The following is a 57,671-nucleotide window of genomic DNA, read 5'->3' on the forward strand; positions in this document are numbered from 1 at the left end:
CGATGTCCGGACCGGCGACGAAGCCGTCCAACGACATGCTCTTGTACAGCACCACGGCACCCATTGAGACCTCCTGAACGTTGTCCTTAGGAGTTAGATGTAAGTTCCGGCGGTAAGTGGTTCTGGCGATCTTTATGTGGTGTCGTCACAGACGGTGGCCGGGAGTCGGTCCAGGACTGATCGTCTGGTCGAAGTCGAGCAGCATGACGTGGTCGCGCTCGAGCCAGGATTCATACCCCACCAAGCTTTGCGTGGTGGCCGACCACCAGGCGCCCGGCAGATGCATCTGGCCCTTGTAGGAGGCGTACCGACGCACCGGCGGCGCATCCTCCAGCGGTATCGCCCACGCGTCGGCCAAGTCCACGCGGGTCTCCACTCCGTCCGCCGTCACGTACGCCAATTCGAAGTCGCACACTAACGCAGGATCCCCACCAGCCACAGGAGTTTTCATGATCGTCATCTTCCTTTGTCGGGCTGCTCCCCGGTGCAGGGTTAACCCGGAGGTTGCACGATCGTTGGCAATGTACGTCCGTACGCGGCAAGGTTCGCGTACACAGGACACCCACGCTGCCGATGGCCTTGCACCTACGCGAGCAGGGCATGAGCCTGCGTCACCCGGACCTGTAGTCCGCCGTCTTCCCCTGGTTCGGCGTACACGGTCGCGCCGTGGGCCTGGGCGATGGAACGCACGATGGACAGGCCGTGGCGGGAGGAGGTGCGGTCGGCGGAAGGGTTCGAAGAGGGTCGCCGCTTGATCGGGGGGATGTGGGCACCAGTGTTCTGGATGGTCAAGGTCCTGTTCTCGATGCGTAGGCAGGTGTGCCCGTTGTCCTTGTTGTGCTGGATCGCCTTGCGTACCAGGTTGGAGACGAGGTGGCGGCGAGTACCTCGTCGCCGGTCTCGGGCAGGGGACCGGCCGTCATGTCGACTCGAATGTTGCGGCGCCGTGCATGGGGCATCAGCTTCCCGATTGCTTGTTCTGCGACCGGGGTGAGGTCGAAGTCGGTGGTCTCGTCCAGGCGCGATCGCTGCTGGCAAGCAGGAAGAGGGCGGAGATCAGGCGGTCGGCCAAGCGGCCTGGGCTCCGAGATCTTGACGAGGTCTGCGCACGTCTCTACCTTGAGTTGATCGGACGTCTGACGTCACTTCTCCTCGGAGTCGCGCATGTGGAAACCTCTCGCCTTAGCCCTGGTCACCGGCCTCAGCTTGATCAGCAGCCCATCGCAACCCGCATCCAGCTCGACGCCCACAACTGACCTGGCCTCCAGGGGAACGGGCGGTTGGCCGCAGTACCGCATCCCCGCCCTCACCACCACGACCAAGGGCACGCTCGTCGCCGCCTACGACGGCAGGCCGGGCATGGCAGACCTGCCGAGCCACATCGCCGTGCTGATCCGCCGCAGCACCGACAGCGGGAAGACCTGGACGCCACAGCAGGTCGTACGGCAGGAGCCGGCACCCAACGGCTACGGCGACCCGAGCCTGCTCGTCGATCGGCAGACGGGCCGCACCTTCCTGTTCTACGCCGCCTCCGTCAATCGCGGTTTCGGCAACTCGGGCACGGGCAACAGCGACACCGATCCGAACATCCTGCATGCCGACTACAGCTACTCCGATGATGACGGCGTCACCTGGCGTCACCGCCGGATAACGTCGATGATCAAGAACCCGGCGTGGAACGGTATCTTCGCCTCATCGGGCGAAGGCATCCAGCTCACCCGTGGACCGCACGCGGGGCGGCTGATTCAGCAGTACACCGTGCGCAGCAACGGCGGCAACTACGCGGTGAGCGCATACTCCGACGACCATGGCGACACCTGGAAGATGGGCCAGCCGGCCGGTCCCGGCGCGGACGAGAACAAGACCGTCGAGCTGTCCGACGGCACGGTCATGCTGAACGTGCGCTCCAACCCCTCGCGGCTGGTCGCGACCTCAACCGACGGAGGCGTGACCTATACGCCACTGCGTCGCGATCCTCAGCTCGTGGACCAGGGCAACAACGGTTCGATCATGCGGGTCCATCCGGACGCGCCCGCCGACGACCCGCGCTCGCGCATGCTCTTGTTCAGCAACACCCCCGACACCGGCATCCGGCGCAACCTGACGGTCAAGATGTCCTGCGACCACGGCCGGACCTGGCCGGTCCAGCGGGTGATCGATCCGGGCGCCGCCGGCTACTCGACGCTGACCAGGATGAGCGACGGCAGGATCGGCCTGCTGTACGAGCGCTTCGGCTACCAGCACGTCACCTTCACCGCCTTCGACCTCGACTGGCTGGACGGGCGCTGTGTGCCGCTCCAGGTCGCCGCACCTGCGTCGTATCAGGCGGGTACGGCCGGTGAACTGGCCGTGACGCTGACCAACCAGGAGGGCAGGACGGTCCCCGCCGGGCGGGTCACGCTGGAGCTGCCAGAGGGGTGGACCGGCGAGAGCGCCCGGGTTCCTGCGCTCGCACCGGGCGCCGTGGCCGAGGTCAAGCTTCCCTTCGCCGCAGCGACCACGGCCACCGGCACGGTACCCCTCCAGGTGAGGTTCACCGCGGGCGGCAGGCGGTCGTACGCGACGGCTACGCTGACGGTTGCGCCCGACCCGCAGGCGCCCGCCGTACCGGCCATGACGCTGCTGCCTGTGCTGGACAACATCGCCGTCGCCGGCCGGCCCGGACTGCTGGACGACGTGCTCACCTACTGGACCAGGATCGCCAACACCGGCAACACACCCCTGTCCGCGATCAACGTCGCGGGCAACCTGTCGGCGTGCGCGGTGTCGCGCCTGGAACCCGGCGCCTCGACGGTCTGCCGCACGGGCAAACACACGATCACCGTGGACGACCAGGCTGCCGGACAGTTCGTGCCCGAGCTCTCGGCCACAGCAGCGGCCGAGAACGGCACGCAGGTGTCCGCGTCGGCGAAGGGCGTTCCGGTCCCGATCGAGACGGTGGAGCGGTCCGCGCAGCCGACGACGGTCCCGAGCATGCAGGAGTGGTCGGGCAGGAAGGACGAGCCGTGGCGTCCGCGCGAATCGACCAGGATCGTCCTGCGTGAAGCCGACAGGGAACGGCTGAACGCCACGGCGGTCACCCTCGCCGAGGATCTCGAGCACACGATCGGACGGCGGCCGAGCATCGTCATCGGCTCTCCTCGGAATGGCGACATCGCGCTCACCACCGACGTAGACGACGCCCAGCTGGGCAAAGAGGGCTACAGGCTGACGGTGAAGGATGCCGTCACGATCGCGGGACCCACCGACACCGGCGTGTTCTACGGGAGCCAGACGCTCCTGCAACTACTCAAGGCGGACGGTGAGCTCGCCAGGGGCACGGCCCGCGACTGGCCACGATTCGGCGAGCGCGCCCAGATGCTCGACGTGGGACGCAAGTACTACCCGATGAGCTACCTCAAGGCACAGATCCGCGCGATGGCCTGGCAGAAGCTCAACACCTTCCACCTGCACCTCACCGACTGGCGTGGGTTCCGCATCCAGACCGACACGTTCCCCGGTCTGACCGCGACCGACGGCGCGTACTCCAAGGCCGACCTGCGCGAGCTGCAGGACTACGCCAAGAAGTACCACGTCGTGATTGTCCCCGAAGTGGACCTGCCCGGACACGCGACGCCCATCACCAGGTACGACCCGTCGCTGCGCTTCTCCTGCGCGTCGATGGACTACGCGATCTGGCCGGGCGGCGAACTCGGCGGCTGGACACTCGACATCACCAAGCCGCACACCAGGCAGTTCGTCAAGAAGCTCCTCGACGAGATCGTCCCGCTCTTCGACGGGCCGGTCTTCCACGTCGGCGGCGACGAGATCGGCTACGACGACAAGAAGAACGCCTGCCCCGAGCTCGTCCAGTACGCCAAGGACCGTGGCTTCGCCCACACCGGTGACGTGTTCGTCGACTTCATGAACGAGATGAACGCCACGGTGAAGTCGCACGGCAAGCGCACCGAGATGTGGGAATGGTGGAACGTCTACGGCCAGCGCAGCAGCATCGCGCCCGACAAGGACATCGTCATCGACACCTGGGTGAACGCGGACCCGTCCGAGTTGGCTCGCCAGGGCTACCAGGTCGTCGCCACGCCGGAAAGCCTGCTGTACGTCAGCCCGGGTTTCGGCCAGCGCCCCGGCCAGTACGGCTACGTGGACGTGCGCAAGGTCTACGAGGACTACGCCTTCCCCGGTCCCGACGGCGTGCGCGGTTACAAGGTGGCCCGCTGGTCGGACAAGGCCGAGGAGCAGAGCCCGGAGTGGTTCGACTTCTACGCCAGGCGTCCGCTGCAGGTCCTGGCCGAGCGGACGTGGGGCGGACCCGGCTCCGGCAGTGTCTGGGAGTTCTTCGCCCGCGCGGACGCCGTCGGCTCTCCGCCCGGATCCGCCGGGGGGAACCTGACCGCGGTGCCGACCGGTGGCATCAGGGTGACAGCCGACAGCCAGGAGACGGCCGCTGAGAACGGCTCCGCGGCGAACGCCGTGGACAACAACCCGTACACGCTCTGGCATACCGCCTACACCCCGTCGCCCGCGCCGCTGCCACACCAGCTCACGCTCGATCTGGCCAGGGAGTATCCCTTGGCCGCCCTGCGCTACCTGCCGCGGCAGGACGGCGGCCAGAACGGCAGGATCGCGGCGTACACGGTGAGCGTCAGCCAGGACGGACAGGCCTGGCGCGAGGTCGCCTCGGGAACGTTCGGCACGGACGCGACGGAGAAGGAGGTGGCTTTCCCCACGACACCCGCCAGGTACGTCAGGCTGGAGGCGCGCAGTTCGGTGAACGGCCAGCCGTTCGCGAGCGCCGGGGAGATCTCACTCTGGCAGACCCGCTGAGGGTCCGGTGAACCGGCGGCCGCATCGGTGCGGCCGCCGGTTCAGCGGCCGGCCACCGCGGCGGCGAACCAGCGAGCGATCGTCGTCGGGTGGGTGATGGCGGTGCCGACGACGACGGCGTGCGCCCCACGCGCGATGGCCTCGGCCGCCTGGTCCACCGTGTGGATGCGGCCCTCCGCGATCACCGGGACCGGTAGGTCCCTGGCGAGCTCGGCCACCAGGTCGAGGTCGGGTGACGGGCCCGGTCTGGAGTAGGCCGTGTATCCGGCGAGGGTCGTGCCCACGACGTCCGCGCCCGCCTCCACCGCGGCGACGCCTTCGTCGTAGGTGGAGATGTCGGCCATGACCAGCCGTCCGGTGCGTTCGTGGACGGCGCTGATCGTCTCCGCGAGGGTGCGTCCGTCGGGCCGGGGGCGTCGGGTGCCGTCGAGGGCGACGATGTCGGCGCCCGCTTCGGCGATCGCGAGGGCGTGCTCCAGCGTCGGCGTGATGAACACCTCGCCGTCGCTGTCCTTCCACAGCCCGATGAGCGGCAGGTCGAGCACGGCCCTGATCCGGCGCACGTCCTCCAGGCCCTGAGCGCGGATGCCGGCGGCTCCGCCGAGCGCGACGGCCTGCGCGACGCGGCGCATCGTGTCAGGGTCGCGCATCGGCTCGCCCGGATATGCCTGGCAGGACACCACGAGACGGCCGTGCAGCGCGGTGAGCAGTGGGTTCACGAGGCGACCTCCATGGCCAGCCGGGCCGCGCCGACGAGCGCGGCCTCGCTGCCGAGTGCGGCGGGTTCGATCGGTACGGCGCGCAGCGCGGGAAGCACCTCGGCCGCGGCCGCCTGCCGCATTGCCTGCCACCACAGCGCCCCCGAGTTGGCGACTCCGCCCCCGACGACGACGATCTCCGGGTCGACGAGGTTCACCAAGCCGCCGATGGCCGAGCCCAGAGCGGCGGCGCCTTCGGTCAGCACGGCGATGGCGAGCCGATCGCCGCCCTCGGCCAGCTCGGCAGGGCGGGCCGCACCGGTCCCGCCGCGACGGCGGTATTCGGCCAGCAGGGCGGGCCCTGACGCGATGGCCTCGAGGTGGCCGCGCCCACCGCATGGACAGGGCAGGTCCCGGGCGAACGGGCTGGGCAGGTGACCGGCGTGGCCCGCGGTCCAGTGCGCGCCGTGCCGTACCGTCCCGCCGAGGACCAGGGAGGCGCCGACACCCGTGCCGACGGCGACGAGCAGCACATCGCGGCGGCCCGCCGCGGCTCCGATCCAGTGCTCGCCGAGCGCGTGCGCGTGCACGTCGTTGACGACGGCCACGGGCAGGCCGAGCTGCCTGGACAGCTCGCCGCGAAGGTCGGTGCCCGCCCATCCGGCGATGGCGTCGGTGGCGGAGACCACGAGGCCGCGTTCGGCGTCGATCACCCCGGCGCTGCCCACGCCCACGGCCGCGACGCCGCCGAGGCCGAGCTCGCGCACGAGCTCCACGGCGGCGGCGATGACCGCGGCGGGGCCCGCGCTCGCGGGAGTCGCCCTGGTCCTGGCCGCTTGGAGCGTTCCGTGGGCGTCGACCAGGCCGGCGGAGGTCTTGGTGCCGCCGATGTCGACGCCTACCACGAGCGTCACAGCAGCCCTGCCTCCTCCAGGTGGGCGGCCACGACGCGCGTCTCCTCGCCGGTCAGCTCCCGCATCGGTGCGGAAACGGCTGCGGAGGCGATGACGCCGCGCAGCGCCAGCGCGGTCTTGAACGCGCCGACGCCCCTGGTGCTGCCACCGGCGGTGTCCGGTGAGGCTGCGTCGACGATGCCGAACAGCCTGGTCAGGCGGTCCTGCTCCTGGGCGGCGTCCGTCCAGCGGCCTTCGGCGCAGGCTTGCAGCAGGCGCACGTAGCCGTGCGGGTCGACGTTGCCCAGGCCCGGCACCGCCCCTGAGGCGCCCGCGAGCATCATCGCGTCGACGACCACCTCGTGGCCGGTCAGCGCGGAGAAGGCGGGCAGGGCCGCAGCGCCGAGCACGGTCTGCCTGAACCCGACGTCGTCGCCGCTGGAGTCCTTGATCCCGTCCACGACGCCGTCGGCGGCCAGCGTCAGCACCAGGTCGGGGCTCAGCTTGGTGTGCACGGAGACCGGCACGTCGTAGGCGAGCAGCGGCAGGTCCGACGCGGCCTTGACCGCGCGGAAGTGGCGCTCGACCTCGACGGGGTGGATGCGGGTGTAGAAGGGCGCGGTCACCACGACCGCGTCGGCGCCGAGCTTGCTTGCGATCTCCACTCGCTCGATCACCCGGCTGGTGGTCGTCTCGATGCATCCGGCCAGCACGGGGACCCGGCCGTCCGCGGCCCGCACCACGACGTCGATCGTCCTGTCGCGCCTGGCGTCGGTGAGGAAGGCGGACTCCCCCGAGCTGCCGAGCGCGAACAGGCCGCTGACCCCCGCCTCGATGAGGAATTCGACCAGGCGTTCCAGCGAGGCGGCGTCGACCTCGCCCTCCGATGTCAGCGGAGTGACGATCGGCGGGATGACGCCGGTGAAGCGGGGGCTCACAGAGTGCTCCTAACAGGGTTTTCAGGGAAGAGGCAGCGCCAGGAGTGGTCGCCGCCCTGGGCGGAGGAGGGGAAGGCGTCCGCACACGCGTCGGTGGCCTTCCAGCACCGGGTGCGGAACGGGCAGCCTGACGGCGGGTGGGTGGCCGAGGGCACCGGGCCGCTCAGCACGATCCGCTCGCCGTCGCCGAGCAGGCTCGGCGTGGCGGAGAACAGCGCGCGGGTGTAGGGATGGCGGCCGACGTCGTCGGCAGGTCCTTCCTCCACGACCCGGCCGAGGTACATGACCGCGATGCGGTCGGCCAGGTAACGCACGGTCTGGATGTCGTGCGAGATGAACACCAGCCCGAGGCCCAGACTGGCGCGCAGGTCGACGAGCAGGTTGAGGACCTGCGCGCGGACGGAGACGTCCAGTGCGCTGGTGGGCTCGTCGGCGACGATCACGTCGGGTTCCAGGGCCAGGGCGCGGGCCACGGCGACCCGCTGCCGCTGTCCGCCGGACAGCTGCGCGGGCATCGCCTCCGCGACGTGTTCCGGCAGCCCGACCTGGTCGAGCAGCTCGCGCACGCGCTTCTCGCGCTGCGCCGCCGTGCCCTTGCGGTGCACGTCGAGCGGGTCGCGCAGGATGCGGCGGACGCTCAGGCGCGGGTTCAGCGCGGTGGAGGCGTCCTGGAAGACCATGGACACCGACTCGCCGAACTCCGCGCGCCGCCGCTTCGGCGGCAGCGACCACAGGTCCTCGCCACGGAAGCGCACAGTGCCTTCGGTGGCGGGTTGCAGGCCGACGATCACTTTGGCCAGCGTCGACTTGCCGCAGCCGGACTCTCCGACGACGCCGAGGATCTCGCCTCGCCGTACCGAGAAATGGGCGTCGGTGAGCGCGTACACCCGGTCGCGTCGCAGCAGTCCGCCGCTTCGCGCCTTGTGTACGACGTGCACGCCCTCCAGGCTGATGACGGGTTCGGTCACGACTGTCCTCCTCTCGGGTGGAAGCAGGCTCGCGCGTGCTCGAGCGGGTCGCCTTCGAGCGGTGGCGCCCCGGTACGGCAGGCGGTGGTGACGGCGGCGCACCGGCCGGCGAACCGGCAGCCGGGACCGAAGTCCTGCGGCGCGGGCACCACGCCGTGCACCTGGTGCAGCCGCTTGGCGCCGGCCTCCAGGGAGAGCACGGAGCCGAGCAGTCCGCGGGCGTAGTGGTGCCGGACCCCTGAGAGCAGCTGCTGGGTGGTGCCGATCTCGGCGAGCTGGCCCGCGTACATCACCGCGACGCGGTGGACGAGCTCGCTGACCAGGCCGAGGTCGTGCGAAACCAGCACCATGGCGAAGCCGAGTTCGTCGCGTAGCTGGACCAGCAGCTCGACCACCTGGGCCTGGACGGTCACGTCCAGCGCCGTGGTCGGCTCGTCGGCGACGAGCAGGCGCGGGCTCCGCGACAGCGCCATCGCGATCAGCACTCGCTGGCGCTGGCCGCCCGACAGCTCGTGCGGGTAGCTGCGCAGCGTCCGCCGGGGGTCGAGGCCGACCAGCTCCAGCAGTTCCTCGGGCGTTCGGGTGCCGCCTCTTCTGGTGAGCTGCCTGAGCTGCGCCCCGACGAGGACCGACGGGTTGAGTGAGGACAGGGCGTCCTGGTAGACCATCGCGATCTCGGGTCCCGAGATGGCGCGACGTTCGCGTGGGCCGATGCCGAGCAGGTCGCGTCCCTGGTACTGGATCGCGCCGGTGACGCGGGCGCTGCGCGGCAGCAGTCCCATGATCGCCAGGCTGGTCAGGCTCTTCCCGCAGCCGGACTCGCCGACCAGGCCGAGCGTCTCCCCCGCGCGGACCTCGAACGAGAGCGACTGCACGACGGGGACCTCGCCGTACCGCTCGGGGAATCTGATCGACAGGTTCTCGACCGACAGCAACGGCGGCGCCGCCGGCGGCAGCGGCGGCACCCGTGGCGGGCGCTCCGTGACCTTCACGGCCAGGGTGGCGAGCGCGTCGTCGACCTCGGCGCCACCGGCGGCCTCGGCCACCGGCGCGGACGCGACCGAGACAGGTGTACGGCGGGCGGAGCGCGGCGCGGCCCACGCGTCGGTCAGCCCCTCGGCCAGCAGGTTGAGCGCGAGCACCGTGACGAGGATGGCGAGCCCGGGGAAGAAGGTGGCCCACCAGCCGCCCGCCAGCAGGATCTGCCTGCCGTACGACAGGACGTTGCCCCAGCTCGGCGCGGGGTCCTGGATGCCCGCCCCGATGAAGGACAGGCTCGCCTCGAAGATGATCGCGTCGGCTACCAGCACGGTGGCGAAGACCATGATCGGCGCTGCGCAGTTGATGGCGACGTGCTTGACCAGGATGTAGGGGCGGGGCGCCCCTATCACGCGTTCGGCGGAGACGTAGTCCTCGCCGTACTGTGCCAGGACGTTGGCCCGGACGACACGGGTGAGCTGGGGCACGTACAGGAAGGCGATGGTCCCGATCAGGACGGGGAGGTGGCGGCCGAACACCGCCACGAGCACGGCGGCGAGCGCGATGCCGGGGAAGGCCATGATCACGTCGAGGACGCGCATGATGCCTTCGCCGACGGCCTTGCGGGAGGTCGCCGCCAGGCCGCCGAGCACCGCTCCGGCCAGCACCGCGACCGCGGTGGCGCCCAGTCCGATGAGCAGGGAGGATCGCGCGCCGTATGCGACTCTCGCCAGCACGTCGCGCCCGGCGCGGTCGGTGCCGAACCAGTGCTCGGCGCCCGGCGGGGTCGCGGGCGTGCCGGTGGCCAGCGGGTCGCTCGCGTACAGCGGCGCGAGGACGGCGAGCAACACCACAGCGGCGAGCGCGGCCAGGGAGACGATCGCCGTGGGCGACAGCCGGGACAGCCGGAGGCCAGGCCGCGACAGCTGGGCGGAGAGACGGGATCTGAACATGGTCACACCGCCCTGATCCGTGGGTTGACGACGAGGTAGAGCAGGTCGACCACGAGGTTCACCACGAGGAACGCGGTCGCGATCGTCAGCACGGCACCCTGCACGAGTGCCACGTCACCGTTGGTGACGCCCTCCAGGATCAGCTTGCCCATGCCGGGCAGGTCGAAGATCGTCTCGATCACCACGGCCCCGCTCAGCAGGTATCCCACCCGCAGACCGAGCACGGTGAGCGGCGTGATGAGCGCGTTGCGCAGCGCGCCGCGGATCACGATCGCGCGGGGCAGGCCGCTGCCTGTGGCGGTCCGGACGTAGTCCTTGTCCAGCTCCTCCACCATGGAGGTGCGCACGAGGCGCGACAGCGAGGCGGCGGCCGGCAGGGCGATCGCGACCGCGGGAAGCACCAGCGCTGCGAGCCAGCCCGTCACCGAGTCGGCCGGATTCACGTAACCCCCTGTGGGGAAGAGCTTCAGGCCGAGCGCGAACTCCTGGATGAGCAGGATGCCGAGCCAGAAGGACGGGATCGCCACGCCCCCGATGGAGATCACGCGCGTCAGCTGGTCGGGCCACCCGTCGCGGTAGAGCGCGCCGGTGATGCCCAGCGCGAGCGCGACCACGACCGCCAGCAGCAGCCCGAACAGGGTGAGCTGCATGGTCAACGGGAAGGCCGTGACGATCCGGTCGATCACGGGAGCGGCGGGTGGAGCGGTGTACCCGAGATCCCCCTGCGCCAGTTGCCCGAGAAAGCGCACGTAGCGCACGGGGAGCGGATCATCCAGACCGTGGGCGGCCATGTAGGCCGCCCGCGCTTCCGGGCTGGCGCCGTCGCCGAGAGCGTTGTAGGCCGGATCGTTGGGTGAGAACTGGAGGACCACGAAGACGAGCAAGGTGACGCCGAGCAACATGAGCGGCAGCGTCACCAGCCGCCTCGCGGCCAACCGGAGGAAGGCCTGCATGGTCAGACGCGCGCCACGTCGAGAAAGGACAGCCCGGTCGTGGGAATGGGCCTGAAGCCGGACAGCTCCTTGCCGTTCCACGCGGTGGGCAGCTTGCGGTGCAGGATCGGGTAGAGCGGCGCCTCCTCGGCGATGAGGTTCACGGCCTCGGCCCACAGCTCTTTCTGCTTGGCGGTGTCGGCCGTCTTCACCGCCTCGTCGAGCAGTTCGAGCACCTTCTTGGCCTGCGCGGTGCCGCTCCAGCGGTAGCGCTTCTCCGGCCAGGTGCCGTCGTAGAACCAGCGCAGCAGCAGGTCCATGTCGTTGCCGAAGACCGAGGGGTCACCAGGAGCCACCAGCACCTGGAACTTGCCGGGGTCGATCTTGTTGGTGTACTGCCCGCCGGACTGGCCGATGTCGAGCGTGGTGGACACCCCGATGGCGTCCCAGGACTCCTTGATGATCGGCACGACGTCCTTCACCCAGCCGGTGTCGGTGGTGACCATGGTGACCTTCAGGCCGGAGACCCCTGCCTCCTGGAGCAGGGCCTTGGCCTTGTCGGGGTCGTAGCCGTAGACCGTCGCCGCCTTGGCGTAGGAGGGGTGGGTCTCCTGCACGTACCCCGTCGCGGCGGAGGCGTTGCCGAGCATCCCGGTCTTGATGAGCTTGTCCTTGTCGATGGCGTAGTGCAGCGCCTGCCGTACTCGCTTGTCGTCGAAGGGCTTCTCGGCGCAGTTGAACATCAGGAAGAGCAGGCCGAAGGACTGCACGGCCTCCAACTCGTTCTTCTGAGCCACTCTGGCCGCGTCGATGTAGGGGACGTCCTCGATCGCCGAGACCCGGCCCGACTCCAGCGCGGTGACGCGGGCGGAGGGGTCGGCGAGCAGTCGCCAGGTCATGTGCTTGACCTTGGCCGGCCGGGAGCCGTTGTACTTCTCCCACTTCTCGAAGACGATCTTGTCTTCCTTGGTCGCCTCGATCAGGCGGTAGGGGCCCGAGCCCACGGGCTTGGCGTCGAAGGCCGCCTTGTCCTTCTCCACGAGGGCCTTGGGCACGATCCGGATGACCGCGAGCCGCTCCTTGAGCAGCGGGAAGGCGTGCTTCAGCTTGATGGTCACGCTTGCGGCGCCATCGGCGGTGACGCTGTCGATGAACGGGATGAACTGCACCATCAGCGACGCGTTCGCCGGATCCATGACACGCTGGAAGCTGAAGGCCACGTCGGCGGCCGTCACCGGCGAGCCGTCGTGGAAGGTGGCGCCCTGGCGGAGCGCGACCTTGAAGGTGGTGTCGTCGACTTTTTCCAGCTCGCCCGCGGCGAGTGCGGCATACGACTCGCGGGTCACCGGATCCAGGTCGAACAGGGACTCGAAGACGTGCATGTTGGCGGCGAAGGGGGTCGCGCCAGAGGAGGTCATCGGGTCGAATCCGGTGGAGAGGGCGTAGGAGATGCCGGCCTCGATGGTGTCCTTGGCGGCCGCAGGGGCCGCGCTGCCCGTGGAGGCGGGGCCCGAGCAGGCGGCCAGCGAGCCCGCGAACGCCGTGGCTGCGCTCACCGCCCCGGCGAGCCGCAGGAATCCACGGCGGTCCAGGGACGTGTTGGCGGGGTGGAACACGTCGTCCATCTCCTTAGGTAGATTGCTTCGTATGACGTCTGATGTCCGATGCCGGTACGGTGGAATGTAGATGAACACTGGACGAGAGGGCAAGATGTTGGCCGTGATCGATTCCACTTCACGAGGGCGCGGCGGAATGTTGCGGCAACAGGAAGTCGCCGAGCTCATCAAGCAGTACATCGTGCAGAACCGGCTTGGTCCCGGCGACGCGTTGCCCACGGAAGCGGAGCTGTGCGCCGCCATCGGGGCCAGCAGGTCGAGCGTCCGCGAAGCGATCAAGGCCCTCACCGCGCTCGACATCGTCGAGGTCCGCTACGGCCATGGTACCTACGTCGGGCGACTGTCCCTGGCCGCGCTCGTCGAGAGCCTCGCCTTCCGCGGGCTGCTCAGCAGGAGCGACGACTTCCGCGTGCTCTCCGAGTTGATCGAGGTGCGCCAGACGATAGAGCAGGGGCTTGCCGGGGCAATCATCGCCGCGCTGGACAACTCGGTCCGCGCCGATCTGGCGAAGCTCGTCGAACAGATGGGCACGCGCGCCGACGCCGGCGAGAGCTTCATCGAGCAGGATCGCGAGTTCCACCTGCTGCTCATGGAGCCGCTGGGCAACCAGCTGCTCGTGCAGCTCACCGCGGCCTTCTGGGACGTGCACGCGATCGTGGCGCCCTCCATGCACGCCTCCCCCGAGTCGGTCAGGGAGACCGTCGACGCGCATCGGGCGATCGTCGATGCGATCGTCGCGCAGGACGTCGCCGCCTTCCGTGAGGCGATCGCCGCCCACTACAACCCGGTGCGCAAGGGGTTGACGCTCGATCCCTGAGGACCTAGTTTCCTAGAGGTCTGATGTCCGATGCCCCCGTGGGTTCCCATAGGAGGCATCAGTTGAGAAAGCTCCTTGTCGCCCCCGCGCTCGCCATGTGCACGGCCGTCGTGCCGAGGCCAGCCGTGCACGCGGAAGCTCTGCGGGTGCCGATAGATCATCCGGCCAGGTCAAGCCGCATGGTGGTACTTCCTGAGAACTCCCCCAAGTCGATCATGTCGGCAGACCTGCGCGGCAAGCCTGCCGGTATGTCAGTGCACCGGCTGCTCGGCGACCCGATCCGCAAACGCATCACCTGCTACGCCAGCCCGGCGGCGCTGCCCGCCGATCCCGAGGACTCCGCCCGCCAAGCCCTCGGCTTCGTTGCCGACGGTTTCACCGCGCTCAAGGTGAAGATCGGCCGTGGCGTGGTCCTACCGAACGTCACCCGCCGCGGCGGCATCACCGTGGCATCCCGGATCTCCTCGCTCACGTCCGCCTTCCACGTCGACATCGCGCCGCACGGCGTCGGCTCCGGCGTGAGCCTCTGCACCGCCCTGCAACTGTGCGCGGCAACCTCCAACCTGCGCATCTACGAGTACAACCGCCTGCCCCACCCCATCCCGTACGGATCCTCCTCAACCCGCCCGACTTCCGAGAAGGAGCACTCCACGTCCCACAGACACCCGGCCTCGGCGCAGAGCTCAACGACACCGTCGTCGACCGCTACACCATCGTCCGCTTCTAGCCATATTTCCCGCGATAGAGGGGAATCGTCGCATGTTCGCAAAAGAGACCCGTCACTTCAGCCGCGGACTTTCGCTACGCGCCGCCACCGTCCGCTGGATCGACACACTGACCGCCTCGTTCCACTGCGAACCCGGCGTTCTGAACGCTTCCTGGTCCTTGCCGGCCGATCTGTCCTCGGTACCGAAGGCGCGCCGTCTGACCCGTACCAGGCTTGCCGCGTGGGGGCTGGAGAAGGTCGGCGACGTGGTCGAACTGCTGGTCAGCGAGCTGGTCACCAACGCCCTGCGCCATACGTCCGGTCCCTGTCGGCTCTCGCTGACGGCCGAAGACGGCCTGCTGCGCTGCGAGATCGAGGACACGAGCACCGACCAACCCCGGCTGCGCAGCGATCGCGCACTGATCGAGGATGGACGCGGCCTCCACTTCCTTGCCGCGCTGGCCTGCTGCTGGGGCAGCTCTCGCACCCAGGTCGGCAAAGTCGTGTGGTTCGAGGTCCCCACTCGCGCCGTCGCCTGACCTCCAGCCCTGGCCCAACGCCACATGAGGTCGAGAGGCTCCCAGTCTCCGACCGGCTCCTCTGCATCATCGTGCTCAGGGACAAGGCGATCCAGGCACGATGGACGCGAGCGTGCTGCTGCGTGCCGAGGCCTTCGCTGGTGCTGCAACCGGAAACATCAGCGGCACTCAGCAGAGCGGGACACCGCACCACTCGCATGTATGGCTGCCGGCCTCCGCTTTCCGCTTCTCGTTGTACGGGGTATGAAGTCCCAGCGACGGCTCACTCCCACCCACCTGCACATGCTGATGCTTCTCAACGACCCGCAGGACTGACGACGGGCGACCAGACCATCACCGCGACAGTGCGCACAGCGGCGACGGAGCAGAAGGCGAAGGAATCGATGCTCGTGGTGGGTGGCCAGGCACTCATCGACGAGCAGGTGGAGGGCGACTTCCGCGATCTGACCGCACAGTTGCAGACGGTATCGGGGCTCAAGGAGGGCACCGTCGCGGTGCGCTTCCGCACCGAGAGCAAGCCCGTCGCGGCCACCCTGCTGTCGGCCTCCGACACCACGGCCCCCTCGACCAACGCCACACTGTCGCTCAACAGCGGAGTTCCGCACTTCGAGTCGCGTCAGGACGGGCGTTATCTCGCGCTCCTGAACGGCACCGTCTCGCTCACCGACGGCAAGGACCACGTGCTCGCGGTCTCGGTGACGTCCACCGGCACCACGCTGTACGCCGACGGCGCGCCGATCGCGACCACCACAGGCGTCGGCCTGTTGGGGCAGCTCAGCGGTCTGAACGGCATGTGGCTCGGCCGTAACGTCGACAACGGCGGGCCGCAGTGGATCTACGCCGGCCACCTCGATCGCGTGGCCGTCTACGGCGGGAGGTGACGCCATGCCCGGCAGATCTGATCCCGCCAAGGTGAGCAGGCGGTGGGTCCTTGCGGGGATCGGGTCGACCGGAGCCGCCTCCGCACTGGCCCCGACGGCGACCGCCCTGCCCGTGCTGGCCCCCGGAGACGACTGGGACAGGGTGCTGGCCGTGACACCCCAGGTGCAGCTCGTGCCGGGCGCCGTCTACACCTTGCGGCACAGCGTCGAACTGCCCAACGGGTGCCTCATCGCCGGCAACGGCGCGGCCGTGACCGTCGTGACCGACTCCATCGGTGCGCTCACCATCACCGGAAAGCACGACATCACCCTCTCCGACATCAGGTTCCTCGGCAGAGCGGAGGACCCGCTCAACACCGCCCCGGTGTTTGCGCACATCGGCGTGGCCATCACCCGCAGCACCAACGTCCGCGTGCGCGACTGCGACTTCGCGCACTGGCGGGGTGCGGGCATAGCCGTCACCGGCTCCACCGCGGACGACTACTACGCCTACCGGATCAAGCTCCACGACAACGGTTTCCATCGCTGCTACTTCGGCGTCTCCCTCGCCGATCGAAGCGAGTACTCGATCCTCAGCGGCAGCAGCTTCTCCTACTGCCGGCTGGCGATATGGAACTCCTCCGGCAACTGGACGATCAACGGCAACAGCGTCGTGTTCTGTTACGGCGCCTACTACTCGTTCGCCAAGTCCAGCCCGTACGGCTCGCTGACCTCGGACAACTGGGGCCACGGCACGCTGGTCGGCAACACCTTCAACCATTCGGACAGCGGCGCGAGACCGCGGTGGAACCAAAGCGCCGCCTTCCCGATCGGCGGCAGCGCGCAGGACCCCGGTCCCGGCGTCGTCGTCAGCGGCGTGCTGCCGCCCACCTTCACCGGCAACACCCTCTGGTACACCGGCCTACGGGCCGTCGACCTCGCCGGCATCCGCTGGCTGCTGTCGGGCAACACCTTCTCCAACCTGAGCATCACGTGCACGGGCACCGTACCCGTCCACCTGGTGGGCACCCAGGCCAACGGCTCGGCCAACCTGCCCGTACTCAACGGAAATGTCAACGATCTCCTGGGGTGAAACCATGTTAGGAAAGCTCTTGCGCGGAGCCACGGCACTGGCCGTGGGCTTCGTCCTCTTCGCACCGCCCGCGGCCGCGGACGTGCCCGGCGTGCACGCCACCGTGGGCGCCGACTGCTCCCGTAGCAGGCTCCTGCTCACACTCGACAACCAGTCAGCCGCCACCCAGACGTTCACCGTCACCTGGCCGGGCCGACCGGGCTCGCCGTGGACGCGCACCATCTCCTCAGGCGCAAGCGCGGAGCTTTACTGGACGATCTCGACAGGCACACCGTACACGCTGAGAACCACGACACCCACCGGGCACGACACCACGCAGAGCGGTCTGTTCCACTGTGGGAGCGGCATATCGGCGCTGGCGAGCTTCGACTGCACCAGCAGCCGCCTCCAGCTCGCGCTGGAGAACCGCACATCCACCTCCAGAACGTTCACCGTCACCTGGCCGGGCCGCTCGGGCTCGCCCTGGACCCGGACCGTCGCCGCCGGGGGCAACACGCTGCACTACTGGACCGTCCCGAGCGGCACGCGGTACGACCTGCGCACCACCGCCGAGGGCTTCGACAGCACCCAGACCGGTGTCGCGCGCTGCGGGCTCGACGTGGGCACGCCGCAGCTCAACGCCACCACTCTGCTGTCGACCAGCACGGTCATCGCCGGGCTCGACGGCACCGCGAAATCGGTACGCATCCCCGGCATGGCGGTGACCAACAACGGCACGATCATCGCTGTCGCCGACGCGCGCGTCGACGGATCCTACGATCTCGGTGGCGGCACCAACAACATCCAGATCGCCCTGATGCGCAGCACCGATCACGGCCTGACCTGGGAGCAGCCGCGCATCATCCACCGCCCGGCCACCACATCGGAAGGAGCCGGAGACCCCAGCGTGCTGATCGACCGCGTCACCGAAACGGCGTACGTCTTCTACACCTACTCTCCGCGACCCGGCATCAGCTTCTGGGCCGGCGCGTCCGGGTCCAACGCGGCCGACGATCCCAACAGCCTGCACATCCAGTACATCAAGAGCACCGACAACGGAGTCACCTGGAGCGCGCCCGTCGAGCTCAACCCTTCCGTCAAGGACCCCACGTGGCGCCAGCTCTTCGCCTCGTCGGGGCACGGCATCCAGACCAGCGGTGGCCGGCTCATCCAGCCGATCGTCTACCGGGACGCCGGCGGCACCTCCCACGCCGCCAACATCTACAGCGACGACCACGGCGTGACCTGGCAGCGCGGCTCGTCCGCGGGGGCGGGCGTGAACGAGAGCAAGGCGGTCGAGCGGAGCAACGGAGACGTCGTCCAGAACATGCGGCACAACGGCACGCGCGCCCGCTTCCTGGCCACCTCCGCCGACGCGGGCCACACGTTCGGCGCGGCCACGGCGAGCCCCGTGCTCGCCGATCCGCTGTGCAACGCCGACGAGATGTCGTACCTGCTGCCCGGACAGCGCGGCTCCAACGGCGCGCCGACGCGCACGAGCACCGTCCTGTTCAGCAACAACGCCCATCCGACCGCCCGCAACGACCTCACGGTCCGCCTGTCCACCGATGACGGCGCGAGCTGGCCGATCAGGGCGCTCGTCAAGCCAGGCGGCGCCGGCTACTCGACCATGGCCGTCCTCGGCAACGGCCATATCGGCGCCCTCTACGAGATCGGCGACACCGGCGGCATCGTCTTCGCCCGCTTCTCCCTTCCCTGGCTGAAAGGAGCCTGATCAGTCGATGTGAACGTCGGGATCTGACGTTCTCCACGGAACTGATGCGCTGGCAGGGGTGAGGTACGACCGTGGCGGCGGCTTTGCCCCGTCACCTTCCGTCGAAGAAGGTGACGGGGCAGGCGGACTTGCCTGAGTGGCCAAGGTCGCCGTCTCGGGATGTCTCGGAAATCTTTGGAAACCTGGGAAACCCGCGTAATCAGGTAGCGGACACCCACTCCTTCCTCATGAAGGAAAGGAGTCTGGATTGAACAGGATGAAGTCCCTCTTCCCCTTGTCGCTGCTGCTGGCGCTGGTGGCGGGAGTGCTGGCTGTACCCTTGCCCGCTGTGGCCGCGCCCGCCGCCACGAGGTTCGCCTGCGACGGCGCCGACGCCCCTGGCAAGGGCTGGGTGCTGCCGGTCTACGTCTACCAACCCGGTCAGGATGCCTACGGCACCGACGCTGCCGCCCTGTTGAACTCGATGTGGGAGACCGACCAGGCCTTCGACGTCAGCGCGCACCGCTTCGGCGTCTCGCGCAGGATCCGCCTGGTGCAGGACGACCAATGCCGTCCGGTCGTGGCGAAGATCCCGTTCGTCAAGGGCAGGAACCGGGCAGAGATGGGCAAGGCGCTAGACGAGAACCTCGCCGCCCAGCCCGCGCTGGTACGCAAGCTCTGGCCGACGAAGCGGGTCAAGGCGCTCTTCTTCGTCAGGGACAACGACATCACCGGCTCATGCACGGGAGGCGGCGCCGACGCCGGGCTCAGCAACGGCGGCGCCATCCTGCCGCGCTGGTGCTGGGGCGAGGCGGGGCTGACGCACGAGTTCCTGCACTCGTTCGGGCTTTCGCACTGCGGCCAGAAGGGCGGCGGCGGGCCGAACGGCAACGACCCGCTCTGCCGCAACTGGGGCAGCCGGCCGGAGTGCACCAGCGACGCCGCCGCCAACTACCACCTGGACTCGTGCCGTACGGACGAGTTCCGGTACTTTGAGCCGACGCCGGTGCGGCAGCCGCCGCTGGAGAGGAACAGGAACGTCGCGTTCAGTCCGTACCTGATCCAGGACGAGCCGAGCTCTGTGTGGGAATTCCGGATGAAAGCCGTGGAGAGCGGTAAGTGCCTCGACGGCACTGGGCAGCAGGTCGTGCTGCGGCCGTGCGCCGACGGGAAGTCGCAGATCTGGCAGCGAAGCGCCGACCCTGACGGCTACCTGACGATCCGCAACGCCCAGACCGGGCGGTGCCTGACCATGCCCGCCGCCGGGGCCGCGCCGATCGTCACCGACGAGTGCGCCGACCGGCGCAAGGACCAGCAGTGGCTGCCCAAGGCCGACCAGGACAAGACGAACTTCGGCAGCCGGACCGGCGGGCAGCTCGGTCTCAAGGCCGCCGACGACGGCACCCCGGTGGTGCGTGACGGCACGGGCACGTTCGTGGCCGAGCCGCTCGGCGGCACCCCGGCCCCGACCGCCACCCCTACCGCCCCACAGAACCCCAACCCGGCGCCCGCCCCGACGAAGTCGACCCCGACCGCGTCCACGCCCACCCAGCCTGTGGAGCCGTCCACGCCGACCCAGGAGCCGGAGGCGAACGAGACCGCCGACCCCGCCACGACCCCCGCGCGGCGCAACACCCGGTTCCGCGCCGCCTCGGGCGCCTGCCTCTCCGTGAGCGGGTCGAAGGTGCGGCTCGGATCGTGCCGTACGGCCTGGCGGGCAGTCCCGGTCTCCGGCGGAGCCGTGCAGTTGCGCAACAAGGGCCGCTGCATGACCCTGGCCGCCAAGCGCTCGCTCATCCTGGCCACCTGCGCCAGGACCGCCACGCGCCAGCGCTGGCTGCTGGAGACGCGCCCCGACGGCAGCCTCACGCTGAAGCTCGCCGCCAGCCGTGCGACCAGGCTCGTCGCCAACGCCAGGACGGCCCGGGTGTACGCCAAGGCGGCGTACGCCCGCAATGCCACGAGATTCACCGCCAGGTAAGTGCACCAGCAGACCGCCGAGGACACGGCCCTGACCGACCAGGTCAGGGCCGGGGACAGCCGTGCCGCCGAGGAGCTCTACCGGCGGCACCACCCCGCGCTGCTCGCCTTCGCCCGCCGCCTGTGCCAGGACCCGCACACCGCCGAGGACCTGGCCAATGAGGCGTTCGCCAGAACCCTGCGGACGGTGCGCACCGGGACCGGCGGCCCGTCGGCGGGCTGGCGCCCATATCTCTATGTGGTGGCGCGCAACACGGCGGCCGAGTGGGCGCGCGCCGACCAGCGGCTGGTGCTCACCGCCGAGTTCCGCGACGACGACCTGACGGTGGCCGGTCCCGAGCCGCCCGACGAGCTCGTGGCCCGCGCCTACCGCTCGCTGCCGCCGCGGTGGCAGACCGTGCTGTGGCATACGCTGATCGAGGACGAGGATCCTGAGCGGGTCGCGACGATCCTCGGCATCACGCCGGGCAATGTGAGCGTGCTGGCGTTCCGCGCCCGTGAAGGTTTGCGCAAGGCGTATCTCGCCGCACATGTCACGGTGTCAGCCCCCGGGTGCCGTGCGCATGCCGAGGGGCTGGCGGTAGCCGTACGGAAGAAGCGCGGGCGGCTGCCGCAGGCGCTGCGCGCGCATCTGGAGTCGTGCCCGAGCTGCGCCCGGGCGCACAGCGAGCTGCTGGACCTCAACGCCACGTTGCGGGCCGCACTGCCGATCGCGCTGCTGCCGTTCGCAGCCGAGGGGCTGGGCAAGGCGGCGGGGATGAAGGCTCCCGTAGCCAAGGCCGTGATGTCGAAGAACGCGGCGTCGAAGGCCGCGCTGGGCTGGGCGGGGGGCGCGGCGGTGGCGGCGACCGCCGTCGTGATCGCGCTCACCGCGCCGTGGGCCGCCGAGCCGCGGTCCCCCAAGGCAGCGGGGCCCGCGCCGAGCCCGGTGACGCCGTCCGAGCCGGAGCGGAGCCCGGGGTCGCAGTCCAGGCCGGAGCGGAGCCCGGCACCGCCGTCTGGACGTCCGGAGCGTCGCGAACCAGCGCGGACCGCCCGGCCGACGGCGGCCGGGATCAGGATCGGCCACGCGGGCCGGTGCACTGGGGTGGCGGGCGGCCGGATCGCGTCACTGGGCTGTGCCGACCCGCGTGCAGGGTGGCGATTGACGGGTGCGAAGGACCGGTTCCAGCTCGTCAACGTGATGAGCGGTCAATGCCTGACGGCGGGAGAGAAGTATGACACCGCCTCGTTCAACGGCGGCGGCATCCGCGCGGTCAGGCTCGCGCCGTGCTCGGCCGCGCCCGCCCAGCGCTGGAAGCGGCCGGTCTTCTCCGACGGCGTACCCCGCCTGGTCAGCGTTCCGTCGGGCATGGCGCTGTCGATCGGCAAGGAGTTCGGCGGCAAGCGCCCGCCGACCGCGTTCATCCTCTACGGCGCCTACACCGGCTCCGGCGACCAACGCGTAAGGCTGCTGAAACCGTGACGGCGGGGCCGTACGGGGTCGGTCCTGTACGGCCATGCGGCACGGTGATCTCTACCGGACCGCGGGGCGGCGTGCGACGCAGGCGCAACTCGGCCAGGATTTCCAGCACGAGGCACTGCGCCGGGTCGAGCAGCGGCGCAACCAGGCCGACCGTGCCGAGCATCGATCCGGGGACAGCTCCCCGGGTGTCCCCCTCGATGCCGGCGTGTCCGAAGAGGGCGGTGGCCAGGCGAGTGGAGAGCGCGGTGGTGTGGGCGCTGGCCTCCCGACGTGGCAGCCCACTAGCTCCGGCGGCACGAACAGGCTGGTCCAGCGCTGGATGCGTTGGCGCTCCACCGGGTCGTTGGTGTCGGAGGCCCAGACGCGGTCGGTGCGCTTCAGGATGCCGTAGTCGATCCGGGCGCCGCCCGAGGAGCAGGATACGATCTCCAGTCCGGGGATAGCGACGGCGGAGTTCGTCGGGCAGCCGGTAGACGGCCGCCGTCTGGGCGTGGACGCCGAGGCCCCCGTCGTGGATCGCCTCAAGCAGGTCGCGGTTGTGATCCCACTTCAGGTAGTCGATGCCGTACTCGTCGATCAGCGCGTGCAGGCGCTTTACGATCTGCTCGTTCGCCTCGGGGCGGGCCAGGTCGAGAACCTGCTGGTGCCGGGCCGCTGGGGCAAGCCGTCCGGCTGCCGCGAGCAGCCAGTCAGGGTGGGCCCGAGCGAGGTCGGAGTCGGGGTTGATCATCTCCGGCTCGACCCAGAGCCCGAACTGCATGCCAAGTGCCCTGACCCGCTCGACCAGCGGGTGCAACCCGCCCGGCCAGAGGTGTACGTCGACGGTCCAGTCGCCCAGGCCCGTGCTGTCGTCGCGGCGTCCGGTGAACCAGCCGTCGTCGAGGACGAAGCGTTCGACGCCGACGCGGGCGGCGCGTTCGGCCAGGTCGGTGAGCTTGCCGAGGCGGTGGTCGAAGTAGACCGCCTCCCACGTACTGAGCGTTACTGGCCGGGGCGCGTGTGGGTGGCTGGGTCGGGCTCGAAGGTGCCTGTGCAGGCGTTCGGAGAGGCCGTCGAGCCCGGTAGCGGACCAGGCGAAATAGATCCAGGGGGTTCGGTGGGAGTCTCCCGAGGCCAGGCGGATCTCGGTCGCCTAGGCCGCCGGGTTCGGCCCCCCAGTGCAGGATGGCGGGGAGGCCGGTGTCCGACAGGTCGAGGACGAGGGCGGACCCGGCCGCGGCGAGCACGGCCAGGTCCCGGTGGTGCATGGTCATGCGTTCGTGAACTCCGGTGGTGTCGTTGGCGAGCGCATCACAGACCGATGACGGTCAGATCGGCGCAGGACGCCCATGGGTTGCCGTTGACCTCCGACAGCGCGCGGAATCGCACGTACCGGCCGGCGACGGCGGGGAACCTGATGGTCTTCAAAGTGGCATCGGTGGCAAACGTTCCGGTGGCCAATGCGCTGCCCCAGTTCATGCCGTCGGCCGAGACGTAGAACTCGTAGCCGCCGATCCAGCCGTTCGTGCTTCCGTCCTGCCGCGGTAGGTAGGTGAATCCGGAGACGGAGCGGGCGGCCTGCATGTCGAGCTGGATCTCATGCGGGTACGTCGGGGTCGGGGCAGCGCCGGTCCACCGGGTGTGCCAAAAGGTGGACATGTTGCCGTCCAGGACGTTGGTTCCGGGGTCGTTCTCGCCCGTGAGCTCCTCGCTGGAGACGTACTTCACCGTCCAGCCGGTGCGCGGCAGAACGTGCGGGCCGCCGCCGTTGATCTGGACGTTGAAGTGGCTGGTGCCGTTCAAGGTAATAGTGAGGACCAGGGTCTTGGTGGTGGGGTCCCAGGTCTGCGTGTTGGTGTAGGGACGGCTCATGCCAGGGTAGTCGTCGAAGACGACACGCGGTCGCCCGCCGTTCCAGGTTCCGACGATAGTGAGCGTGACATCGCGGAGGTCGCGCGAGGTCCTGTCCGGCAGCGTGCGGTTTCCGACCGTGGTGATCGAGCCGTCGGCGTTGACGATCGGGTTACCGGCGCTGTCCAGCTTCGGCGCCATGTAGTTCTGGCCGAAGGCGACGGTGGTCGCCTTGTCGGTGACCTGGGATATGGCGTCGGTGAGGTTGAGGCGGTAGTTGAAGACGTGGACACCCAGGTTGGACGGGTTCTCCTGGATGATCAGACTGGTGTGCTCGTCGGCGCTGATGGTCACCTGCGCGCCGGGTACGTTCGTCAGCGGAATGACCGAGGCGGTCTTACGCTGCTCCCACATGACTGGGTTCGTGTAGTACCACTGCTTGCTCGCTCCGTCGGAGCGCACCACCCAGCCGTTGCCGGTGCTGGCGAAGCCGGGGAACAGGCCGTCGTAGTAGCTGGTGGGCTGCTTGGAGGTGACAGTGGTGAAGCCGGACAGATCTGCGGCGGGCATCGTGGCAGGCACCAGCGAGATCATGCCGTAGCGTCCGTCGACCGCCATCGCGTTGTTGACCGAGTTCCTCCAGCCTGGTGTCGAGAAGCTGTCGATCCCCTTGGCCAGGGCCTGCTGCTGGGCGGCGACCTGGGCCCGGGTCGGGATCTTGATCCAACCGTTCGCGACGCCCTGCAGCAGGGGGTAGATGCCGAACTGGGCGCCGGCATAGCGGTTTCCGAGCGCACCATTGGTGAAGAAGGAGGCTTCCAGAAGGAAGCAGGTAGCGCCCTGAGAGAGATCACGGACGATCGACTGGACCTGCAGGGCATGCGGGTACTGCAGGATGTACTTCCAGTCTTGTCCTCCGCTGCCACCGGGGAAGACGCCCTTGCCGTCGAGGCCCCACTTCCACCAGTCGCTCGACGAGCCCCAGTTGCCGATGTAGCCGGTCAGCCAAAGACCCTTCAGCAGTGCGTCGGTGCTGTTGGTGGCGAACGACTCCTTGTTCAGGAAGGCCAGGTTCTGGGCATTCGCCTTCATCGTCGGCAGGAACTGGGCGTTGCGCTCCATGTAGTCCAGCATCATGCCGTGGGTGCCGAAGATGTTGGTGTCGGTCCAGAAGAAGAACATGCCCTGCTCGCCGACGAGATTGAACAGGCTGATCAGGTAGTTGCTCTGGTCGATGCCGTTGTACAGCTCGGCTGCGTTGAGGCCGACGAAGCTCTTCGGATGGGTCTGCGCCCAGCTACGCCACTTGCTCACCGGAATGGCTTGCGTGCCGGTAGCGCCCTGGGCGACCTGCACGGTCACGGGGATACCGGCGGCCTCGGCCTCATCCAGCTTGGCCTGGATCCAGTTGGTCGCGGCCGGGACGTCATGGATCTCGCTGCCGGGGATGAGGTTGATGTAGCAGTAGGGCTTGAGGCTCGCCGGGACCGTCTTCCACAGCTGAGGGAGCGTGCCCTGGTACGGCTCGTCGCTCTGCCCGAGGTTGATCAGGTGGGCCGGGTGGGTCGCGTCGATGGTCGCACGCAGGGCGGCGGCTGTCGTCGCGGCTGCGGCCGTACCGCCGCCGATCTCGCCGAGGGGGCCGAAACCGGCCATTCCCGCTCCGATCGCCGCAATCGCACCGAGAAACTGCCGCCGCTTCAGACCGTCGGCCGTATCCGCGTCAGGCCTGGCTCTGAGGTGTTCCCAATCTGCCACCGCTGCCTCCTGCGGTTCACCGGCCCGAGAGGGGCCGCATGGGGTGAGGTAGCGGAAACGTAGGCGACATGGGGCCGTCGCATAAAGAGTTTGGAAACGTCGCTCGGCAAGGCTCCATATCCGCAGGGCGCACCAGGGCACGCTGCTTCGTGCGCGGAGGCGGGGCGGTTACGAAAGTGAGCGGCCCTCGGCTTCATAAGTGTTGCCTGCCTGGTGCAGGGTCACCTACAGTCCTCCCCACCCGGTTACGAAGACTGGATTCGAAACATACTTGGGATACCCGAAGAGAGTGCGCCATGTCCACGTTCGCAGCCAGCGGTCGAGCCTCCGGGCGAACGACCACGGTGGCCTGCGCCGCGGCACTGCACGCTCTCGGCGAGGCCACGCTCAGTGAATTGGCGTCGGCGACCGGGCTCTCCAGACCCACAGTCAAGGAGCGTCTCGCCGAACTCCAGCACCTCGTCGAGATAACGTCGGGCGCCGAGCACGGGGAGTCGCCTACCCCTGGCGGCGGCCGGCCGGCGTCCCGGTTCCGATTTCGAGGCCGGCACGGGTTCGTCATCGGCGCCGAGATCGGCAAGCATGACCAGCGGATCCTGGTCTGCGACATCGGCGGCCGGATCCTGCACGTCGGCCGGCACCACGATCCGGATGCCCGATCGGGGCGAGACCGGATCAGCGCATTACGAGGGCGTCTGGACCGCGTGGTTACCGCCATACAGACCACCCACGGTAGCTGGATCGGCCTGGGCATCTCGCTCACCGGCGGTATCGGACCGGACGGGCGAGTCAGCTACGCGCCCCACTACCCCGATCTTGAGGGGCTGTCCCCGGCCGAAGCCGGCCTGGTGTTCGGGAACGTTCCCCTGATCGTGGAACACGACCTGAAAGCCGCAGCGCTCGCCGAGCACGCCTACGGCGCGGCGCGCGGTGCCGACACCTTCGCCCTGGCCCTGGCCTGGCATGAACTGGCGGCCGGTATCGTCCTGGACGGCCGGATCTACCGAGGCAGTAGGAACCTCGCCGGTGAGCTCAATCTGATCGACGACGACCTGTCGGCACCGGCGCACTGGGGCGACGTGGAGTCGTTCCTACCGATCCTGGAGGCCGCCCATCGCGGTGATCCGCGAGCACAGGAGGAAGTGGAGGCGTTCGCCGCGCGCGCCGCACGCCAGATCGCCTATCTGACTCTGGCCATCGACCCGGAGCTGGTTGTCCTCGGTGGGCCGCTCGCGCATCATCAGGCCCTTATCGAGCTCATCACGACGTGTTTGCACGCCATGATGAGCAAGGCGTACCCGGTGAAGGTGGCCGTCACCGAGCATCCGACACTCGGCCCCGCCCTCGGCGCGCTGCAACTGGCGCTGACTCACGCCTTCGGCAACCTGCTTGGCGATCCCGCGTTCCCCGCGCGAATCGACGTACGGCCGCTGCACTCAGCCGTGTAAACCCCCTCACGCACTGCCACTTCACACCCCCCTGTAGGAAGAGGAACCTGTCATGCCCAGAATCCGGAGAACCGCCGCGATCGGCGCGGCCGTACTCGCCATGACGGCGGTGGCCGCCGGCTGCTCCAGCTCCACCCCCAAAGATGGTGCGGGCCCCGCCGACCACGTCACGATCACCTACATGCTCCCCAGTTCCTGGGCGAACGTCCCCGGCTTCCAGGACAACGTGCACGCTTGGGAGAAGCAGACCGGCAACACCGTGACCCTCACCCCGGTGCCCGACGCGAACTACGACTCGCTGGTGCAGGCCCGGCTCGCCGCCAAGAGTGGCATCGACATCTTCGCGGGCCAGGACACCGCCAAGGACAAAGCCGCGATCATGCACCCTGGCACCGGCCCCTGGCTGGAGCGGCTGGACCCCGGCATCCGCAAGGCGATCACCTCGCCCGACGGCAAGGTCTGGGGCACCCCCAGCGCCGACGGCCTCCACGCCAGCGGCGTCATCTACAACAAGGACGTCTTCGCCAAAGCCGGCGTGACGACGCCGCCGACCACCCTCGCCGACGTCCAGTCCGCCCTCCAGAAGGTCAAGAACGCCGGGGTCACCCCGCTGTATCTGAGCGGCAAGGACGGCTGGACGCTGCTACAGCACCGCAACTCGGTCAACGCTTCCTTTGTTGGCGCCGACCAGCAGCTGGTCTCCAAGCTCGACGCCAACCAGATCAAGTGGGCCGACGTGCCCGGCTTCAACCAGCAGTACCAGGCGCTGGCTGACTGGGTGGGCAAGGGCCTGATCAACGACGACGCCCTCACCGCCACGTACGAGTCGGCCACCGCTGCACTCGCCAACGGCAAGGCCGGTGCGATCATCAACGGCACCTGGGCCCTCGCGGAGATCACGAAGGCCAACCCGTCCGCGAACCTTGGCTTCTTCCTCTTGCCCGCGGCGGACGGCCCCAGCACTCTGGGCCTCGGGAAGCCCAACCTGCTCAAGGTCGCCACATTCTCTAAGGCAGCCGTCCAAGCCCAGGACTTCCTCAACTTCATGATCGCCCAGCCGCAGGCGCAGAAGTTCATGGCCGCCAATCCCGGCGTCTCCGCCTTCACCGACGTCAAGGCCGCCAGCCCGTCCGGCGCCGTCGCCGACCTGCAGAAGCTGGTCGACCAGGGCGGCTTCGTAGTGCCCTTCGACCAGCAGTCGGCCATCCCGCAACCGCAGGACGACATCGTCGCCGCCTACCAGGAGCTCATCGGCAAGCGAGTCGACGTCACCGCCTTCGGCGAGCTCGTCCAGAAGGCCTGGCAGAGCGCCGGAGCCAAGGCCACCGCCGCCGGGTTCTGACCCAGAGCCCGAGATCGGAGACAGTATGAGCCTCGCCGCCATCAGGCGCAGGGAAGGGCGGCGGAGATCGCGAGCGGGTACGGCGGGCGCAGGGCGATCGGGTGTCATCCACACTTACCGGTACGCGTTCCTGGTCCCGGCGGTAGCGATCTTCACCGTCTTCTTCCTGCTACCCGCCTTCTTCGGCATGTATCTCTCGCTCACCGACGCCTCGACGTACGTCCGTGACACGCACTTCGTGGGACTGGCGAACTACCGCCTGATGATCGGCGACGGCTCCGTACTGTGGAATGCCACCAAGAACCAGTTTCTATACGCCGCTTGCGTGACCGTCGGCAAGACCGGGCTGGGCGTGGCGATCGCGTTCCTGCTCAACCGGGCCTTCGCCGGTGTAAAGGTCCTGCGGGTCGTGGTCTACCTGCCGATCATGTTCTCCACGATCGTGGTCGGCCTGCTCTTCGGCTACATCCTCAAGGCCGACGGGCCGGTCAACGCGCTTCTGGAGCCCTTCGGCCTGGCCCAGAACTGGCTCGGCAGCTTCGACCTTGCCCTCTACAGCGTCACCGCGGTGGACACCTGGATGGGCGTCGGCTGGACGGTCGTCCTGGTCCTCGCCGCCCTCCAGTCGGTGCCCCGGGAGCTGATCGAGAGCGCACAACTCGACGGAGCCGGGGCCTGGCAGACGGTCCGCCATATCAAGATCCCCTGTATCCGCCACGCCATCAACCTGGCCGCGTTGCTCACCTTCATCACCGGGATGAAGGCCTTCGACATGATCTACGCCACCACCGGTGGCGGCCCGGGCACCGCGACCGAGGTCCTGACCTCCTACGTATACAAGCAGCTGAACACCGGCGCCCTCGGATATGCCTCAGCCGTCAACGTAGTCCAGTTCCTCGTGATCACCGCCGTCGCCCTGGTGATCAACCGTTTCGTCCGCAGGATGGAGGCGACGGCATGAGCTCCGCACCCGCAAGGCCCCGTGTCCGGAAGATCTTCACCGCCCTGGCCACTTATGGTCTGGCAGCTCTGGTCGCCGTGGTCTTCCTGGCCCCTCTGTACCTGGTCGTGATGACCAGTCTCAAGGGGACCACGGAAGCCGGGTCGATGAGCTTCGCGCCGCCAGAGAACTGGCATTTCGACAACTACCTGACGGTGATCAGCACCGGCAACGCGCTACGAGCTCTTGGAAACAGCGTGTTGATCGCGGCCATGGTCACCGCCGGCACCATCCTGGCGTGCTCGCTGGCCGCGTTCGTGATCGCCCGCCGTCCGGGCCGAATCTCCGGCGGCGTCTACAGCTACTTGCTGTCCGGACTGATCGCGCCCTTCGCGTTCATCCCGGCGATCCGGCTGCTGCAGGAGATCGGCCTGGGCGGCTCCTACATCGGCCTGATCCTCACCGACATCGCCGTGCAGATCCCGTTCATCACCCTGACCTACGTCGGGTTCATCCGGCAGTTGCCCCGCGAGATCGACGAAGCCGCTTTGCTCGATGGCGCAGGCTCCCTGCGCCTCTTCTTCACCATTGTCTTCCCGCTTCTACGGCCAGTCACCTTCACGGCGCTGGTGCTGGTCTTCACCTATGCCTGGAATGAGTTTCAGAACGTGCTCTTCTTGATTCCCGATGCCGATCGGTGGACCCTGCCGATGACGGTGTTCACCTTCCAGACCACGCACAGCTTCGACTACGGGCTGGTATGCGCCAACCTCGTTCTCACGATGCTTCCGGTGGTCGCCGTGTACCTCGCAGCGCAGAAGTACATCGTCAGCGGAATGGTCGCCGGGGCGGTCAAGGCATGAGCAACGAACGCTTCGAACGATCTGCCTGGTTCCGGCACGACCGCTTCGGGATGTTCATCCACTGGGGACCGTACGCCGTCCCCGCCCGAGGCGAGTGGGTCCGCTCCCACGAACGTATTCCTCTAGCCGACTACCAGTTCGCCATCAACGGCTTCGACGCGGAGGACTTCGACCCACACGGCTGGGCCGAGCTCGCCGAGCAGGCCGGCATGAAGTATGCGGTGCTGACGGCCAAGCACCACGACGGGTTCTGCTTGTTCGACACGGCGCACACCGATTACGGCAGCATGCACAACGGCATCGGCCGAGATCTGGTCGCCGAGTTCCTGGAGGCATTTCGCGCCCGCGGCATCAAGGTCGGCCTGTACTTCTCACTGCTGGACTGGAGCCGCCCCGACTACCCTCACTACGGCGATTGGGCGCACCCCGAGCGTGACAACCCCGCCTTCGCTTCCCACCGGCCCGACCTCGACTCCTACCGGACCTTCCTGCACGGGCAGGTCAGGGAGTTGTGCACCAACTACGGGAAGCTGGACATCCTCTGGTTCGACTTCTCTTACAAGGGAATGGGACCCGAGGAGTGGGGCGCCACCGAACTCGTCCGGATGGTCCGCGAACTCCAACCGGACGTCATCATGGACAACCGCCTGGAGACCAGTGGCGAGGCCACGGGCTCCATCGTCACCGACGAGCCCACCCCGTACTGCGGGGACTTCGTCTCTCCTGAGCAGGTGATCCCGGTCGAGGGATTCCGCACCCCCGATGGCACGCCGGTGCCGTGGGAGGCGTGCGTCACACTCAACAACAGCTGGGGATACGTCGCCGGCGACGATCTGTGGAAATCGGCCGAGCAACTGGTCACCAAGCTTGTCGAGTGCGTCGCCAAGGGCGGAAACCTGCTGCTCAACGTTGGTCCGGACCGGCACGGCGTCATCCAGCCCGAGGCCGTCGAACGGCTCCGGCGGATCGGCGAGTGGCTGGCCGCCAACGGCGAGTCCATCTACGGCGCCGGCCCCGCGGAGTTCGGCACCCCCGAATGGGGCTACTACACGCGCAGGGGCTCAGCCGTGTACGCCCACGTCCTGCGTGCCCCGATCGGGCCGCTGCCGCTGATCGGGCTATCGAAGGACGCGATCGAGCGCATCACCCTGCTTGCCGAAGGACGCGAACTCAAGCTCTGCGACGAGTGGGTCGTAGCCCCCTACCCCGACATCCCCTTCGTCCAATTCGGCGAGGTCGGGCACTTCACCTACCCACTTAGTGACCCGGTCGACACCGTCCTGAAGATCGAACTGAACCCCACCGGCGGACGCTGACCACAGCCGCACCGGCCCTGCGGGCTGCCATTCACACGGAAGGCATGAAGAATGACGATAAGACTGCTTGCGAGATTTCTGGTTGTCGCAGTGGTAGGAGTTCTGCTGCCAATCCTCAACGCGAGTATGCCGGCAAATGCGGTGGCGCTCCGCCGGGTCATCTCCAATACGAATCCCGTGTTCATGCTGACGGTGGCCAACAACCAGCCTCAGTCCACGATACAGAACATCATCGATACGGTTCCGCCGGACTTAAGGCCGTATGTAGTGGTCAGCCTGTACTACGAGCCGATCACGGATAGCGCGGCCAGGAACTGGTTCGACACACAGCTCGCGATCGCCGATCAGCTCGGCATCAAGGCAAACGCACAGGTCGCGAACGGTTGGACAGGCACTTCCATCGACCTGGCATTCGTGGAGAGCATGTACCAGAAGCATACGTCGTTCGTCGGCCCGCTGTTCGCTGAGCTGCATGGCACCAATTACGGCACGGTCGCCAGCATGCTGGATCTCTCGGCTCGGTATGGCGGCTACGTGTTCAACATCGAATATACCAACGGCGGAAACGGCATGCTGTCCGCACATTCGTCCCCGACGATGCTTGCTGCCATGAGAGCAAATCCAGGCAACTATATTCCTATCGCGAAGCAGACGACCAACTCCAGGTATCACGAAACGGAAGCCATTGCCAATGGCCTCTGGACAAGCGGGCTGGCGGGCAACTGGGGGGTCAATCCGGATACATGGACCTGGTGGGAAACGGGGCGAGCAGGTCTATTTCAACCAGAGCCAGGGCGTCGCGGTGCAAACGGATGGAAGGCTCTTACCACCTATCCGGAGGCGCAGATCTCGGAAGTCATGCTGCAATCCGCGCTTGCCGGCTCGACGGTTTTCGCCAACTTTGAGCATTATTCATACACGCACTTCAACAACGGCAGCACAACGCCTTCTTTCGAGAAGGAAGTCATCCCCACAATGCGTGAGATCGTGGGCAAGAACCTGATTCCGACCCGCGCAGATGTCAGGTCGAAGATTAAAGTCGCCTACCTGAGCGACAATAATCAGATCAACAATGACTACTACTCGGACCTCTACGCCGATGGCACTAACGTCGACTGGCTGCGCACTTCAGGCAGGTACTACATCATCCCACTTCTCGTTGGCGGCACCAATGCCACCGAGAGAGGCCACTTTCCGGCTGTGATCAGCACGTCGCAATACACCTCGGTTTTCCCAACTGTCGCCGCCAAGCTCAGCTACTTCAACTCGCGATACGCTCCCGACGCATTGGGCAGCGCAACCGGACAGAACTTCCTCACTGACAAGTGGCTGATCCTCAACAACCTGGAAAACACCGACCAGATGCAAAACACGGTCGCATATCCACGAGTCAGCACGGTCGATTCATTTGGTATGACGATGCCGCCGAATACCTATGCGATCGTGGATGAGGACGCCAGTGCATTGAAGTTCCGAATCAGTAATTACAACGTGAACAAAGATTCGATATGGTCACAAGGGAGCTGGGGTAATACGGAGTTTCAGAGCTGGATCCGAACGGCATACCAAGTGTCGCCCGACGAATCAGACATGCGAACGACGGTCGTCGAGGTAAATGGGCATACCGGCGAAAGCAAGCCGACGATCTCCGTTGCCGGCTACAACGGTTATAGCGGCTATACGTATAGAGACAGCTGGGACAGCATCAACAAAACATACAGGCTGTCGATTACGCATAACGGGCCGATCGATGTGACGATCAACGCCTGGGGCTCCAATAGCGCTCATCGTCGGCCCACAGACGAGACACCCATAGTGATCCAAGGCGAAACCGCAGCATTCAGCGGAGCCGCCCACATGATGGTGAACAACGCCGCATCCGGCGGCCAGGTCGCGGGATTCGTCGGCAACAGCACCGCGAACTTCGTGTCCTACAGCGTCAACATGCCGAAAGCCGGGCTCTACAAAGCCACTCTCGCCACCTTCAACGACGGCACACGCGATCTCTCCGTTAGCGCGAACGGCGCGCCCGCACAGACCTTCAGCGTCGCAGGCAATGGATGGTCGTCTCCCGCCGACACACAGTTTTCGCTACAACTTCAAACGGGAAACAATTCGATCAAGGTCTTCAATAACACCGCTTATGCTCCAGACCTGGACACGCTTTCACTGATACCCCCCGCCCAGACGAACGGGGCCGAGGCTGAGGCGCCGGGGAACACATTAAGCGGCGCTGCCGTGGCGGTATCCTGTGCGGCTTGTTCGGGCGGTGTGAAGGTAGGCAACATCGGCAACGGTCCAGCCAACTACGTGACCGTCAACGGCGTCGACGCTGCCAGCGCCGGCACCTACAACCTCACCCTGTCCTACGTTCTATCCGGCACCCGCTCGTTCTACCTGAACGTCAACGGCGGCCCCGACCAGCAGGTGACCCTCACCGGAAGCAGTTGGACCGCCACCAACGCCGCCACCATTCCCATACAGCTAGCGGCAGGCACTAACACCATCAAATTCCACAACGACACCGCGTACGCACCTGACCTCGACTCAATCACCATCAACTGACAGCCCGGCCAGATCGAGGAGCTGTGCACCCGGTACGGCCTGGACATTCTCCGTTCGACTTCTCGTACGGGGACATGACTGCCGAGAAGTGGGGCGCGGTGAAGATCATGGACATCGTCCGTGCCCCTCAGCCGGGCGCCATCGTGGGTATCCGGCTGGAGGCGTCGGGGAGGGGCCCGGGTCGATCGTGACGACCGCCCCACCCCGTGGTGCCCCCACCGCGGGCCTGACCCTGCTGGACGTGGGGATCCAGATCCCCTTCACCACGCTGCCGTACATGGGCTTCGTCAAGGGGCTACCCAGGGAAATCGACGAGGCCGCCGTCCTCGACGGCGCGGGGCCTGTGCGGCTGTTCTTCCGCGTGATCCTGCCACTGCTACGGCCGGTGACCACGACCAACGTCGTCCTGCTGTTCACCTTCGCCCGGAAGGAGTTCCAGAACGTGCTCTTCCTCATGCCCGACTCGTCCACCTGGACCATGCCGATGCGCGTCTTCGACTTCCAGAGCCTGCACGCCTACAACTACGCGCTGGTCTGCGCGAACCTGATCATCGCCGTCGTCCCCGTGCTGATCCTCTGTCTGAGCGCCCAGCGGTACATCGTCAAGGGCGTGATCGCCGGAAGCGTGAAATAAGCCTGCGCGGAAGGACAACATCACAGATGGAAATCCGCATCCAGCAACTGGGCGACGAGCACTCCCTCGCCTATGTCCGCTCACAGATCGACACCTTCGGCGCGCACGCCGACCCGGCCGCGTTCCGGATATCGGCCACCGGAGCCACCGCCTTCGGCGTCCTGGAAGGTCCCGAGCTGGTGGCCAAGGCCGCGTACGTCCAAGCCGTCACGAACTGGAACGGGCAGCGGCTCGCCACGGCGACCGTCCGCGACGTGACCGTGGACGCGGAGTGGCGCGGCCGGAAGATCGGTAGGAGACTGCTGACCACCCTGCTCCGCGACGCCCACGAGCGGGGCTGCGTCCTGGCCACGCTCTACCCGAGCGTCCCGGCCGTCTACCGCGCCCTCGACTTTGAGATCGTCGCCGATCGCTCCCTGTGGCGGCTCCCCACGGCGGGCCTCGCCGTACGGCGGCCTCCCGAGGGCGTCACGGTACGTCGGGCCACGTTCGAGCAGGCCGCGGAGTTCCACGACCGGTACGTTCGCGCCGTCGACGGCGCGCTGGTCAGGACAGCCGCCATGTGGGACCCGGCGCTGACCCACACGGTGGCCGTGGACGTGTCCGGGACAAGGATCGGCCACGCGAGCTGGCGGCGCGCGGAGGACCATCTCCTGGTTGCGGACCTGACAGCAGTCCGGCCCGAGGCGTACTTTGCCTTGCTCGGCACCCTCGCCACCTGGGCGGACCTCCTGCCGGAGACGCGTCTGTGGGCCTCTGCGGGCGACCCGCTGTGGCTCGTGTTGCCTGGAAATCCGTCGGAAGTCGTCGGCCACCACCGCTACATGGCCCGCATCCTCGACGTTCCGCGGGCGCTCGCGGTGCGTTCCTGGCCGGTCGACGGCACGGCGGAAATCGGCGTACGCGACCCCCTGGTCGAGGCAAACACCGGCCGCTGGCGGATCCAGGCCTCAGGCGGCGCAGTGGAGATCCGGCGCGTGAGCTCCGATCCAGGGGTGGAGGCGCTGACGGCCCGCGCCCTTACCGCGCTGTTCGCCGGTCGGCCGGGTGCGGACCTCGCCGCCAGTGGTCTCGGCACGGTTCCCGACGACGTCCTACGGCTCTTCGCCTCTGGCCCCACGCCGCGCGTCTTCGACGGCTTCTGACGGCGGCAGGCTGCGTAGTAGGCGTAGACGGCGTCCAGCCCGGCCGTTTGGGCGATCTCGGCGATGATGCCGTCGGCGGCGCGGGCGGTCAACCGTCCGCCCTTGACGTTGAGGAACAGGGCTGGGTTGTCGCCGAAGAGCTGCCCAAGAGCGCGCCGCGTGCGTTGGAGGAACGCGCCCGCATCCGCTGGCTGCGTGCCGTGGAGGCGCCGCTACCACATTCGCCGGATCGCTGGCCGCCTGCTCAGGCCCGGCCTCCACCGGCAGCGCCGCCCCGGCGGCCGCCAAGGACACGATCGAGGCAGGCCCCAGCCTCACCCCCACGCTGGTGCTGACGGCGGCGCGTGGGCGGGCTCCAGGCGTAGAGTTCGCTGAGTGCTGCCGTCGATCTCGTGGTACGGCACGCCCGCCAGGGAGCCGACGGTCCCGTCGCACCACCGGAGCCGGGCACCGAGGCCATCCGCGCCTGGCTGGCAGAGCACGACTTCACCCAGGGCGCACAGGCCGACCAGGTGCTCCAGGAGACCATGCGGGCCCTGGCGACGTGGGGCGTGCACACCACCCACCCGCGGTACTTCGGGCTGTTCGCCCCCACCTGGTGGGGCGTCGCGCTAGGTCTCGCAGGCGGATGGGCGTTTGTCGATACACGGTGGAGGCCTCTCGTCGGTGGTCTTGGATTCTGGGGTTACCGGGTACGACGAGGGGTTGTCGTGGTGGCTAAAACACCGCCAGAGAATTGGGATGACGGTCCCAGGCCTGTTGCGCTTCTCGCTGAGGCGTAGTCGGCTCCTTGCGTGAAACATGCGATAAAGCTCAACGAACGGCAGCTGGGCGTTCTCCGGCGCATTGCCGACGGCGAGATCACGTCGAGACAGATGCCTTTCCTGACCACCATCGACGCTCTGCGGAGTCGCGGATTGATCAAGATCGGCTCTGCACGACAACAGGAAAAGCTCACGATCACCAACTCGGGCCGGTTCTACCTGGAGCACGGCCATTACGCCGACGGCGCTGAACCCCGGCGTCCCCGGCCGAGGACGGCCGATCTGGTACTCGCCCAGATACGGGCTTTGAAGGAGGTCGAAGGCGTCTCACCCAAGCAAACTCGGCGAGCTATCAGGATCCTCCTTGCGGTAACTCGCGAAGCAGTCCGCCGCGGCCACTCCGTCTCGCTCTATCGAGGCGGCCAGATCGAACTCCACATCCGTCAGGGCGGGGTCACGGTGTCCGTGACCGAGAAATTCGCCCGCGTCCCCAGGGAACTGACCGCCAAGGAGAAGCAGTGGATCGAACAGGCGAAGGCGGAGCCGCATCGTCTCCTCCCGAAACCGCGGACCTGGGAGAGGGGCCCAACGGGGATGCTCACGCTGGATGTCGTCGAGCGCCCAAGGATGTCCTCGTACTCAGGGGACTGGTCGGACGAGAGAGGCTGGCGGCCGGAGAATCACATCGAGGAGATCCTGGCCTACGCCGAGAGTCGTGCCGCTGCCCAGGAAGCACGCTACGAGGCCGAAGCCCGCGCCATGGAGCAGCGTCGCCACAAGGACGAACTCGATCGAGAAGAGGCCATCAAGCAATTCGTGCAAGCTCGCCGAGCTTCGGCCTGCGGCAGCAAGTGGACGACTGGCGCCATGCGGCAGACATTCGCGCCTATTGCGACCAGCTAGAACAGCTCCTGGCCGATGCCATCGGGGACGACGCGGAACGCACCCGCACGTGGATCGACTGGGCGAAACGGTACGCCGACGCCCTCGACCCTCTGCTCGAGGTCCCGCCGCCAAGCGAGCCCATCATCCGGCGTTGGTCCGAGAAGGACCTTGAGCCCTACCTGCCGAAGCGAGACCACCGTTTCGGCTCCCGCTATCCGTGGTATTGATCTCTGCCTGAGCTATCGATGAAGCATCAACGTCATCCCAGCTCACCAGCCAGGCCGGCCTTCTTGATCCAGCGGCCCCATCGGGCGCTGCGCTCGAACTGGAACGCTATGGCCTTCCCGGAAGGGAGAGCTCCGTCCGGAAGGCGGTTCGACTGGGCCCACCGCCATGCCGTCCTATGAAGATCGACCACATCGTGCTCACGTAGCCGAAGACGTTCCTGAGGTGATGGCTGGTACTCCTCCAGCTCGATCTCCTGGTCCGCGACCTCCGTTGTCTCGCCATCTGTTGGTCCTCCCGAAACTCGGCGAATCTGCGCCATCAGCAGCTCATAGCTCCCGATCAACGCTGCCGACGGCCAGGCCGCGATAATGCGGCCGATCACGCTGGGCTCCGCGACCGCGACGTTCGCCCCGAGGCTGGCCAAGCTACCAACGATCAAGAGAGTCCAAGCCAGGGCACCGCCGCGCGAGCCGTACCGATTAGCCAGGAGGATCGACATCGAGGCGACCACGATGGTGCCATCGACCGCGAGCGGGATAAGTGCCGCCGCGAGGTGGTCTTCACCATGGCGCAGGCAGAGCTCGTGCATGTGCCGGAAGGACACGACTGCGGCGATCCCCGCCAGCAGCCCAACGCCCGCGATGGTTGTGAGCTGGATTCGACGCACCGCCCGAATGTTCGACTCCATGCAGCCTCACCCCTCCCGAACAGGGAGAACAAGGGTGGTAGACGCCGCGAAGGGCATGTACGTATCGAGTGTGTCCCCCCTCGGACACAAACCTTGCGCACATGTGGGGGTTCGGAGCTATCCGAGCCTCCACTAGTCGTTTCTGGGGCCTGTAGACCAGGCTGAGCCCGATGTTCGCGTAGACGTCGGCCTTGTCGGCGGCGTCGGCGTCCTTGATGACCTGGCCATGTCGCCGATCAGGTGGAGCTTGTCGATGACGACCACGGCGGGCCTCCGAGACTGGCAAGGATCGTTGATCGTAACCATCGTTACGCAGAGCTACTTTGCCGCCGGTGTCGCGGACCCGGAATGCGCCCGCTGACCCTGGAAGCCGGAGGTGAACCGGCCGGCTCGTGGCCGCGTTACTACGACAGCCTCACCGCGCCCGTCGGCAATTGGCCCTCCAAGCCCCCGCGCTATCGCTATCGCGCAGGCTCTGGGCTTCCACGACAAGACCACCACCCGGCTCGCATCCGAAGCGGGCGGGACCTGGAGTCCGCTACGCCCCAAAACGGTCACACTCAGTGAACGACGCAGAGGCCGGAGCACGAACTCAGATCACTCGGTTCATGCTCTCAGAAATGAGCTCTTCGACCGGTGTCAGGAAGATCTCGAGGTCGCGGATCTCCGGTGTGTTCTCCCCGGCGTGAAGTCTGAGGTTAACGCAGCGTTGCAAGATCCGGCGTTGTTCCGGCCGGGCCTTACCGGCAATCTTGATCCAGAACAAATTACCGCAGGGGAGGCAAGTAGTGGCATACAACCTCATACAAGCAGAATCATGAACATCGTCACCTCAACCATCGTTTTCACCGTCGACGATCCGGCTGCCGCCGCCCGGTTCTTCACCACCCACCTGGGTTTCCGCGAGGTGCTCAGTACGCCGGACTTCACCTGGCTGGGCCGCGACGACTCGGCCGCCGACATTCTGCTGTACCCGCGCGACCTCGAACTGCCGCACGAGCGGGTGGCTCAGCCGGCGGTGGCGTTCGCGGTCACCGATCTGGTCAAGGAATACGAGCGTCTGTACGCCGCGGGCGCGCCCATCACTCGGCAGTTGCACCGCAACCCGTGGGGTGAGTGGCTGGTGCGCCTGACTGGCCCCGACGGCATCGTCGTCGAGCTGACCGAATGGGTCGTGCCGGGCGGCGCCTGATCCACCCCCGAACGGCAGGTGCGTCGAACACGCCTCGCCGCAGTCGATCACTCTCTGTACACGAATGGAAGCTAGAAGTAATGCAGCCGCATCCGCGTCGATGGCTGATCCTGGTCGTGCTCTGTCTGAGCACGCTGGTGCTGGTCATCGACAACATGGCGCTCACGGTCGCCGTGCCCTCCCTGGCCGCCGATCTGGGCGCCACCTCGCAGGACATCCAGTGGGTTCTGGAGTCCTACATGCTGGTCTTCGCCGGCCTGTTGCTGACCGCCGGATCGCTGTCCGACCGGTACGGCAGGCGCAAGATCATGGTCATCGGCCTGGTGCTGTTCGGCGCCGCCTCCCTGGCGGCGACTCTGGCCACCGACCCCGGCCAGCTGATCGCCGCCCGTGTGGCGATGGGCGTCGGCGGCTCTCTGATCATGCCCTCCACCCTGTCGATCCTGATCGTCGTCTTCCCCGACGAGGTCGAACGGCGCAAGGCCATGGCCGCCGGAGCCGCCTTCGCCGTGCTCGGCCTGGTCGGCGGCCCCGTGCTCGGCGGCGCCCTGATCTCCTCTCTCGGCTGGGAGGCGATTTTCTGGATCAACGTCCCCCTCGCCGCCCTGGCAATCGTGGCCGCCATCACCCTGATGCCCGAGTCCAAGGGCCCGGTCACCAGGCCGGACCCCCTCGGCGCCATCCTGTCCATGGTCGGCATGACCGCGCTGGTGTGGACCATCAACGAGCTCGCCCACGGCATCGCCTGGACCTCGCTGGCCGTCGCCGTCCTGGCCCTCGGCGCCTTCGTCTACTGGGAACTGCGCACCGAACACCCGATGGTGCCGCTCAAGCTGTTCCGTGACCGCGACTTCGCGGGCGGCAGCCTGTCGCTGACGCTGGTCCAGGTCGGCAACGGCGGCCTGCTGCTGGTGCTGACCCAGTACATGCAGTTCGTCCTCGGCTACACCCCCACCCAGGCCGGGCTGGCCTTCATCCCCATGTTCATCGCCTCGGTGGTCTTCAACGGCGTCGGCGCCGGGCTGGGCGGCAAGATCGGCAACCGAACCACCGCGGTCGTCGGCATGCTCGTGATGGCCGCCGGGTTCGCCCTGCTCAGCTTCTCCTCCTCCGACAGCTTCACCCTGCTGGCCGTCGCCCAGGTCGTGCTGGGTGCCGGTAGCGGCCTGGCCGGGCCGTCGGCGATCGCCGCCCTGATGGGCGCCATCCCGACCGAGCAGGCGGGTGTCGGTTCGGCGTTGAACGACACCATCCAGCAGGCCGGCGCCGCTCTCGGCGTGGCCATCCTGGGCAGCCTGGCCACCAGCAGCTACGCCTCCGCCATGCCGGCCACCGCGCCGGAGGAGGCCCGCCGTTCGATCGCCGCCGCCGTCACCGACCCGTCCCTGGCCGCGGCCGCCCGCCAGGCCTACGACGCGGCCATGTCATCGGCCTTCCTCGGCGCCGCGGCCGGAGTGCTCGGCGCCGCCGTACTGGCTCTGATCCTGCTGCGCGGACGCAAGGTGGGCGCGCACGCCGCCTCCCCGACCCCGCAGCAGACCCCGGTCGGCGTCACCACCTGAAGCCGCTGGCCGGAGTAGACCTGACGCTCGCCCCCGACCATGCGAAATGCCGTGTCAGCGGTGGCGTCAGGACGGCAACGGCCCGGCATCAGAGCGATCGGCGACGGTGGACACCTCGAGCCCGAGCACACGGGCTTGCCAAGCCCGAGCGGCCGGGGCGGGTCCGCACATTGAACACTTTGCAAGGAGATTCACGATGGGTTTTTCAACGACTGGGCTGCACAGGTTGCACGACGTGCTGGAAAGGCATGTCGAGTCCGGGCAGATCCCCGGGGTCGTCGCCCTGGTCAGCCAGGGTGGCGACACGCACGTCGAAGCGCTCGGGACGATGCGCCACGAGGGCGGCGCACCGATGCGCCACGACACTATCTTCCGGATGGCCTCCACCACCAAGCCGGTCGCGATGACGGCGGCGATGATCCTGCTGGATGAATGCCGGATCCGACTGGATGACCTGGTGCAGCAGTGGCTGCCGGAACTGGCCGACCGTCAGGTGCTCAAGCGCATCGACGGCCCGCTGGACGACACGGTGCCGGCCCGGCGGCCGATCACCGTCCGGGACCTGCTGACCTCGACCTTCGGGCTCGGCGTGGACATGGCGGCGCTAGGCGCGCCGATCATGGGCGCGATCTTCGAGAACGGGTTGACCCCTGACCTGCCGCAGCCGATGCCCGAGCCGGATGAGTGGATCCGCCGTCTGGGCACGCTGCCGCTGATGTATCAGCCCGGCGAGCGCTGGCAGTATCAGATCAGCCACGACGTGCTCAGCGTGCTGGTGGCCAGGGTCACGGGCCAGTCGCTGGAGGCGTTTCTGCGCGAGCGTGTCTTCGAACCGCTGGGCATGAGTGACACCGGCTTCCACGTGCCCGGAGAGAAGATCGACCGGCTGCCCGCGCTGTATGCCCCCGACCCGCAGAGTGGTCAGTTCCACGTGTGGGACGAGCCGGTGGGTGGACGGTGGAGCTCGCCGCCGGCCTTCCAGGGCAGCGGTGGGGGGCTCGTCTCCACCGCGGATGACTACCACGCCTACTTCCAGATGCTGCTCAACGGTGGCGTGCACAGAGGCGAACGCATCCTGTCTCTGCCGGCCGTCGAGCTGATGACCACCAACCGCCTCACACCTGAGCAGACGGCCGCCCGCACCGCGCTGGCCACCGACAACGTCCACCTGTCCTACGGCCAAGGCCAGCACGGCGGCTGGGGCTACGGGATGGCGGTACGCACCTACCGCGGTGACTACGCGCCGATCGGCCAGTTCGGCTGGGACGGCGGAAGCGGCACCTCCACCTATGCCGACCCCGCGAATCAGCTCATCGGGATCGTGCTCACCCAGGTCGGCATGTCAGCCCCGAACTCGGCACGCCTCATCCACGACTTCTGGACCACTCTCTACCAGGCCATCAACGACTGATATCCCCCTTGACGTCGTAACAGATCCCAAAGGAGCACACCATCATGTCTGTCACTCTCACCGCCCAGGACAAGGCCACCCTGCGTACCGCCGCCTACGGCGCCGTCACGCTGATCGCCGCCGCCGACGTCGCGGGCTCGCCGCACAAGGCCGCCACCGCAGGCTCGCTCGCCCTGTACTCCGCGACCGGTCCTATCGGGCACGTGCTCGCCGAGAAGAAGTCGGACATCGGCCTGGACGGCAAGTCGGTCGCCGCGATCGCCGACCACGTGCTGCCCGCCCTGACCGCGGCCATGAGCCTGCTCAAGCAGCAGGACCCGGCCGAGGCCGGCGACTTCCGCGCCACCGTCCTGGTCGCCGTCGAGGCGGCCGCCCAAACGGGCAAGGGTGTGCCCAGCCCCACCGTGACCGAGATGGCCCGCAAGATCACCGCAGCGCTCGACGCGGTCTGACAACCACCACGAAGATTCCTGAAGGAGTGCATGTGTCCGTTTCCCATCGGCGAGGGCTTCTCGCCGCAGTCCCGCTCGCGGCCACACTCGTGGCCGGCGTCGCTCCCACCGCGTCCGCTACGGCGGAGCCGAAGATCGAGATCTCCGGTGGGGTGACGCAGCCCGTCTTCTCCTACGCCGACGCCATCCGCGAGCACGTCCGGGTGGAGTCGCCGGTCGACAGCGACGGCGACGGCAAGAAAGACCTGGTCCGGGTGGACATCATCCGGCCGAAGGAGTCCGCTGCCGGGCTCAAGGTTCCGGTGATCATGCACCAGAGCCCGTATTTCGACAGCCCCGGCGCCGGGTACGAGATTGAGAAGAAGAAGTACGACGCGGACGGGAACCCGACGAAGTTCCCGCTGTTCTACGACAACTATTTCGTGCCGCGCGGGTACGCGTTCATTTCCGTCGACATGATCGGCACCAGGTTGTCCGACGGCTGTCCGACCCTGGGCGGCCGGTCCGACGTGCTGGGCGGCAAGGCGGTCATCGACTGGCTGAACGGCCGGGCGATCGCCTATGACGCCAAGGGCGCCCCGGTCAAGGCCACCTGGACAACAGGGCGCACCGGGATGATCGGGCACTCCTACGAAGGGTCGCTCGCCATCGGGGTCGCCGGCACCGGCGTGCGCGGGCTGGCGACGATCGTGCCGCTCGCGGGCCCGAGCAGCTGGTATGAGATGTGGCGCTCGAACGGGACCCTCACCGACATCACCGGTGGGCAGGAGTGGATGGCCAAGCGGATCGATGCGGATCCGCCCGAGAAGTGCGCGGCGGAGCACCGGCGCATGAACGAGGGCTCCGACGACGCCACGGGCAACTACAACGCCTACTGGCGCGAGCACGACTTCCGGACCGGCCCGGTCTCGAACGTGCGCAACGTGCGGGCCAGCGTCTTCAGCGTGATGGGGATGCAGGACCGGAACGTGATGGGCGACCAGTTCTCCACCTGGTGGACCGAGCTGCCCCGGACCGTGCAGCGCAAGGCGTGGCTGACCCAGCACGGGCACCTCGACCCGTTCTGGGCCCGCCGCGAGGTTTGGGTCGACACCCTGCACAAGTGGTTCGACCACGAGCTGATGGGCGTGTCCAACGGCATCATGCGCGAGCCGCGCGTCGACGTGCAGCTCGCCCCGGGCCGGTGGGTCGCCCAGGCCGACTGGCCGGCGCGGACGCGGGCGACGACCCTGCGCCCGCAGCAGGACGGTTCCCTGGAGCGCCGGCGCTCGGCCGGCACCGGCAGCTACCTCGACACGCTGCAGACCGAGCTGGCGATGTCCACCGATCCGGCCGTGGCCGACCCGAACCGGCTGGCCTTCTTGACTCCGCCGCTGCAGAGCGCGATGCGGGTGTCGGGGACGCCGTCGGTGACCGTGCGCCTCATGCTGGACAAGCCGACCGCCAACCTGGGCGTCCTGCTCGTCGACTACGGCACCGACCTCCGCATCAACCACGCCGAGGCCACCGCGACCTCCGCGCAGGGCATGAAGTTCACCGGTGGCGAGGACTGCGTCGGCCAGAGCACGGCCGATGACGACGCCTGCTACTTCAAGGCCACCGACAACACGGCGACGTCCGACGTCCACGTGGTCACCCGCGGCGTCATCGACGCGCAGAACTACCGGTCGCTGACCCGCGCCACGCCGCTCACGCCGGGCAAGCCGTACCAGATCACCTGGAACCTGCTGCCGCAGGACTACGAGTTCAAGATCGGGCACCGGTTGGGTCTGGTGCTGACCGGGACCAACGACGACCTCACCGACGCCGAACTCGGCACCGGGGCCAAGGTCACCGTCGACCTGGCGGGAACGTCGATCTCGCTGCCGCTGGTCAGCAACGGCTGACATTCAGTCCGGACGTTACAAACCACACGAGACAAGACGGGCCGTCTTGTCTCGTCTAGCCATGGGAGTCTTCACCTATGACCCGCACTTGGTTCATCACCGGCGCCAGCCGCGGCCTGGGCCGCGCCTTCACCCTGGCCGCACTGGAGCGGGGCGACCAGGTGGTCGCCGTTGCCCGGCGCATCGAGCGCTCCGACTTCGAGCAGGACTACGGTGACCGGCTGCTGCCCCTGACGCTCGACGTGACCGACCGGACAGCGGTGCTCGCCGCCGTGTCCGCCGCCGTCGAGCACTTCGGGCGACTCGACATCGTGGTCAACAACGCCGGAACCATGTCTGCGGGCATGGTCGAGGAGTTCACCGAGGCTGAGGCCCGTGCCCAGTTCGAGGTCAACTTCTTCGGTGCGCTGTGGGTCAGCCAGGCCGTCCTGCCGCACCTGCGTGCTCAAGGCGCCGGCCACATCGTGCAGATTTCCAGCATCGCCGCCTTGGGCGGCTTCCCGAGCACCGGGCTGTACAGCGCGAGCAAGTTCGCGCTGGAGGGCATGAGCGAGGCCCTGGCGATGGAGGCGGCCGCCTTCGGGGTCAAGGTCACTATCGTCCAGCCGGGCGGCTACTGGACCGATCTGTACACCAGCATGACCTCGACCACTCCGGCGGAGCCGTACGGCCCGCTGCGTGACGAGCTGGCCAAGCAGTGGGCCGAAGGATCGATCGACAGCGATCCCCGGCTGGCGGCCGAGGCGATGCTGAAGCTGGTCGACAGCGAGAACCCGCCCCTGCGACTGCTGCTCGGCAGCATGGTCTACGACCTGGCCATCGACATCTCGCGCCGGCGGATGGAAGTCTGGGCGGAGTGGGAGCAGGTCAGCCGGGACGCCGAGAAGGCCATCCCGGCCCCGGCGTCAGAGGACGCCTAGGTCCCTGACGACCTGGGCGAAGGCACGGATCATGTCGTTCTCGGCCTCGCCACGCCAGGCGAGGCCGTAGTCCAGCGCAGCCATGTCGTGGATGGGCAGCCAGTCCATGTCCGGCCGGTTCCAGTAGCGGCTGACGTGCACGGGGAAGACGTTGACGATCTCACCCGCGGTGATGAGGGTGAAGATGTCGTCGACGTTCTCGATCTCCGTGCTCCGCTCGATGACGTTGCCCCTGGGGGTGTGCCACGGCGTGTAGCTCTCGGCCCAATAGTCGGGGATGGGCTTGCCGCGCGCGACCTGGAAGTCGCCGAGCATCTCCACGGAGGCCGAGCTGCGGCCGGCGAGCTCGTGATCGATGGAGACGGCCAGCACCCGCCGCTCGGCGAACATCGTCGGACCCACGACCAGGTCGGGCTCGTGGACGGGGAGCCAGGTGACCAGGATGTCGACCTCGCCCCGGCGCAGCCCGCCGAAGGGGTCGACGAAGCCGGCGTGCCGCAGGCGCAGCCCCCACTGGGGGTGGCGGGCGCGGAAGGTCTCCCAGTAGCGGCGCAGGTCGTGGGCGTTGGCCGGGATCATGCCGATGCGTAGCTCGTCGGTCTTGCCCTGGGCGGCCAGCCTGGCACGTTCCATGCTGTCCTTGAGCCCCTGGTAGATCGGGGCCAGATCCCGCCGGAGCTGTTCTCCGGCGGGCGTCAGCCGTACCGTGCGGCTGTCCCGGTAGAAGAGCGGGGCGCCGATGCCGCGCTCCTGCTTCTTGATCGCTTGACTGATCCGGGCGGGTGACACGTGAAGCCGCTCGGCAGTACGGCCGAAATGCAACTCCTGGGCCAGCGTCAGGAAGATCTCGATGTCGCGGAGTTCCACTGTCCTACCGGTTCAAGGGAAGAGGGCCCAGGTCACGGACGACGTCGGCGAAGGCGCGGATGACCTCGTTCTCGGCGCTGGTGCTCCAGATCAGCGTCATGTGGAGCGGGGGCGCGTCGTGGATGGGCACGTAGGCGATGTCCGGCCGCGTGTAGTAGAGGGTCGCGCGGTAGTGGCCGGGGGTGACCGCCTCGCCGGTGGACAGGATGGGGAGCATTTCCTCGGTATTGGTGACGATCGGCCCGATCCGGATCAGCCGCCCGCTCGGAGTCCGGAGCGGCACCAGCGCCTCGCGCCAGTAGTCGGGCTTGCAACCGCCCATGACGACCTCGTCGCCGAGATCCTCCAGCGAGACCGATTCGCGGCCCGCGAGGCGGTGGTTGGCCGACATGGCGAGCACAGTGGTCTCGGTGTAGACGACGGGGCCGACGGTGAGGTCGGGCTCCAGGACCGGGAGCCAGAGGATCGCCACGTGGACCCGGCCGTCACGCAGGGGGCCGAAGGGGTCGCCGAAGCCGATCGTCCGGAACTGCGGCTCGTAGGTGGGATGGCGGGCCGTGAACTCGTCCGTGACCGGGCGCAGGTCCTGGGCGTTGCTGGCCAGGAGGCCGATGCGCAGCACGTCGGTCTTGCCACGAGAGGCGAGCCTCGCCCGTTCCATACTGTCCTGCAGGTCCCGGTAGACGGGGGTGAGATCGTCGCGCAGCCGTTCCCCGGCGGGCGTCAGCCGGACTTTACGGCTGTCGCGGTCGAACAGCTCGGCGCCGATGAGGCGTTCCTGTTTCTTGATCGCCTGGCTGACCCGGGCGGCCGACACGTGGAGCCGTTCGGCGGTGCGGCCGAAGTGCAGCTCGGTGGCCAGGGTCAAGAAGATCTCGATGTCGCGCAGTTCCACGTGGTCCTCCTCTCGTCAGGTGGATGAGAAGGGTGACATATGGGCATTGTTCTCCGCAAAACGGGCCGGGATTAGTCCAGCCAGCCGAGCTTGCTCGCCCGCATTCCGGCTTGGAAGCGGCTGGCGGCGCCCAGCTTGGTGAGGAGTTCGCCAACGATAAGGGCGACCGTCCGGGTGGACAGGCTCAGTGTGAGGGCGATGGCGTCGTCCTTGGCCCCGGAGGCGAGCAAGCGCACCACCATGCGCTGCTGGTCGGTCAGCTCCCCGGCGCCGGACGGCACCTCCGCGGCCTCGGAGGCGCTGATCCAGCAGTACTCGAAGAGCGCAATCAGCGAGGTGACCACGCCAGTGCCGCTGATGACGACCGCGCCGCTGGCGATGTCGTCGGGGTCGACCTGCAGGACGGCGGCGCGGCCGTCGAAGACGAGCATCCGGGTGGGGACGGAGGGGACGAACCTCACCTCATGGCCGAGCTCGACCAGCTTGCTGGTGTGCTCGCGGAAGGCGCGGTCGTTGAGATGCCGCTGGTGGAACAGGCTGCGTGTCCGGATGCCGCGCGCCTGGGTCTCGGCGCCTCTCCGCTGGCCTTCCGCCAGCGCCTCCGCGGGCCAGTCCGCGTAGGGGTGCATGGTGACGATCTCGTGGCGGCTCAGCTCGACGAGCTCGTCGATGGTCTGGGTCAGCCGGGCCAGCTCGGAGCGAGGGTAGAACTCCTCCTTTGTGTCCCCTATGTAATTGCATGACCCTTTCGCGGCTCGGGATCCTCCCGCGATCGCCGTCCGGAGCGGGCGATCACGGGTCCACAAGGTGGCTATACGGCTTCGAGGATCCTGGCCGCCCGCCGCTCCCGGAAGGCCACGAGGGCCAGTACGGCAAGCGCCAGGAAGATGGGCGCGCTGACCCAGGCGACCGTGTTCAACCCGGCGGCGAAAGCCTCGCGCGCCGCGTCGATCAAGGCACTGCCCGCGTCCCCGGCTTGAGCACCGGCGACGGCAGCCGCTGCGACGCTGTCGTAAGCCGCGCTCGCCGCTTCGGCCGGCACGCCCGGAGGAACGTCCAGATTGCTCTGGTAGACGGCAGTGCTCAGGGCGCCGAGCGCCGCCACTCCCATGGCCACGCCGAACTCGCCCCCGGTTTCGGACAGCGCCGCGGTGGACCCGGCCTTCTCCGGTGGGATCGAGCCCATGATCAACCCGTTGCTCAGCCCCATCGGCATCGCGATCCCGCCGGAGATCAACGCCAGCCCGACGACCAGGAGCCCGAGGCCGCCTTCCACCTCCACCTGCGTGTGCATGAGCAGGCCGACAGCGCCGACAGCCAGTCCGGCCGCCATGACGTACGCCGTCCGGAAACGTTGGGCCAGCGCCGGGGCGACCATCATGGCGATGATCATCACGATGCTCTGCGGCACCATCCACAGACCCGCCTGCAGGGGGGTCAGGCCTTCGACGGCCTGCAGGTAGGTGGTGGAGACCAGCGTGGTTCCGGCCATGACGATCCCGCCCAGCAGCATCATGACCAGCATGGCCGAGACGCCCCGGACGGCGAACAGCCGCAGGTCGAGCAGCGGGTCGCTGAGCTTGAGCTGCCGTTTCACGAACAGCACACCGAAGGCGGCGCCGATCGCCAGAGCCAGCAGGGCCATCGCCCCGAGGCCGTCCCTGGCGATGCTCTTCAGCCCGTAGACCAGCGGCAGGATGGTCAGCAGTGACAAGGCCACGCTGGCCAGGTCCAGCCGCCCCGCGCCCTCGGCGCGATACTCGGGCAGCAGGACGGGTCCCAGGATCAGCAGAGCGACCATGAACGGCACGCCGAGCAGGAAGGCCGAGCCCCACCAGAAATGTTCCAGCAGCGCGCCCCCCACCAGCGGGCCGAGCGCGACACCGACCATGAAGCAGCTGAACCACAGGCTCATCGCGCTGGTGAGCTGCCGCTGGTCGTGGAACATCGTGCGGATCAGCGCCATCGACGACGGCATCAGCGTGGCGCCCGACACCCCCAGCAGCGCTCTGGCGGCGATGAGCATCTCCGGGCTGGTGGAGTAGGCGGCGAGCACCGAGGCCGCGCCGAAGGCGGCGGCGCCGACGAGCAGCAGGCGACGCCGACCGATGCGGTCACCGAGCGTTCCCATGGTCACCAGGAATCCGGCGATCATGAACGAATAAATGTCCATGATCCACAGTTGTTGTGTTCCATCTGCGCCCAATTCGGCGCTGAGATGGGGCAGTGCCAGATAGAGAACGCTGACATCGAGGGACATCAGCAGAGTGGTCAGGGCGAGGACCGCCAATCCTGCCCATTCCCTGCGTCCCGCCAATGGCTTTTCAGTCACGAAAATGCCTTTCTCAGTTCGCGGGAGGCAGGTACAGCACGTTCCACAGGTGCCCGTCCAGGTCGCGGAAGCCACGGGAGTACATGTACTCCTCGTCCTGCGGCTCACCGGCCTCCTGGCCGCCGCCGGACACCGCCCCCTCGATCAGCGCGTCGACCTGCTCGCGGCTGTCGATGGAGATCGCCAGCGCGACCTCCTGCACGGCCTTGGTGTCGGCGACGTCCCGGCTGGTGATGTCCTTGAAGAAAGGCTCGGACACGAGCATCGCGAAGATGTTCTCGCCGATGACCATGCAGGCCGAATGGTCGGCGCCGAATTCGGCCTCGAAGGTGAAGCCGAGCCCACTGAAGAAGCCCACGGCGGCCTTGACGTCCGCGACGGGCAGGTTGATGAAGATTTTCGTCGACATGGGAGTTTCGCTTTCTCTGGCGCAATCGAATGGGGGGAGGTTTCTCGCACGACTGAGATTGCTACATAGAGCCTGATATGTCGCGCCTTTTGGGCGTCAGGTAAATGACATGGCATGAACCGGAAGCATCGTCGAACGCCGATGACCAGGACAGGACGGAGGAGAATCCGTCGAGCCGCCCCGGGTGATCTTGCTGGCGTTACGCGGGCACAATCCGCCAGTCAGCTTCGGCACCGACAGTCGGCTGCGGAAGTCGGTGCCCGCGACCCGGACCAGAGCGCGATGCGGCTGTCACCGAAGACGACAACCGCGTCAACCAAAGCACGGCCGTCGGCAACACGGCGACCTCCGGCCTCAACATGGTCACCCTCGGAATCGTGGACGGCCAGAACCGTACGTCGCTTTGCCGTCCGACACCGTTGCGGCCGGGCAGGCCGTACCAGATCACCTGGAACCACCTGCCGCAGGACTACGAGTTCAAGGCCGGGCACCGGTTGGGGCGGGTGCCGACCGGAACCAACGATGACCTGACTGACGCCGAACCCGGCACCGGGGCCAAGGTCACCATCGACCTGGCCGGCACCTCGATCCCCCTGTCGCCGGTGAACGCCGCCCCGGGGCTACCGCGTTTCGCCAGATCTTCATCACCGGCAGGGCCAGAAGACGAGACGTTTCGTCTTGACGGCAGTGCACAACTCATCTATAGTCACCCCTGCAAGACAAGACGAACCGTCTCGTCTCGTATGTTATCGGAGCTTCCACATGCGCACCCCACCTGCCACTTCTCCGCGCACCTGGTTCAACACCGGCACCAACCGCGGCGACCTTTACACCAGCATGACCGCGACCGCCCCGGCGGAGCCGCACGAGGAGCTGCGTGACGAACTGGCCAAGCAGTGGACCGAGAGGTCGATCGACAGCGATCCGCGGCTGGCGACCGAGGCGATGCTGAAGCTGGTCGACAGCGCCGAGCCACTGCTGCTGCTGCTCGGCAGCATGGTCTACGACCTGGCCTTCGACATCTCGCGTCGCCGGATGGCGGTCTGGGCAGAGTGGGAGCAGGTCAGCCGGGCAGGGATGGCCGACCCGACAGCGTTCCGTAGACGGCTCGGCCGACGAGTCCCCACCTGCGCCATCGGGACAAGGAGCAGTCTCCTGGAATGCCTGGTGCCGGGCGCAGCCGTAGCGCGGGCCAGGACGCCGCCGCGGACCCGACTTCTTCCAACATCGTTCAATCTGTCATTGATCTTTGGAGCGAAACATGAGCAAGATCGTCGCGCTGGTCTACATCTCGCTGGACGGAGTCGTCGAAGACCCGTCCTGGACCGGCCCGTACTGGAACGACGAGCACGCCACCTATGCCCACGATCAGCTGTTCTCCAGCGACGCCCTGCTGCTGGGCCGGGTGACCTACCAGGGCTTCGCCGAGGTCTGGCCGCACATGGAGGAGACCGAGGGCGAGTTCGCCGTCCGGATGAACACCATGCCCAAGTACGTGGTCTCGGCCACGCTGGACAAGGCCGAGTGGAACAACTCCACGATCATCACCGGGGATCTCGCCGGCAAGGTGGTCTCACTCAAGGAACGTCATGACCGTGACATCCTCACCTACGCCGGCGACCTGACCACCTCGCTGATCAAGCTGGGGCTCGTCGACGAGCTCAAGCTCTGGCTGCACCCGGTCGTCGTGGGCGCCGGCAAGCGGATGTTCCCCGAGGGAGTCGACGCCAGCGCCTGGCAGCTGGCCGGAACCACCACCTTCAGCTCTGGAGCGATCGTCCTGAACTATCGCCCCGCCTCCGCCCAGGCCCCCGCGTCACAATAGGCGTCCGGCACGGGTCGACCCTCCGCTCCCGACGGGGGCGGCTCGAAGTAGCCCCCGCGTCGCTGATGTCATCGAGCGAGCTCCGCGGGGTCGTCCCCAGCTCGCGGAGACGCCGCCCAGGAGGCGCAGCCTGCTGCGCCACGGATGGCTGCCGCCCGAAGACGGGGTGCAGCAGGCTCCACCGCGGCGCTGTCCGAAACCGGGGGCGAGTTCGGCGTGGCCATGGCAGTGGCGGCTCGGTGCCCTGAGCACCGCCGTCTACCAGGCCAGCCCGGACAGCGGCATGCGCCCGGGCGTACCGGCCGAAGCGGCGAAGGGAGGTGGAGGTGCACGACAGCGCCGCAGCGGATGCCTCCCCCAGCGCTCAGGCCAGGGACGCGGGCGAGCCTTGACCGACGCAGCGAGCGAGACCTTCGCCGCCGGGTTGAACGCGGTCGCCTGGGTCAGCGCGCCCATCCTCCTGGCGCTTGCCGTCCTGGCCCTCGTGCCTTTCCGGCAGCGGCGAGAAAGCAGGGTCCTCCAAGCCATGTAACCACCTTGCGCGCCCCTGATCGCCTGCTCCGGCCGTGGATCACGGGATGCTCCCGGATCACGAAAAGGGCCATTTGCCGGCATGAGGGACGAAAGGAGTGTGTGAACACTTGGATGCCGCAGCTCAGGCCGTGTACGAGCAGATGCGCGAGCTCGGACAGACCTTCACCGACACCTCGGCGGACGCCCGGATCAGGGCGCGCCTGACGGAGTTGGGCCTGCTCAACCCGGACACGGACGCCGCCACCGAAGCCGCCGTCGCGCTCATCCGGGCCCTGTCGGCGGCCCACGAGAAGCTGGACGCGGCGCGGCACCAGCAGGCCGTCGCCATGACCTTGGCCAGGCACTTTCTCCACGCAGCCAACGGGCGCACCGGGGAGGTGAGCGTGGAGTTCTACCCTCGCTCCGACCTGGCCCGGCTGACCCAGACCATCGACGAGCTCGTCGAGATGACCTGCCATGAGATCGTCACCATGCACCCCTACGCGGACTGGTCGGAGGAGCCGCTGGCAAAAGGGCGAAGGAGAGCCGCCGAGACCAAAACGCGCGGCATCCGGACACGCAGCCTGTTCCACCAGCGCTACCTCAACGACCGCACCTTCCGCGAGCACACGAGCAAGCTGGTCCAGCTGGGCTACGAGGTGAGGTTCGTCCCCTTCGTCCCGACCTGGATGCTCGCTTTCGATGGCCGCACCGTCGTCCTGCAGGTCGACCGCGACGACATCGCCAGCGGCACGGTCGTCATCAGCGGCACTGGCGTGGTCACCTCGCTGATTGCGCTCTTCGAGTACTGCTGGATCAGCGCCTCCGAGGCCGCGGAGGTGCCGTACGGCGCGGGGGAACTGACCGACCAGCAGCGCATGGTGGTGCGCCTGCTGGCCTCCGGGGCCAAGGACGATGCCATCGCCCGCACGCTGAGCCTGTCCACCCGGACGGTCGCCCGTATCGTCAGCGAACTCCTCAGCAAGCTGAACGCCGCCAGCCGATTCCAGGCAGGGGTGCGGGCCAGCAAGCTCGGCTGGTTGGACTGAGCTTTCGACCTGGGAACGCCAGACCATGCAGTGCCATGCCCGCACCGCCACCTGGCAGGAACTGGTCGATGGCCGCAAACAGAAGGCCCACCCCAGCCCGCTTGGTAGCCGCGACCGTTCCGGAACAGCCGCCGATGAGGTAGGCGGCGGCTTCGCCGTACGCGATGAAGGCAGAGACATCCTCAGCGTCTATTCGCTTTCTTTGTTCATTTTTAGTCCAGCTCATTACGGACATGTGGCTAGCAGGGTGCAGGCGATTGTTTTGTATGGACGTAACTCAGCTCAAGTCATGCTTGAACACCTGGTCGCCGGAGCGTCAGAAGGTCGGAGCGGCGCGCTGGTGGTACGCGGCGATCCCGGGATCGGCAAATCGGCGCTGCTGGCACACGCGGGCGCGCAGCCCGGAATCCGAGTACTGCGAGGCGCCGGCGTCGTGGCCGAGGCGGAGCTGCCCTTCGCCGCGCTCTTCATGCTGCTGCGGCCGGTCCTCGGTGAGATCGACAAACTGCCCGCCCCGCAGGCTGCCGCCCTGCGTTCCGCCTTCGGGCTCGCCGACGCCGGCGGCGAGGACCCCTTCCTCACCGGTCTGGCCGTGCTGAACCTGCTGTCCGACCTGGGCCCGGTGCTCTGCCTGATCGACGACGCGCACTGGCTCGACCAGGCCTCGGCCCGGACCCTGCTGTTCGCGGCCAGGCGGTTGCACGCCGAGGGGGTCGTCATGGTCTTCGGCGCTCGCGACGGCTTCGACGCGGCCGGCCTGCCTGAGCTGCGGCTGGAGGGCCTGGATCGGGCCAGTGCCGCCGAGCTGCTGGCGGAGCTGTCGCCCGGCCTCTCGTCGCGGGTGCGGGACCGGATCATCGCCGAGAGTGGGGGCAACCCGCTGGCGCTGATCGAGCTGCCGCGCGCGCCCGGCTCCCTGAGCCCCATGCCGCTGCCGCGTCGTCTGCACGAGACCTACGCGGCGCGCATCGCCGACCTGCCGCCCGACACCGCGACCATGTTGGTCGTGGCCGCCGCGGAGGAGACCGGCGACCTGGGCGTCATCGTCGCGGCTGCCCGTTCCCTCGGCGTGGAGCAGGGCGCGCTGGCGCCCGCCGAGCTGGTCGGGCTCATCAGGATCGAGGCGGGCAAGCTGGCCTTCACCCACCCGTTGATGCGTGCGGCGGCGCTGCGCAGCGGCACCTTCGAGCGGGTCCTGGGCGCCCACGCCGCTCTCGCCGACGTGCTGCTTGAGCAGGAGGATCGCAGGGCCTGGCACCTGGCGGCGGCGACGCTCGGCCAGGACGAGGAGGTCGCCGCGGCCCTGGAGCGGACTGCCGAGCGTTCACGTGACCAGAGCGGCCGTGCCGATGCCCTGGAACGGGCCGCTGATCTGAGTCCCGGACGGGAGGACCGCGCCCGCCGTCTGGCCTCGGCGGCGCTGGCCGCGACCGAGGCGGGGCTGCCCGACCGGGCGCTGCTCCTGACCGAGCGGGCCGTTCGGCAGAGCGACGATCCCCGGGCGCTGGGCCGGCTGGCCTCGCTGCGGGCCCGGGTCGCCGTCGAGCGGGGATCGGTGTCCGGTGCCTGCGAACTCCTGGTCAAGGGGGCCGAGAGCGTGGCGCCGTTCGACCGGACCGCCGCCGGGCTCATGCTGGTCGACGCGGGACGGCACGCCTGGCAGCTGAGCGACCCCGCCCGCGTCGCCGAGGCGGCCCGGCGGCTGCACGAACTCGACCTCGATCCTGCCGCCGGGCTCACCCCCGCCGTGACCGCCGTGACCGGCGCCGCGGTCTTCCTCACCCGGGGACCCGAGCACGCCATCTCCGGCATGCGCGGGATGGTCGAGAACGCACGCAAGATCCTCACCGGAATGCACAGCCTGCGGGTCAACGCCGCCTTCGTCGCCGTTCTGATCGGTGACTTCGAAAGCGGGCGGGAGATCTCGCTCGCGGTGACCGAGGAGTGCCGGGCCCAAGGCGCCATCGGCCGGCTTCCGCTCGCCCATGTGACGCTGGCCACCTGCGAGCTCCACCTCGGCCGCTTCCGCGACGCGCTGGGCACGGCCATCGAAGGCATCCAGCTCGCCGCCGACACGGGCCAGCCGCACCGGGCGGGCAGTCTGAACGGTGTGCTGGCCTGGCTGTCGGCGGTCACCGGCGACGAGGAGCGCACCCAGGAGCTGGCCAGGATCTGCCACCAGATCTTCGAGGCCAGTGGCATCGTCCATGATCTGGCCTGGGCTGAGTGGTCGCTCGCCCTGCTCGACCTCGGTCACGGCCGCTTCGCCGAAGCGCTGGAGCGTCTGGAGGACGCGCTGCGTGGCCCGGTGCGCATGCAGATCCAGGCGGTGTACTTCGCCCCCGACCAGATCGAGGCGGCACTGCGACTGAGCCACCCGGACCGCGCTCTGGCGGCGATGCGTCGCTTGGAGGCCTGGGTGGGTGCCGCTGGTATGCCGTGGGCCGATGCGGTGCTCGACCGCTGCCACGCGCTGCTTGCCGACGACGCCGAGCCGTTCTTTCTCAGAGCCGTCGAGGGGCACAACCGTCCGTGGGAAAAGGCTCGCACTCACCTGCTCTTCGGCGAGTGGCTGCGCCGAGAACGCCGCAAGAACGAAGCCCGATCCCAGCTGCGCCGGGCCGTTGAGCTCTTTGAGCGCCTGGGCGCGCATATCTGGGCCGAACGCGCCCGCGCTGAGTTGCGCGCCGCTGGTGAACGAAGCGGCGCGCAGGCACAGTCCAGCCTGCTGGACGCGCTGTCCCCGCAGGAGCTCCAGATCGTCAGGCTGGCCGCCGGGGGCATGACCAACAAGGAGATCGCCTCCCGGCTCGTCCTGAGTGCGAAGACCGTGAGCTACCACCTCTATCGCACGTTTCCCAAGCTCGGCATCGCCAGCCGGATCGAACTCGCCCGCCTCGACCTCGGCGAACTACCCGATTTGTGATCGCTTCTTTCTGAGCGGGGTGACCATGGTCGTGAACGAAACGCGGATGGGCTGGGTCGGTGAAGTGGCGGTAGGCGGCGTTGGGGAGCACTTCGGCGGGCTGGTGATGGTCACTCGCCACTGGCCTCTCAGCCCAGAGCCGGAACGCGGGCCGGCTTGTCGGGCGTCGAGGTGGCTCGGGCCAAGGGGAGGAAGGAGATGAACAAGATGATGGCGCCGAGCGGGATGAGGTCCTTGTCGATGAAGGGCATCATCAGGTCGATCAGCACCAGGAAAGGCGTCCAGACCTTGATCCGGCGCATGACGGCCAGCTGGATGATCAGGCCGAGCTGGCCGATGTAGAACAGGTACGGCCCGATGTCGTAGACGGCCAGGGAGACGCCGGGCAGTTCCCGCACCTGGCGAATGATCATGGACATCCCGTAGTGGTCCGCGGCCAGCAGCCCGGCCACGATGTCCACCGTGAACTGTCCGATCAGGGCCAGGGCGCCGGTGATGGCGACGCCCGCCAGCACGGTGGACAAGCCATTGCCGCCGGCCATCCGGCGGAGCTGGACGAAGATGGAGATGAACAGCAGCAGGGCGCCGACGAAGGCCAGATGCCCCGTGGTCCACGCCGGACCGGGCCCGCGGACGCCGTCAAGCCCGTCGAGGATACGGATCACTCCGTAGGTCAGCGTGAGTGCCGGGGCGGCGACGAAGGCCAGGCGCGCGTTCATAAGGGGTCCTCAGGATTTCCGTCGTGTGGGCAGCCGGTGCTGCTGAACCCAACGCTACGGAGGCGGCCCCTCGCGGAGTATCAGACATGTGACCAGTGCGGTGGCCAGTCGATTCGATTCTGGAGTCGCAGCCCGGGATCTCGCCGGGGTTGAACGATATGGGAGCTGCCGGAGGCGGTGACGGCACGTCCATGGTGCGACTCTGCCACGCGACCCCGCAATGATCATCTCATGTACGATGCCCCGCATGTTCGACTTAACCGGCCCCTGGACGCGCGTACTGGCGGACACGAGACTGCACCACGGGCCCGCCATGCAGGCACTGGCCGTGGACCCGGTCAGCCATGAGCTGTA

The 57,671-nt window shown here is 67.9% G+C and carries 48 protein-coding genes and 2 pseudogenes (1 of these 50 running past the window's edge); 30 read left to right on the top strand and 20 right to left on the bottom strand.

The window, feature by feature from the left end:
* Positions 1-145 precede the first annotated feature (145 nt).
* Entirely contained in the window at positions 146-460 is a 315-nt protein-coding gene (locus tag ACFXJ8_RS17715; RefSeq protein ID WP_379644972.1) for a hypothetical protein, read from the bottom strand.
* Positions 461-585: 125 nt separating this feature from the next.
* Positions 586-1,038 (bottom strand): ATP-binding protein, encoded by a 453-nt coding sequence (locus ACFXJ8_RS17720; RefSeq protein ID WP_379644973.1) that lies wholly within the window; start codon positions 1,036-1,038, stop codon positions 586-588.
* Between the two features lie 126 nt (positions 1,039-1,164).
* Here ACFXJ8_RS17720 and ACFXJ8_RS17725 point away from each other — a divergent pair, with 126 nt between their 5' ends.
* Entirely contained in the window at positions 1,165-4,824 is a 3,660-nt protein-coding gene (locus ACFXJ8_RS17725; protein ID WP_379644974.1) for a family 20 glycosylhydrolase, read from the top strand.
* A 41-nt stretch (positions 4,825-4,865) separates the two neighbouring features.
* On the opposite strand, the gene ACFXJ8_RS17730 is transcribed toward ACFXJ8_RS17725, so the two are convergent.
* Genes ACFXJ8_RS17730 through ACFXJ8_RS17760 form a run of 7 tightly spaced genes read right to left on the bottom strand, consistent with a single transcriptional unit; the run spans position 4,866 to position 12,809 of the window.
* Positions 4,866-5,543, bottom strand: coding sequence for an N-acetylmannosamine-6-phosphate 2-epimerase (locus tag ACFXJ8_RS17730; protein ID WP_379644975.1), 678 nt, complete (start codon positions 5,541-5,543; stop codon positions 4,866-4,868).
* Positions 5,540-6,436, bottom strand: a complete 897-nt coding sequence (locus ACFXJ8_RS17735) for an ROK family protein (RefSeq protein ID WP_379644976.1) — start codon at positions 6,434-6,436, stop codon at positions 5,540-5,542. The genes ACFXJ8_RS17730 and ACFXJ8_RS17735 overlap by 4 nt, the downstream gene beginning before the upstream one ends.
* Positions 6,433-7,353 carry a dihydrodipicolinate synthase family protein gene (locus ACFXJ8_RS17740; RefSeq protein ID WP_379644977.1) on the bottom strand — a complete coding sequence of 307 codons (921 nt, stop codon included), beginning with the start codon at positions 7,351-7,353 and terminating at the stop codon, positions 6,433-6,435. Before ACFXJ8_RS17740 ends, ACFXJ8_RS17735 begins: the two co-directional genes overlap by 4 nt.
* Entirely contained in the window at positions 7,350-8,321 is a 972-nt protein-coding gene (locus ACFXJ8_RS17745) for an oligopeptide/dipeptide ABC transporter ATP-binding protein (RefSeq protein WP_379644978.1), read from the bottom strand. Before ACFXJ8_RS17745 ends, ACFXJ8_RS17740 begins: the two co-directional genes overlap by 4 nt.
* On the bottom strand, positions 8,318-10,252 hold the full coding sequence (locus ACFXJ8_RS17750) for a dipeptide/oligopeptide/nickel ABC transporter permease/ATP-binding protein (protein WP_379644979.1): 1,935 nt from the start codon (positions 10,250-10,252) through the stop codon (positions 8,318-8,320). The genes ACFXJ8_RS17745 and ACFXJ8_RS17750 overlap by 4 nt, the downstream gene beginning before the upstream one ends.
* A 2-nt stretch (positions 10,253-10,254) precedes the next feature.
* On the bottom strand, positions 10,255-11,205 hold the full coding sequence (locus ACFXJ8_RS17755; protein WP_379644980.1) for an ABC transporter permease: 951 nt from the start codon (positions 11,203-11,205) through the stop codon (positions 10,255-10,257).
* A 2-nt stretch (positions 11,206-11,207) separates the two neighbouring features.
* The gene (locus ACFXJ8_RS17760) at positions 11,208-12,809 is read right to left on the bottom strand and encodes an ABC transporter substrate-binding protein (protein ID WP_379644981.1); all 1,602 of its coding nucleotides are present in this window, start codon (positions 12,807-12,809) and stop codon (positions 11,208-11,210) included.
* A 61-nt stretch (positions 12,810-12,870) separates the two neighbouring features.
* On the opposite strand from ACFXJ8_RS17760, the gene ACFXJ8_RS17765 reads away from it, so the two are divergent.
* The 8 genes and pseudogenes from ACFXJ8_RS17765 (at position 12,871) to ACFXJ8_RS17800 (ending at position 21,953) form a co-directional block, all read left to right on the top strand.
* Positions 12,871-13,617 (top strand): FadR/GntR family transcriptional regulator, encoded by a 747-nt coding sequence (locus tag ACFXJ8_RS17765; protein ID WP_379644982.1) that lies wholly within the window; start codon positions 12,871-12,873, stop codon positions 13,615-13,617.
* Positions 13,618-13,865: 248 nt separating this feature from the next.
* Positions 13,866-14,204: pseudogene (locus ACFXJ8_RS17770) on the top strand (enolase C-terminal domain-like protein); the annotation flags it as partial.
* A gap of 172 nt (positions 14,205-14,376) precedes the next feature.
* Complete coding sequence (locus ACFXJ8_RS17775) at positions 14,377-14,862, top strand: ATP-binding protein (protein WP_379644983.1); 486 nt, start codon at positions 14,377-14,379, stop codon at positions 14,860-14,862.
* Positions 14,863-15,206: 344 nt separating this feature from the next.
* Positions 15,207-15,743 carry a LamG-like jellyroll fold domain-containing protein gene (locus ACFXJ8_RS17780; protein ID WP_379645138.1) on the top strand — a complete coding sequence of 179 codons (537 nt, stop codon included), beginning with the start codon at positions 15,207-15,209 and terminating at the stop codon, positions 15,741-15,743.
* Between the two features lie 4 nt (positions 15,744-15,747).
* Complete coding sequence (locus tag ACFXJ8_RS17785; protein WP_379644984.1) at positions 15,748-16,815, top strand: right-handed parallel beta-helix repeat-containing protein; 1,068 nt, start codon at positions 15,748-15,750, stop codon at positions 16,813-16,815.
* Between the two features lie 4 nt (positions 16,816-16,819).
* Positions 16,820-18,529 (top strand): exo-alpha-sialidase, encoded by a 1,710-nt coding sequence (locus tag ACFXJ8_RS17790; protein WP_379644985.1) that lies wholly within the window; start codon positions 16,820-16,822, stop codon positions 18,527-18,529.
* Between the two features lie 256 nt (positions 18,530-18,785).
* Positions 18,786-20,489: a ricin-type beta-trefoil lectin domain protein gene (locus ACFXJ8_RS17795; protein ID WP_379645139.1), complete on the top strand. Its 1,704-nt coding sequence runs from the start codon at positions 18,786-18,788 to the stop codon at positions 20,487-20,489.
* Positions 20,490-21,953, top strand: a complete 1,464-nt coding sequence (locus ACFXJ8_RS17800; protein ID WP_379644986.1) for a sigma-70 family RNA polymerase sigma factor — start codon at positions 20,490-20,492, stop codon at positions 21,951-21,953.
* Positions 21,954-22,140: 187 nt separating this feature from the next.
* On the opposite strand, the pseudogene ACFXJ8_RS17805 reads toward ACFXJ8_RS17800, so the two are convergent.
* Both ACFXJ8_RS17805 and ACFXJ8_RS17810 read right to left on the bottom strand, forming a co-directional pair.
* A pseudogene (locus ACFXJ8_RS17805) lies at positions 22,141-23,079 on the bottom strand (alpha-galactosidase); the annotation flags it as partial.
* A 164-nt stretch (positions 23,080-23,243) separates the two neighbouring features.
* On the bottom strand, positions 23,244-25,439 hold the full coding sequence (locus tag ACFXJ8_RS17810) for a discoidin domain-containing protein (protein ID WP_379644987.1): 2,196 nt from the start codon (positions 25,437-25,439) through the stop codon (positions 23,244-23,246).
* Between the two features lie 398 nt (positions 25,440-25,837).
* Between ACFXJ8_RS17810 and ACFXJ8_RS17815 the strand changes: the two genes are divergently transcribed.
* The 9 genes from ACFXJ8_RS17815 (at position 25,838) to ACFXJ8_RS17855 (ending at position 37,461) form a co-directional block, all read left to right on the top strand.
* Positions 25,838-26,989 carry an ROK family transcriptional regulator gene (locus ACFXJ8_RS17815; protein ID WP_379644988.1) on the top strand — a complete coding sequence of 384 codons (1,152 nt, stop codon included), beginning with the start codon at positions 25,838-25,840 and terminating at the stop codon, positions 26,987-26,989.
* 52 nt (positions 26,990-27,041) lie between these two features.
* Complete coding sequence (locus tag ACFXJ8_RS17820; RefSeq protein WP_379644989.1) at positions 27,042-28,331, top strand: ABC transporter substrate-binding protein; 1,290 nt, start codon at positions 27,042-27,044, stop codon at positions 28,329-28,331.
* A 25-nt stretch (positions 28,332-28,356) separates the two neighbouring features.
* The gene (locus ACFXJ8_RS17825) at positions 28,357-29,292 is read left to right on the top strand and encodes a carbohydrate ABC transporter permease (protein ID WP_379644990.1); all 936 of its coding nucleotides are present in this window, start codon (positions 28,357-28,359) and stop codon (positions 29,290-29,292) included.
* Positions 29,289-30,134, top strand: a complete 846-nt coding sequence (locus tag ACFXJ8_RS17830; protein ID WP_379644991.1) for a carbohydrate ABC transporter permease — start codon at positions 29,289-29,291, stop codon at positions 30,132-30,134. The genes ACFXJ8_RS17825 and ACFXJ8_RS17830 overlap by 4 nt, the downstream gene beginning before the upstream one ends.
* Positions 30,131-31,450: an alpha-L-fucosidase gene (locus ACFXJ8_RS17835; RefSeq protein WP_379644992.1), complete on the top strand. Its 1,320-nt coding sequence runs from the start codon at positions 30,131-30,133 to the stop codon at positions 31,448-31,450. The genes ACFXJ8_RS17830 and ACFXJ8_RS17835 overlap by 4 nt, the downstream gene beginning before the upstream one ends.
* Positions 31,451-31,501: 51 nt before the next feature.
* Positions 31,502-34,015 (top strand): glycoside hydrolase family 98 domain-containing protein, encoded by a 2,514-nt coding sequence (locus tag ACFXJ8_RS17840; protein ID WP_379644993.1) that lies wholly within the window; start codon positions 31,502-31,504, stop codon positions 34,013-34,015.
* A 187-nt stretch (positions 34,016-34,202) separates the two neighbouring features.
* The gene (locus ACFXJ8_RS17845) at positions 34,203-34,649 is read left to right on the top strand and encodes a carbohydrate ABC transporter permease (RefSeq protein ID WP_379644994.1); all 447 of its coding nucleotides are present in this window, start codon (positions 34,203-34,205) and stop codon (positions 34,647-34,649) included.
* Between the two features lie 26 nt (positions 34,650-34,675).
* Complete coding sequence (eis, locus tag ACFXJ8_RS17850; protein ID WP_379644995.1) at positions 34,676-35,794, top strand: enhanced intracellular survival protein Eis; 1,119 nt, start codon at positions 34,676-34,678, stop codon at positions 35,792-35,794.
* A gap of 794 nt (positions 35,795-36,588) precedes the next feature.
* Positions 36,589-37,461, top strand: coding sequence for a hypothetical protein (locus ACFXJ8_RS17855; RefSeq protein ID WP_379644996.1), 873 nt, complete (start codon positions 36,589-36,591; stop codon positions 37,459-37,461).
* A gap of 241 nt (positions 37,462-37,702) precedes the next feature.
* On the opposite strand, the gene ACFXJ8_RS17860 is transcribed toward ACFXJ8_RS17855, so the two are convergent.
* Positions 37,703-38,359, bottom strand: coding sequence for a DUF2637 domain-containing protein (locus ACFXJ8_RS17860; protein WP_379644997.1), 657 nt, complete (start codon positions 38,357-38,359; stop codon positions 37,703-37,705).
* Between the two features lie 592 nt (positions 38,360-38,951).
* Positions 38,952-39,125: a hypothetical protein gene (locus tag ACFXJ8_RS17865; RefSeq protein ID WP_379644998.1), complete on the bottom strand. Its 174-nt coding sequence runs from the start codon at positions 39,123-39,125 to the stop codon at positions 38,952-38,954.
* Between the two features lie 51 nt (positions 39,126-39,176).
* On the opposite strand from ACFXJ8_RS17865, the gene ACFXJ8_RS17870 reads away from it, so the two are divergent.
* The 6 genes from ACFXJ8_RS17870 to ACFXJ8_RS17895 all read left to right on the top strand — a co-directional run bounded on the left by ACFXJ8_RS17870 (position 39,177) and on the right by ACFXJ8_RS17895 (position 45,782).
* Positions 39,177-39,551, top strand: a complete 375-nt coding sequence (locus ACFXJ8_RS17870; RefSeq protein WP_379644999.1) for a VOC family protein — start codon at positions 39,177-39,179, stop codon at positions 39,549-39,551.
* 80 nt (positions 39,552-39,631) lie between these two features.
* Complete coding sequence (locus tag ACFXJ8_RS17875; RefSeq protein ID WP_379645000.1) at positions 39,632-41,113, top strand: MFS transporter; 1,482 nt, start codon at positions 39,632-39,634, stop codon at positions 41,111-41,113.
* Between the two features lie 196 nt (positions 41,114-41,309).
* Positions 41,310-42,524, top strand: coding sequence for a serine hydrolase domain-containing protein (locus tag ACFXJ8_RS17880; protein WP_379645001.1), 1,215 nt, complete (start codon positions 41,310-41,312; stop codon positions 42,522-42,524).
* Between the two features lie 44 nt (positions 42,525-42,568).
* On the top strand, positions 42,569-42,976 hold the full coding sequence (locus ACFXJ8_RS17885) for a hypothetical protein (protein WP_379645002.1): 408 nt from the start codon (positions 42,569-42,571) through the stop codon (positions 42,974-42,976).
* Positions 42,977-43,008: 32 nt separating this feature from the next.
* Complete coding sequence (locus tag ACFXJ8_RS17890; RefSeq protein WP_379645003.1) at positions 43,009-44,862, top strand: CocE/NonD family hydrolase; 1,854 nt, start codon at positions 43,009-43,011, stop codon at positions 44,860-44,862.
* A gap of 77 nt (positions 44,863-44,939) precedes the next feature.
* On the top strand, positions 44,940-45,782 hold the full coding sequence (locus ACFXJ8_RS17895; RefSeq protein WP_379645004.1) for an SDR family oxidoreductase: 843 nt from the start codon (positions 44,940-44,942) through the stop codon (positions 45,780-45,782).
* Here the strand turns inward: ACFXJ8_RS17895 and ACFXJ8_RS17900 are convergent.
* The 5 genes from ACFXJ8_RS17900 to ACFXJ8_RS17920 form a co-directional block, all read right to left on the bottom strand.
* Positions 45,768-46,649: a LysR substrate-binding domain-containing protein gene (locus ACFXJ8_RS17900; protein WP_379645005.1), complete on the bottom strand. Its 882-nt coding sequence runs from the start codon at positions 46,647-46,649 to the stop codon at positions 45,768-45,770. The genes ACFXJ8_RS17895 and ACFXJ8_RS17900 overlap by 15 nt on opposite strands.
* 4 nt (positions 46,650-46,653) lie before the next feature.
* A complete protein-coding gene (locus tag ACFXJ8_RS17905; protein ID WP_379645006.1) occupies positions 46,654-47,544 on the bottom strand; it encodes a LysR family transcriptional regulator in 891 nt (296 codons plus the stop codon).
* A gap of 71 nt (positions 47,545-47,615) precedes the next feature.
* Positions 47,616-48,173 carry a LuxR C-terminal-related transcriptional regulator gene (locus tag ACFXJ8_RS17910; protein ID WP_379645007.1) on the bottom strand — a complete coding sequence of 186 codons (558 nt, stop codon included), beginning with the start codon at positions 48,171-48,173 and terminating at the stop codon, positions 47,616-47,618.
* A gap of 182 nt (positions 48,174-48,355) precedes the next feature.
* On the bottom strand, positions 48,356-49,876 hold the full coding sequence (locus tag ACFXJ8_RS17915) for an MFS transporter (protein ID WP_379645008.1): 1,521 nt from the start codon (positions 49,874-49,876) through the stop codon (positions 48,356-48,358).
* Between the two features lie 13 nt (positions 49,877-49,889).
* Positions 49,890-50,285, bottom strand: a complete 396-nt coding sequence (locus ACFXJ8_RS17920; RefSeq protein WP_379645009.1) for a VOC family protein — start codon at positions 50,283-50,285, stop codon at positions 49,890-49,892.
* 212 nt (positions 50,286-50,497) lie between these two features.
* Between ACFXJ8_RS17920 and ACFXJ8_RS17925 the strand changes: the two genes are divergently transcribed.
* Entirely contained in the window at positions 50,498-51,166 is a 669-nt protein-coding gene (locus ACFXJ8_RS17925; protein ID WP_379645140.1) for a CocE/NonD family hydrolase C-terminal non-catalytic domain-containing protein, read from the top strand.
* On the opposite strand, the gene ACFXJ8_RS17930 is transcribed toward ACFXJ8_RS17925, so the two are convergent.
* Positions 51,113-51,283, bottom strand: a complete 171-nt coding sequence (locus ACFXJ8_RS17930) for a hypothetical protein (protein ID WP_379645010.1) — start codon at positions 51,281-51,283, stop codon at positions 51,113-51,115. The two genes, ACFXJ8_RS17925 and ACFXJ8_RS17930, sit on opposite strands and share 54 nt — an antisense overlap.
* Positions 51,284-51,546: 263 nt before the next feature.
* Here ACFXJ8_RS17930 and ACFXJ8_RS17935 point away from each other — a divergent pair, with 263 nt between their 5' ends.
* The 4 genes from ACFXJ8_RS17935 to ACFXJ8_RS17950 all read left to right on the top strand — a co-directional run bounded on the left by ACFXJ8_RS17935 (position 51,547) and on the right by ACFXJ8_RS17950 (position 56,598).
* A complete protein-coding gene (locus tag ACFXJ8_RS17935) occupies positions 51,547-52,110 on the top strand; it encodes a dihydrofolate reductase family protein (RefSeq protein ID WP_379645011.1) in 564 nt (187 codons plus the stop codon).
* Positions 52,111-52,498: 388 nt separating this feature from the next.
* Positions 52,499-52,642 carry a hypothetical protein gene (locus ACFXJ8_RS17940; RefSeq protein WP_379645012.1) on the top strand — a complete coding sequence of 48 codons (144 nt, stop codon included), beginning with the start codon at positions 52,499-52,501 and terminating at the stop codon, positions 52,640-52,642.
* Positions 52,643-52,751: 109 nt separating this feature from the next.
* The gene (locus ACFXJ8_RS17945) at positions 52,752-53,672 is read left to right on the top strand and encodes a LuxR C-terminal-related transcriptional regulator (protein ID WP_379645013.1); all 921 of its coding nucleotides are present in this window, start codon (positions 52,752-52,754) and stop codon (positions 53,670-53,672) included.
* A 25-nt stretch (positions 53,673-53,697) separates the two neighbouring features.
* A complete protein-coding gene (locus tag ACFXJ8_RS17950; protein WP_379645014.1) occupies positions 53,698-56,598 on the top strand; it encodes a LuxR C-terminal-related transcriptional regulator in 2,901 nt (966 codons plus the stop codon).
* 128 nt (positions 56,599-56,726) lie between these two features.
* Here ACFXJ8_RS17950 and ACFXJ8_RS17955 read toward each other — a convergent pair whose 3' ends face one another.
* Positions 56,727-57,317: a hypothetical protein gene (locus tag ACFXJ8_RS17955; protein WP_379645015.1), complete on the bottom strand. Its 591-nt coding sequence runs from the start codon at positions 57,315-57,317 to the stop codon at positions 56,727-56,729.
* 247 nt (positions 57,318-57,564) lie between these two features.
* Between ACFXJ8_RS17955 and ACFXJ8_RS17960 the strand changes: the two genes are divergently transcribed.
* On the top strand, positions 57,565-57,671 hold the start of the coding sequence (locus tag ACFXJ8_RS17960) for a hypothetical protein (RefSeq protein ID WP_379645016.1). It continues 1,096 nt past the right edge of the window; the window shows 107 of its 1,203 coding nt (coding positions 1-107); it begins with the start codon at positions 57,565-57,567; its stop codon lies beyond the right edge, outside the window.

The sequence above is a fragment of the Nonomuraea sp. NPDC059194 genome (assembly GCF_042754765.1).
GTDB lineage: Bacteria > Actinomycetota > Actinomycetes > Streptosporangiales > Streptosporangiaceae > Nonomuraea.

Coding starts and splice junctions, on each gene's coding strand:
- ACFXJ8_RS17715 (WP_379644972.1), bottom strand. CDS start 460: ATGACGATCATGAAAACTCCTGTGGCTGGTGGGGATCCTGCGTTAGTG.
- ACFXJ8_RS17725 (WP_379644974.1), top strand. CDS start 1,165: ATGTGGAAACCTCTCGCCTTAGCCCTGGTCACCGGCCTCAGCTTGATC.
- ACFXJ8_RS17750 (WP_379644979.1), bottom strand. CDS start 10,252: ATGTTCAGATCCCGTCTCTCCGCCCAGCTGTCGCGGCCTGGCCTCCGG.
- ACFXJ8_RS17755 (WP_379644980.1), bottom strand. CDS start 11,205: ATGCAGGCCTTCCTCCGGTTGGCCGCGAGGCGGCTGGTGACGCTGCCG.
- ACFXJ8_RS17760 (WP_379644981.1), bottom strand. CDS start 12,809: ATGGACGACGTGTTCCACCCCGCCAACACGTCCCTGGACCGCCGTGGA.
- ACFXJ8_RS17765 (WP_379644982.1), top strand. CDS start 12,871: ATGAACACTGGACGAGAGGGCAAGATGTTGGCCGTGATCGATTCCACT.
- ACFXJ8_RS17775 (WP_379644983.1), top strand. CDS start 14,377: ATGTTCGCAAAAGAGACCCGTCACTTCAGCCGCGGACTTTCGCTACGC.
- ACFXJ8_RS17785 (WP_379644984.1), top strand. CDS start 15,748: ATGCCCGGCAGATCTGATCCCGCCAAGGTGAGCAGGCGGTGGGTCCTT.
- ACFXJ8_RS17790 (WP_379644985.1), top strand. CDS start 16,820: ATGTTAGGAAAGCTCTTGCGCGGAGCCACGGCACTGGCCGTGGGCTTC.
- ACFXJ8_RS17795 (WP_379645139.1), top strand. CDS start 18,786: ATGAAGTCCCTCTTCCCCTTGTCGCTGCTGCTGGCGCTGGTGGCGGGA.
- ACFXJ8_RS17810 (WP_379644987.1), bottom strand. CDS start 25,439: ATGGCCGGTTTCGGCCCCCTCGGCGAGATCGGCGGCGGTACGGCCGCA.
- ACFXJ8_RS17815 (WP_379644988.1), top strand. CDS start 25,838: ATGTCCACGTTCGCAGCCAGCGGTCGAGCCTCCGGGCGAACGACCACG.
- ACFXJ8_RS17820 (WP_379644989.1), top strand. CDS start 27,042: ATGCCCAGAATCCGGAGAACCGCCGCGATCGGCGCGGCCGTACTCGCC.
- ACFXJ8_RS17825 (WP_379644990.1), top strand. CDS start 28,357: ATGAGCCTCGCCGCCATCAGGCGCAGGGAAGGGCGGCGGAGATCGCGA.
- ACFXJ8_RS17830 (WP_379644991.1), top strand. CDS start 29,289: ATGAGCTCCGCACCCGCAAGGCCCCGTGTCCGGAAGATCTTCACCGCC.
- ACFXJ8_RS17835 (WP_379644992.1), top strand. CDS start 30,131: ATGAGCAACGAACGCTTCGAACGATCTGCCTGGTTCCGGCACGACCGC.
- ACFXJ8_RS17840 (WP_379644993.1), top strand. CDS start 31,502: ATGACGATAAGACTGCTTGCGAGATTTCTGGTTGTCGCAGTGGTAGGA.
- eis (WP_379644995.1), top strand. CDS start 34,676: ATGGAAATCCGCATCCAGCAACTGGGCGACGAGCACTCCCTCGCCTAT.
- ACFXJ8_RS17860 (WP_379644997.1), bottom strand. CDS start 38,359: ATGGAGTCGAACATTCGGGCGGTGCGTCGAATCCAGCTCACAACCATC.
- ACFXJ8_RS17870 (WP_379644999.1), top strand. CDS start 39,177: ATGAACATCGTCACCTCAACCATCGTTTTCACCGTCGACGATCCGGCT.
- ACFXJ8_RS17875 (WP_379645000.1), top strand. CDS start 39,632: ATGCAGCCGCATCCGCGTCGATGGCTGATCCTGGTCGTGCTCTGTCTG.
- ACFXJ8_RS17880 (WP_379645001.1), top strand. CDS start 41,310: ATGGGTTTTTCAACGACTGGGCTGCACAGGTTGCACGACGTGCTGGAA.
- ACFXJ8_RS17885 (WP_379645002.1), top strand. CDS start 42,569: ATGTCTGTCACTCTCACCGCCCAGGACAAGGCCACCCTGCGTACCGCC.
- ACFXJ8_RS17895 (WP_379645004.1), top strand. CDS start 44,940: ATGACCCGCACTTGGTTCATCACCGGCGCCAGCCGCGGCCTGGGCCGC.
- ACFXJ8_RS17910 (WP_379645007.1), bottom strand. CDS start 48,173: ATGCACCCCTACGCGGACTGGCCCGCGGAGGCGCTGGCGGAAGGCCAG.
- ACFXJ8_RS17920 (WP_379645009.1), bottom strand. CDS start 50,285: ATGTCGACGAAAATCTTCATCAACCTGCCCGTCGCGGACGTCAAGGCC.
- ACFXJ8_RS17930 (WP_379645010.1), bottom strand. CDS start 51,283: ATGCTGCCGAGCAGCAGCAGCAGTGGCTCGGCGCTGTCGACCAGCTTC.
- ACFXJ8_RS17935 (WP_379645011.1), top strand. CDS start 51,547: ATGAGCAAGATCGTCGCGCTGGTCTACATCTCGCTGGACGGAGTCGTC.
- ACFXJ8_RS17950 (WP_379645014.1), top strand. CDS start 53,698: ATGCAGTGCCATGCCCGCACCGCCACCTGGCAGGAACTGGTCGATGGC.
- ACFXJ8_RS17955 (WP_379645015.1), bottom strand. CDS start 57,317: ATGAACGCGCGCCTGGCCTTCGTCGCCGCCCCGGCACTCACGCTGACC.